General features: G+C 69.2%; 59 protein-coding genes and 4 pseudogenes (1 of these 63 cut by a window edge). 32 read left to right on the plus strand and 31 right to left on the minus strand.

The annotated features are described in order from the left end of the window. Positions 1–206: 206 nt before the first annotated feature. The 4 genes and pseudogenes from gcl to ACZ5XZ_RS33275 form a co-directional block, all read right to left on the minus strand. The gene (gene gcl / locus ACZ5XZ_RS33260) at positions 207–1,988 is read right to left on the minus strand and encodes a glyoxylate carboligase (RefSeq protein ID WP_468984931.1); all 1,782 of its coding nucleotides are present in this window, start codon (positions 1,986–1,988) and stop codon (positions 207–209) included. Between the two features lie 300 nt (positions 1,989–2,288). Further along, positions 2,289–2,780: a cupin domain-containing protein gene (locus ACZ5XZ_RS33265; protein WP_468984933.1), complete on the minus strand. Its 492-nt coding sequence runs from the start codon at positions 2,778–2,780 to the stop codon at positions 2,289–2,291. Between the two features lie 55 nt (positions 2,781–2,835). Further along, the gene (locus tag ACZ5XZ_RS33270; protein ID WP_468984935.1) at positions 2,836–3,273 is read right to left on the minus strand and encodes a VOC family protein; all 438 of its coding nucleotides are present in this window, start codon (positions 3,271–3,273) and stop codon (positions 2,836–2,838) included. Between the two features lies 1 nt (position 3,274). Then, a pseudogene (locus tag ACZ5XZ_RS33275) lies at positions 3,275–3,865 on the minus strand (DinB family protein). 43 nt (positions 3,866–3,908) lie between these two features. Between ACZ5XZ_RS33275 and ACZ5XZ_RS33280 the strand changes: the two are divergent. Continuing rightward, positions 3,909–4,868 (plus strand): helix-turn-helix transcriptional regulator, encoded by a 960-nt coding sequence (locus ACZ5XZ_RS33280; RefSeq protein WP_468984937.1) that lies wholly within the window; start codon positions 3,909–3,911, stop codon positions 4,866–4,868. 276 nt (positions 4,869–5,144) lie between these two features. Continuing rightward, positions 5,145–5,585 (plus strand): VOC family protein, encoded by a 441-nt coding sequence (locus ACZ5XZ_RS33285; RefSeq protein WP_468984939.1) that lies wholly within the window; start codon positions 5,145–5,147, stop codon positions 5,583–5,585. Positions 5,586–5,720: 135 nt separating this feature from the next. Here the strand turns inward: ACZ5XZ_RS33285 and ACZ5XZ_RS33290 are convergent, their stop codons facing one another. Together ACZ5XZ_RS33290 and ACZ5XZ_RS33295 are read right to left on the minus strand one after the other, a co-directional pair. Beyond that, complete coding sequence (locus tag ACZ5XZ_RS33290; RefSeq protein WP_468985154.1) at positions 5,721–6,152, minus strand: pyridoxamine 5'-phosphate oxidase family protein; 432 nt, start codon at positions 6,150–6,152, stop codon at positions 5,721–5,723. A gap of 198 nt (positions 6,153–6,350) precedes the next feature. Continuing rightward, a complete protein-coding gene (locus ACZ5XZ_RS33295; protein ID WP_468985157.1) occupies positions 6,351–7,643 on the minus strand; it encodes a globin domain-containing protein in 1,293 nt (430 codons plus the stop codon). A 289-nt stretch (positions 7,644–7,932) separates the two neighbouring features. Between ACZ5XZ_RS33295 and ACZ5XZ_RS33300 the strand changes: the two genes are divergently transcribed. Next, positions 7,933–8,658 carry a response regulator transcription factor gene (locus tag ACZ5XZ_RS33300; RefSeq protein ID WP_468984941.1) on the plus strand — a complete coding sequence of 242 codons (726 nt, stop codon included), beginning with the start codon at positions 7,933–7,935 and terminating at the stop codon, positions 8,656–8,658. A gap of 100 nt (positions 8,659–8,758) precedes the next feature. On the opposite strand, the gene ACZ5XZ_RS33305 is transcribed toward ACZ5XZ_RS33300, so the two are convergent. After that, on the minus strand, positions 8,759–10,432 hold the full coding sequence (locus ACZ5XZ_RS33305) for a sensor histidine kinase (protein ID WP_468985160.1): 1,674 nt from the start codon (positions 10,430–10,432) through the stop codon (positions 8,759–8,761). Positions 10,433–10,931: 499 nt separating this feature from the next. Further along, positions 10,932–11,768 carry a MerR family transcriptional regulator gene (locus ACZ5XZ_RS33310; protein WP_468984945.1) on the minus strand — a complete coding sequence of 279 codons (837 nt, stop codon included), beginning with the start codon at positions 11,766–11,768 and terminating at the stop codon, positions 10,932–10,934. 83 nt (positions 11,769–11,851) lie between these two features. On the opposite strand from ACZ5XZ_RS33310, the gene ACZ5XZ_RS33315 reads away from it, so the two are divergent. The 3 genes from ACZ5XZ_RS33315 to ACZ5XZ_RS33325 all read left to right on the plus strand — a co-directional run bounded on the left by ACZ5XZ_RS33315 (position 11,852) and on the right by ACZ5XZ_RS33325 (position 14,071). Beyond that, positions 11,852–12,235 (plus strand): VOC family protein, encoded by a 384-nt coding sequence (locus ACZ5XZ_RS33315; RefSeq protein WP_468984948.1) that lies wholly within the window; start codon positions 11,852–11,854, stop codon positions 12,233–12,235. Positions 12,236–12,767: 532 nt separating this feature from the next. Then, on the plus strand, positions 12,768–13,301 hold the full coding sequence (locus ACZ5XZ_RS33320) for a CbrC family protein (RefSeq protein ID WP_468984951.1): 534 nt from the start codon (positions 12,768–12,770) through the stop codon (positions 13,299–13,301). 227 nt (positions 13,302–13,528) lie between these two features. Continuing rightward, complete coding sequence (locus tag ACZ5XZ_RS33325) at positions 13,529–14,071, plus strand: DUF1707 SHOCT-like domain-containing protein (RefSeq protein WP_468984953.1); 543 nt, start codon at positions 13,529–13,531, stop codon at positions 14,069–14,071. A gap of 88 nt (positions 14,072–14,159) precedes the next feature. On the opposite strand, the pseudogene ACZ5XZ_RS33330 reads toward ACZ5XZ_RS33325, so the two are convergent. Beyond that, positions 14,160–14,544, minus strand: a pseudogene (locus ACZ5XZ_RS33330) (transposase); the annotation flags it as partial. A gap of 192 nt (positions 14,545–14,736) precedes the next feature. Here ACZ5XZ_RS33330 and ACZ5XZ_RS33335 point away from each other — a divergent pair. Both ACZ5XZ_RS33335 and ACZ5XZ_RS33340 read left to right on the plus strand, forming a co-directional pair. Next, complete coding sequence (locus ACZ5XZ_RS33335; RefSeq protein WP_468984956.1) at positions 14,737–14,883, plus strand: VOC family protein; 147 nt, start codon at positions 14,737–14,739, stop codon at positions 14,881–14,883. A gap of 16 nt (positions 14,884–14,899) precedes the next feature. Further along, a complete protein-coding gene (locus tag ACZ5XZ_RS33340) occupies positions 14,900–15,040 on the plus strand; it encodes a VOC family protein (RefSeq protein WP_468984958.1) in 141 nt (46 codons plus the stop codon). A 136-nt stretch (positions 15,041–15,176) separates the two neighbouring features. Here ACZ5XZ_RS33340 and ACZ5XZ_RS33345 read toward each other — a convergent pair whose 3' ends face one another. The 7 genes and pseudogenes from ACZ5XZ_RS33345 to ACZ5XZ_RS33375 form a co-directional block, all read right to left on the minus strand. Then, positions 15,177–15,563 carry a barstar family protein gene (locus ACZ5XZ_RS33345; protein ID WP_468984960.1) on the minus strand — a complete coding sequence of 129 codons (387 nt, stop codon included), beginning with the start codon at positions 15,561–15,563 and terminating at the stop codon, positions 15,177–15,179. Positions 15,564–15,707: 144 nt separating this feature from the next. Then, positions 15,708–16,265, minus strand: a pseudogene (locus ACZ5XZ_RS33350) (class I SAM-dependent methyltransferase); the annotation flags it as partial. Positions 16,266–16,841: 576 nt separating this feature from the next. Continuing rightward, the gene (locus ACZ5XZ_RS33355; RefSeq protein ID WP_468984962.1) at positions 16,842–17,993 is read right to left on the minus strand and encodes an FAD-dependent oxidoreductase; all 1,152 of its coding nucleotides are present in this window, start codon (positions 17,991–17,993) and stop codon (positions 16,842–16,844) included. A 418-nt stretch (positions 17,994–18,411) separates the two neighbouring features. Next, entirely contained in the window at positions 18,412–18,864 is a 453-nt protein-coding gene (locus tag ACZ5XZ_RS33360) for a hypothetical protein (RefSeq protein ID WP_468984964.1), read from the minus strand. 162 nt (positions 18,865–19,026) lie between these two features. Beyond that, entirely contained in the window at positions 19,027–19,587 is a 561-nt protein-coding gene (locus tag ACZ5XZ_RS33365) for a cysteine hydrolase family protein (RefSeq protein WP_468984966.1), read from the minus strand. A 423-nt stretch (positions 19,588–20,010) separates the two neighbouring features. Further along, the gene (locus ACZ5XZ_RS33370; RefSeq protein ID WP_468984969.1) at positions 20,011–20,361 is read right to left on the minus strand and encodes a hypothetical protein; all 351 of its coding nucleotides are present in this window, start codon (positions 20,359–20,361) and stop codon (positions 20,011–20,013) included. Positions 20,362–20,547: 186 nt separating this feature from the next. Beyond that, positions 20,548–21,273 carry a TetR/AcrR family transcriptional regulator gene (locus ACZ5XZ_RS33375; protein WP_468984972.1) on the minus strand — a complete coding sequence of 242 codons (726 nt, stop codon included), beginning with the start codon at positions 21,271–21,273 and terminating at the stop codon, positions 20,548–20,550. 140 nt (positions 21,274–21,413) lie between these two features. Between ACZ5XZ_RS33375 and ACZ5XZ_RS33380 the strand changes: the two genes are divergently transcribed. Next, positions 21,414–22,874 (plus strand): serine hydrolase domain-containing protein, encoded by a 1,461-nt coding sequence (locus ACZ5XZ_RS33380; protein ID WP_468984975.1) that lies wholly within the window; start codon positions 21,414–21,416, stop codon positions 22,872–22,874. Between the two features lie 88 nt (positions 22,875–22,962). Here ACZ5XZ_RS33380 and ACZ5XZ_RS33385 read toward each other — a convergent pair whose 3' ends face one another. Both ACZ5XZ_RS33385 and ACZ5XZ_RS33390 read right to left on the minus strand, forming a co-directional pair. Then, entirely contained in the window at positions 22,963–23,445 is a 483-nt protein-coding gene (locus tag ACZ5XZ_RS33385) for a hypothetical protein (RefSeq protein ID WP_468984977.1), read from the minus strand. 146 nt (positions 23,446–23,591) lie between these two features. Continuing rightward, on the minus strand, positions 23,592–24,551 hold the full coding sequence (locus ACZ5XZ_RS33390) for a LysR family transcriptional regulator (RefSeq protein ID WP_468984979.1): 960 nt from the start codon (positions 24,549–24,551) through the stop codon (positions 23,592–23,594). A gap of 203 nt (positions 24,552–24,754) precedes the next feature. Here ACZ5XZ_RS33390 and ACZ5XZ_RS33395 point away from each other — a divergent pair, with 203 nt between their 5' ends. Together ACZ5XZ_RS33395 and ACZ5XZ_RS33400 are read left to right on the plus strand one after the other, a co-directional pair. Next, the gene (locus tag ACZ5XZ_RS33395) at positions 24,755–25,675 is read left to right on the plus strand and encodes a zinc-binding dehydrogenase (protein ID WP_468984982.1); all 921 of its coding nucleotides are present in this window, start codon (positions 24,755–24,757) and stop codon (positions 25,673–25,675) included. Positions 25,676–25,771: 96 nt separating this feature from the next. Further along, positions 25,772–26,242 carry a nuclear transport factor 2 family protein gene (locus tag ACZ5XZ_RS33400; protein ID WP_468984984.1) on the plus strand — a complete coding sequence of 157 codons (471 nt, stop codon included), beginning with the start codon at positions 25,772–25,774 and terminating at the stop codon, positions 26,240–26,242. A gap of 41 nt (positions 26,243–26,283) precedes the next feature. Here ACZ5XZ_RS33400 and ACZ5XZ_RS33405 read toward each other — a convergent pair whose 3' ends face one another. Then, the gene (locus ACZ5XZ_RS33405; RefSeq protein WP_468984987.1) at positions 26,284–27,195 is read right to left on the minus strand and encodes a LysR family transcriptional regulator; all 912 of its coding nucleotides are present in this window, start codon (positions 27,193–27,195) and stop codon (positions 26,284–26,286) included. A gap of 70 nt (positions 27,196–27,265) precedes the next feature. Here ACZ5XZ_RS33405 and ACZ5XZ_RS33410 point away from each other — a divergent pair, with 70 nt between their 5' ends. Then, positions 27,266–28,207, plus strand: a complete 942-nt coding sequence (locus ACZ5XZ_RS33410; RefSeq protein WP_468984989.1) for an NAD-dependent epimerase/dehydratase family protein — start codon at positions 27,266–27,268, stop codon at positions 28,205–28,207. Positions 28,208–28,222: 15 nt separating this feature from the next. Next, the gene (locus ACZ5XZ_RS33415; protein ID WP_468984992.1) at positions 28,223–29,107 is read left to right on the plus strand and encodes an aldo/keto reductase; all 885 of its coding nucleotides are present in this window, start codon (positions 28,223–28,225) and stop codon (positions 29,105–29,107) included. Between the two features lie 33 nt (positions 29,108–29,140). Here the strand turns inward: ACZ5XZ_RS33415 and ACZ5XZ_RS33420 are convergent, their stop codons facing one another. Both ACZ5XZ_RS33420 and ACZ5XZ_RS33425 read right to left on the minus strand, forming a co-directional pair. Then, entirely contained in the window at positions 29,141–30,322 is a 1,182-nt protein-coding gene (locus ACZ5XZ_RS33420; RefSeq protein WP_468984994.1) for a cytochrome P450, read from the minus strand. Beyond that, positions 30,309–30,425 (minus strand): annotated as a pseudogene (locus tag ACZ5XZ_RS33425) (tRNA-dependent cyclodipeptide synthase); the annotation flags it as partial. The gene ACZ5XZ_RS33420 and the pseudogene ACZ5XZ_RS33425, both read right to left, overlap by 14 nt. 387 nt (positions 30,426–30,812) lie before the next feature. Between ACZ5XZ_RS33425 and ACZ5XZ_RS33430 the strand changes: the two are divergent. Then, entirely contained in the window at positions 30,813–31,031 is a 219-nt protein-coding gene (locus ACZ5XZ_RS33430) for an EF-hand domain-containing protein (RefSeq protein WP_128510833.1), read from the plus strand. Positions 31,032–31,262: 231 nt separating this feature from the next. Here ACZ5XZ_RS33430 and ACZ5XZ_RS33435 read toward each other — a convergent pair whose 3' ends face one another. Both ACZ5XZ_RS33435 and ACZ5XZ_RS33440 read right to left on the minus strand, forming a co-directional pair. Then, entirely contained in the window at positions 31,263–31,757 is a 495-nt protein-coding gene (locus ACZ5XZ_RS33435) for a lamin tail domain-containing protein (protein ID WP_468984996.1), read from the minus strand. Between the two features lie 41 nt (positions 31,758–31,798). Further along, positions 31,799–32,239, minus strand: coding sequence for a hypothetical protein (locus ACZ5XZ_RS33440; RefSeq protein WP_468985162.1), 441 nt, complete (start codon positions 32,237–32,239; stop codon positions 31,799–31,801). Positions 32,240–32,792: 553 nt separating this feature from the next. On the opposite strand from ACZ5XZ_RS33440, the gene ACZ5XZ_RS33445 reads away from it, so the two are divergent. The 5 genes from ACZ5XZ_RS33445 (at position 32,793) to ACZ5XZ_RS33465 (ending at position 36,399) form a co-directional block, all read left to right on the plus strand. Then, entirely contained in the window at positions 32,793–33,953 is a 1,161-nt protein-coding gene (locus tag ACZ5XZ_RS33445) for an alkaline phosphatase PhoX (protein WP_468984999.1), read from the plus strand. Positions 33,954–34,051: 98 nt separating this feature from the next. After that, positions 34,052–34,708, plus strand: a complete 657-nt coding sequence (locus tag ACZ5XZ_RS33450) for an HNH endonuclease family protein (RefSeq protein ID WP_468985001.1) — start codon at positions 34,052–34,054, stop codon at positions 34,706–34,708. A 347-nt stretch (positions 34,709–35,055) separates the two neighbouring features. Beyond that, a complete protein-coding gene (locus ACZ5XZ_RS33455) occupies positions 35,056–35,436 on the plus strand; it encodes a hypothetical protein (RefSeq protein ID WP_468985004.1) in 381 nt (126 codons plus the stop codon). Between the two features lie 179 nt (positions 35,437–35,615). Next, positions 35,616–35,825: an HTH domain-containing protein gene (locus ACZ5XZ_RS33460; protein ID WP_399148125.1), complete on the plus strand. Its 210-nt coding sequence runs from the start codon at positions 35,616–35,618 to the stop codon at positions 35,823–35,825. A 1-nt stretch (position 35,826) separates the two neighbouring features. Beyond that, complete coding sequence (locus ACZ5XZ_RS33465; RefSeq protein ID WP_468985007.1) at positions 35,827–36,399, plus strand: Clp protease N-terminal domain-containing protein; 573 nt, start codon at positions 35,827–35,829, stop codon at positions 36,397–36,399. A 166-nt stretch (positions 36,400–36,565) separates the two neighbouring features. Here ACZ5XZ_RS33465 and ACZ5XZ_RS33470 read toward each other — a convergent pair whose 3' ends face one another. Then, the gene (locus ACZ5XZ_RS33470) at positions 36,566–37,540 is read right to left on the minus strand and encodes an ATP-grasp domain-containing protein (protein WP_468985009.1); all 975 of its coding nucleotides are present in this window, start codon (positions 37,538–37,540) and stop codon (positions 36,566–36,568) included. Between the two features lie 329 nt (positions 37,541–37,869). Between ACZ5XZ_RS33470 and ACZ5XZ_RS33475 the strand changes: the two genes are divergently transcribed. Continuing rightward, positions 37,870–38,259, plus strand: a complete 390-nt coding sequence (locus tag ACZ5XZ_RS33475; RefSeq protein ID WP_468985012.1) for a VOC family protein — start codon at positions 37,870–37,872, stop codon at positions 38,257–38,259. Positions 38,260–38,383: 124 nt separating this feature from the next. On the opposite strand, the gene ACZ5XZ_RS33480 is transcribed toward ACZ5XZ_RS33475, so the two are convergent. After that, positions 38,384–38,890: a MarR family winged helix-turn-helix transcriptional regulator gene (locus ACZ5XZ_RS33480; RefSeq protein ID WP_468985015.1), complete on the minus strand. Its 507-nt coding sequence runs from the start codon at positions 38,888–38,890 to the stop codon at positions 38,384–38,386. A gap of 73 nt (positions 38,891–38,963) precedes the next feature. Between ACZ5XZ_RS33480 and ACZ5XZ_RS33485 the strand changes: the two genes are divergently transcribed. From ACZ5XZ_RS33485 to ACZ5XZ_RS33505, 5 genes are all read left to right on the plus strand, one after another. Then, entirely contained in the window at positions 38,964–39,641 is a 678-nt protein-coding gene (locus ACZ5XZ_RS33485) for a TIGR03086 family metal-binding protein (RefSeq protein ID WP_468985017.1), read from the plus strand. 391 nt (positions 39,642–40,032) lie between these two features. After that, a complete protein-coding gene (locus tag ACZ5XZ_RS33490) occupies positions 40,033–40,485 on the plus strand; it encodes a DNA-binding protein (RefSeq protein WP_468985020.1) in 453 nt (150 codons plus the stop codon). A 357-nt stretch (positions 40,486–40,842) separates the two neighbouring features. Continuing rightward, the gene (locus tag ACZ5XZ_RS33495) at positions 40,843–41,343 is read left to right on the plus strand and encodes a hypothetical protein (protein ID WP_468985022.1); all 501 of its coding nucleotides are present in this window, start codon (positions 40,843–40,845) and stop codon (positions 41,341–41,343) included. Positions 41,344–41,662: 319 nt separating this feature from the next. Then, on the plus strand, positions 41,663–41,983 hold the full coding sequence (locus tag ACZ5XZ_RS33500; RefSeq protein ID WP_468985025.1) for a hypothetical protein: 321 nt from the start codon (positions 41,663–41,665) through the stop codon (positions 41,981–41,983). A 353-nt stretch (positions 41,984–42,336) separates the two neighbouring features. Beyond that, on the plus strand, positions 42,337–42,807 hold the full coding sequence (locus ACZ5XZ_RS33505; protein WP_468985165.1) for a DIP1984 family protein: 471 nt from the start codon (positions 42,337–42,339) through the stop codon (positions 42,805–42,807). A 355-nt stretch (positions 42,808–43,162) separates the two neighbouring features. Here the strand turns inward: ACZ5XZ_RS33505 and ACZ5XZ_RS33510 are convergent, their stop codons facing one another. Then, positions 43,163–44,224, minus strand: coding sequence for a DnaJ-like cysteine-rich domain-containing protein (locus ACZ5XZ_RS33510; RefSeq protein ID WP_468985027.1), 1,062 nt, complete (start codon positions 44,222–44,224; stop codon positions 43,163–43,165). A 512-nt stretch (positions 44,225–44,736) separates the two neighbouring features. Between ACZ5XZ_RS33510 and ACZ5XZ_RS33515 the strand changes: the two genes are divergently transcribed. Further along, positions 44,737–45,270: a DinB family protein gene (locus tag ACZ5XZ_RS33515; protein WP_468985030.1), complete on the plus strand. Its 534-nt coding sequence runs from the start codon at positions 44,737–44,739 to the stop codon at positions 45,268–45,270. Between the two features lie 322 nt (positions 45,271–45,592). Here ACZ5XZ_RS33515 and ACZ5XZ_RS33520 read toward each other — a convergent pair whose 3' ends face one another. Continuing rightward, positions 45,593–45,985, minus strand: coding sequence for a hypothetical protein (locus tag ACZ5XZ_RS33520; protein WP_468985032.1), 393 nt, complete (start codon positions 45,983–45,985; stop codon positions 45,593–45,595). A gap of 282 nt (positions 45,986–46,267) precedes the next feature. On the opposite strand from ACZ5XZ_RS33520, the gene ACZ5XZ_RS33525 reads away from it, so the two are divergent. From ACZ5XZ_RS33525 to ACZ5XZ_RS33535, 3 genes are all read left to right on the plus strand, one after another. Continuing rightward, complete coding sequence (locus ACZ5XZ_RS33525; RefSeq protein ID WP_468985035.1) at positions 46,268–47,308, plus strand: vWA domain-containing protein; 1,041 nt, start codon at positions 46,268–46,270, stop codon at positions 47,306–47,308. 258 nt (positions 47,309–47,566) lie between these two features. Beyond that, positions 47,567–47,953: a DUF1963 domain-containing protein gene (locus tag ACZ5XZ_RS33530; protein ID WP_468985038.1), complete on the plus strand. Its 387-nt coding sequence runs from the start codon at positions 47,567–47,569 to the stop codon at positions 47,951–47,953. Continuing rightward, the gene (locus tag ACZ5XZ_RS33535) at positions 47,950–48,405 is read left to right on the plus strand and encodes a hypothetical protein (RefSeq protein WP_468985041.1); all 456 of its coding nucleotides are present in this window, start codon (positions 47,950–47,952) and stop codon (positions 48,403–48,405) included. The genes ACZ5XZ_RS33530 and ACZ5XZ_RS33535 overlap by 4 nt, the downstream gene beginning before the upstream one ends. Before the next feature lie 174 nt (positions 48,406–48,579). On the opposite strand, the gene ACZ5XZ_RS33540 is transcribed toward ACZ5XZ_RS33535, so the two are convergent. Further along, positions 48,580–49,389: an alpha/beta fold hydrolase gene (locus ACZ5XZ_RS33540; RefSeq protein ID WP_468985044.1), complete on the minus strand. Its 810-nt coding sequence runs from the start codon at positions 49,387–49,389 to the stop codon at positions 48,580–48,582. Between the two features lie 81 nt (positions 49,390–49,470). On the opposite strand from ACZ5XZ_RS33540, the gene ACZ5XZ_RS33545 reads away from it, so the two are divergent. Together ACZ5XZ_RS33545 and ACZ5XZ_RS33550 are read left to right on the plus strand one after the other, a co-directional pair. Beyond that, positions 49,471–49,830, plus strand: coding sequence for a MerR family transcriptional regulator (locus ACZ5XZ_RS33545; RefSeq protein WP_468985046.1), 360 nt, complete (start codon positions 49,471–49,473; stop codon positions 49,828–49,830). Positions 49,831–49,976: 146 nt separating this feature from the next. After that, a complete protein-coding gene (locus tag ACZ5XZ_RS33550) occupies positions 49,977–50,591 on the plus strand; it encodes a hypothetical protein (protein ID WP_468985049.1) in 615 nt (204 codons plus the stop codon). Between the two features lie 39 nt (positions 50,592–50,630). Here ACZ5XZ_RS33550 and ACZ5XZ_RS33555 read toward each other — a convergent pair whose 3' ends face one another. Together ACZ5XZ_RS33555 and ACZ5XZ_RS33560 are read right to left on the minus strand one after the other, a co-directional pair. Continuing rightward, positions 50,631–51,143: a glycerophosphodiester phosphodiesterase family protein gene (locus ACZ5XZ_RS33555; protein WP_468985051.1), complete on the minus strand. Its 513-nt coding sequence runs from the start codon at positions 51,141–51,143 to the stop codon at positions 50,631–50,633. 202 nt (positions 51,144–51,345) lie between these two features. Next, positions 51,346–51,579, minus strand: a complete 234-nt coding sequence (locus ACZ5XZ_RS33560; protein ID WP_468985054.1) for a hypothetical protein — start codon at positions 51,577–51,579, stop codon at positions 51,346–51,348. A 48-nt stretch (positions 51,580–51,627) separates the two neighbouring features. On the opposite strand from ACZ5XZ_RS33560, the gene ACZ5XZ_RS33565 reads away from it, so the two are divergent. Then, entirely contained in the window at positions 51,628–52,269 is a 642-nt protein-coding gene (locus ACZ5XZ_RS33565; protein WP_468985056.1) for a S1 RNA-binding domain-containing protein, read from the plus strand. Between the two features lie 477 nt (positions 52,270–52,746). Here the strand turns inward: ACZ5XZ_RS33565 and ACZ5XZ_RS33570 are convergent, their stop codons facing one another. Continuing rightward, positions 52,747–53,332 carry the 3' portion of a hypothetical protein gene (locus tag ACZ5XZ_RS33570; protein ID WP_468985059.1) on the minus strand. The gene runs 29 nt beyond the window's last position, so the window shows 586 of its 615 coding nt (coding positions 30–615); the start codon falls outside the window, past its right edge; its stop codon occupies positions 52,747–52,749.

Below are 53,332 nucleotides of genomic sequence, written 5' to 3' on the forward strand. Positions count from 1 at the left end.
GCTCCAGCAACGGAAGCTCGGTGAACAGGATCGACAGATTGACGTTGAAGCGCGTGTCCGTGAAACCCATAAAGGCCGGCGCTCCTTCCGGATAGCGGATTTTTGTTTCTGTTCTACGGGATGGTGGCGGTGCCGGGCGCGCCGGTCAAGCGCGCCCGGCCCACCGTCCGGGCCGGATCCGGGTCAGGTCCGGATCCGGTCCGGGGTCAGGACTTGAGCGGCTTGATCGCGGTGGGGGCGTGACCGGGCTCGGTCGCGATCTCCTCCCACTCGTTGACGCTGGCGATGTCCGAGCCGCTCATCGAGATGTTGGTGATCCGCTCCAGGATGGCCTCGACGACGACCGGGACGCGGTGCTCGGCGGCCAGCTTCTTGGCCTGCTCGAACGCGGCACCCAGCTCGTTGGGGTCGGTGACCCGGATGGCCTTGCAGCCCAGCCCCTCGGCGACCTTGACGTGGTCCACGCCGTAGACGCCCAGCTCCGGCGAGTTGATGTTCTCGAACTCCAGGTTGACCTGGAAGTTGATGTCGAGGTTGCGCTGCGCCTGGCGGATCAGGCCCAGGTAGGCGTTGTTCACCAGGACGTGGACGTAGGGGATCTTGTGCTGGGCGCCGACGGCCAGCTCCTCGATCATGAACTGGAAGTCGTAGTCGCCGGAGAGCGCGACGACCGGCGTCTCCGGGTCGGCGGTGGCGACACCCAGCGCGGCCGGGATGGTCCAGCCCAGCGGGCCGGCCTGGCCGCAGTTGATCCAGTGGCGCGGCTTGTAGACGTGCAGCATCTGGGCGCCGGCGATCTGGGAGAGGCCGATGGTGGTGACGTAGCGCGTCTCCGGGCCGAAGGCCTTGTTCATCTCCTCGTAGACGCGCTGCGGCTTCATCGGGATGTTGTCGAAGTGCGTACGGCGCTGCAGCTCGGCCTTGCGCTCCTGGGTGGAGGCGGCCCACTCGCCGCGGTCGGGCAGCTTGCCGGCGGCCTTGAGCTCCTTGGCCACCTCGACGAACAGCTCCAGCGCGGCCTTGGCGTCCGAGGCGATACCGAAGTCCGGGGCGAAGATCTTGCCGATCTGGGTCGGCTCGATGTCGACGTGGACGAACTTGCGGCCCTGGGTGTAGACGTCCAGCTTGCCGGTGTGGCGGTTGGCCCAGCGGTTGCCGATGCCCAGGACGAAGTCGGACTCCAGGAAGTTCGCGTTGCCGTAGCGGTGCGAGGTCTGCAGACCGACCATGCCGGCGTTCAGCTCGTGGTCGTCGGCGAGGATTCCCCAGCCCATCAGGGTGGGGACGACCGGGGTGCCGGTCAGCTCGGCGAACTCGACCAGCAGCTCGGAGGCGTCGGCGTTGATGATGCCGCCACCTGCGACGATCAGCGGCCGCTCGGACTCGTTGAGCAGCGCGATCGCCTTCTCGATCTGCGCCCGGGTCGCGGCGGGCTTGAAGGCCGGCAGCGGCTCGTACGTCTCGGGGTCGAAGTCGATCTCGGTCAGCTGGACATCGATCGGCAGGTCGATCAGGACCGGGCCCGGACGTCCGGAACGCATCAGGTGGAAGGCCTGCTGGAAGACACCGGGGACCTGCGCGGCCTCCATCACGGTGGTCGCGGCCTTGGTCACCGGCTTGGCGATCGAGGCGATGTCGACGGCCTGGAAGTCCTCCTTCTGGATCACCGCGGTCGGCGCCTGGCCGGTGATGCACAGGATCGGGATGGAGTCGCCGATCGCGGAGTAGAGGCCGGTGATCATGTCCGTGCCGGCCGGGCCGGAGGTGCCGATGCAGACGCCGATGTTGCCCGGATGCGTGCGGGTGTAGCCCTCCGCCATGTGCGAAGCGCCCTCGACGTGGCGAGCCAGCGTGTGATCGATCCCGCCCGCACCCTTGAGCGCTGCGTAGAAGGGGTTGATCGCGGCACCGGGCACTCCGAAGGCGTTGGTCACGCCCTCGCGCTTGAGGATCTCCACCGCGGCACGGGCGGCTGTCATTCGAGGCATCGAGTACTCCTGCGTCGACCTGTCACGGGCTCGCTCCGGCGAAGAACCGGAGTTCCTTAATTCCACATCATGGAATTAATGTTTTGCTTTATGGAAGGAAGTTAGAGCGCGCCGCATCGCTCGTCAAGAGGAGAACGGGCGGCTGATGACTGAATGTCCGTGATCGGACGAGTTGGGCGGGCGACGCGAGGCACGGACGCCCCGGACATCCGGCGGGCAAGCAGGCAAAAGGGGCCCCACCCCCTACGGGGTGGAGCCCCTGAGTCGCCGCGGAAGACCGCTGCCCGCCGTCCCTGGTACCTACGGCACCGTGGGGGAAGCGGCCCCGTAGGAGCTGGTCCGGTAGCGGCTGCGGAACTCGGCCAGGAGTTCGTCGGTCGCCTCGGCTCCGGCGCTCACGGCGGCGTGGACGTCGCGGAAGTAGTTCTCGTAGCCGGCGGGCGTGTAGAGGCACAGGGCACGCACGGGGACCGTTCCCGCGTTGCGGAAGCCGTGCGGGGTGCCCCGGGTGGCGGCGAGCAGATGGCCGGGGCCGGCCGTCACCTCGCCGTCGCCGGTGTGGAGCGTCAACTCCCCCTCGACGACATAGAAGTACTCGTCATGCCCGTCGTGCACATGCGGTCTGGCGCCTATGGTGCCGGGCGCGAGGCGGAACTCCTCGAAGGAGAAGCGCCCGCCGGTGTGTTCACCGGTGAGCTTGAAGAAGTGCTCGACGCCGGCGACGTCGAGGAGTTCACCGTCCTGAGGGCGGCGCAACAGCGGACGGGCGGGAGTTGTGGCCTCATCAGTCATGGCGGCATTGTGACCCAGCCGACCCGCGGTGCGGCCCGATCGACCTGAGCACCTTTCAGTCGAGGCAGAACTCATTGCCCTCGGGGTCGGCCATCACGAGGTGACCGGCGCCGAGCGGAGGAGCGGGCTCGCAGCGCCGCAGCCGGGTGGCACCGTGGGAGACGAGCCGCCCGGCCTCCTCTTCCAGGGCCGCCATCCGCGCGTCGCCCGCAAGCCCGGGAGCCGCTCGTACGTCGAGGTGCACACGGTTCTTGGCCTGCTTGCGCTCCGGCACCCGCTGGAAGAACAGCCGTGGCCCGGACCCCTCGGGGTCGACCACGGCCGAGGCGTCGTTGCGTCTCTCTGGCGGCACCTCCATCGCCTCCAGGGCCTGGTCCCACGACTCGAAGCCCTCGGGCGGGTCCTGCAGCCGGTAGCCGAGGGCCTCGGCCCAGAACGCCGCCATCCCGGCCGGGTCGGCGCAGTCGAAAGTGATCTGGATGTCGCGGGCCATCTCAGCTCGCCTCCCGGCGGGTGTGCAGGTGGAGGTCGCGGAGCAGGCACACCTCGGACAGATGGTGGATCAGCTCGCGGTTGATATGCAGCACCAGCGCCGCCATGGGACGCTCGCCGTACGGCGCCTCCGCCTCCCCGCACGGGCGCGCGAGGCCGGCTTCACCGAGGGACTCGACCCCGGCCAGCCAGGTGGCGTACTCCGCGTCGAGCTGGGCCAGCGCCTCGGCCGCGGTCTCGGCGTACGCGAACGACTAGTAGTCGGTGGCCGCGCGACCGAAGTGCGCGGCGTTGCGCATCGCGAGCACGCCGACGATCACATGCCCGAGTCGCCAGGCGATCGTCGTGAACGGTCGCGGGTCGGGCTCCGGCATCGCGAAGTCGATGGTCATCGCGCCGGACCCGGCCTGCACCGGTGCGGTGCCGGTGCCGCGCGGGCGCACGCTCCAGCAGCCTGGCGCCGGCTCCCAGAAGTACTCGTCGTCGGTGAGCCCGTCGAGTCGGTCGCGCAGCTGGTTGGTCCAGTGCCAGGAGATCTGATCTCGGAGCAGGGGGTTCCACGTCTGGTCGGTCATGGAGCCAGCCTTGCGCATATAGCGGACAGCTTCGTTCCGTGAAGCGTGAAACGATGAGGGCATGACCGTTGAGGCGACGACCGAACGGGTGCTGCGGCTGCTGGCGCTGCTGCAGCGCCGGCCGTCCTGGACCGCCGCCGAGCTCGCCGCCGAGCTGGGGGTCACCGACCGCTCGGTGCGCCGCGACGTGGAGCGGCTGCGCGCGGTCGGCTACCCCGTGCACGCGACGGCGGGGGTCGGCGGCGGCTACCAGCTCGGCGCGGGCACCCGGCTGCCGCCGCTGCTCCTCGACGACGAGGAGGCGATCGCGACGGCGGTGTCCCTGCGACTGGCGTCGGGCGGCACGGTCGCCGGGGCGGGCGAGGCGGCACTTCGGGCGCTCGCGAAGCTCGACCAGGTGATGCCGCCCCGGCTGCGCGCCGAGGTGCGGGCCGTCCACGGCGCGACCGAGACCCTTGTCGGCCCCGGGGTCGAGATCGACGCGGAGCTGCTGGTGACGCTCGCGCGAGCCTGTCGCGACGCCGTGCGGGTGTGCTTCGGCTACGCCGGCCGCGACGGCGGGCAGCGCGAGCGCACGGTCGAGCCGGTGCGGATGGTCGCCACCAGCCGCCGCTGGTACCTGATGGCCTGGGACGTCGACCGCGACGACTGGCGCACCTTCCGGCTGGACCGGATGCGCGAGGTGGTGGCGACGACCTGGCGCTTCCGGACGAGGGAGCATCCGGACCCGGTCGCCTATGTGCAGCGGTCCGTGACCGAGGCGCCGTACCGGTACCTCGCCCGGGTGCGGCTGCACGCCCGGCCCGACCAGGTGCGGGAGTTGGTGCCGCCCCAGGTGGGGCGGGTCGAGGAAGAGCGCGACGGATGGTGCGTACTCGTCGCCGGCGGGGACGACCTGGACTGGCTCGCCCTGCACGTGGCCCGGCTGGGGTTCGAGGCGGAGGTGCTTCAGCCGCCGGAGCTGCGGGAGTCCGCCGCCGTGCTCGCCCGCCGCCTCGCGGCGATGGCCGGGACCGGCTGACCGAGCCGCTTCCCAAGCGGAACTTGCCGCCGTGGAACGGCGTTTGCCTCGGCCCGTGATGATCACTTAAGTTGTTCGGGTGACTGCCGGGTCGGCCATGGGCCATACACGAGTGGGATCCCCGGCCTCGGCGTGAGTGCGGCGGGGGTCTCCCCGCGCGAGCGAATCCGAGAGTGGCGGAGGGCGAGAGCCCCGCCCCCTTTCCGAGTCTTTCTGCCCGGCGCCCGTGCGCGGCGCCCATCCCAGCGGACCCCAAGACCCGGAGACACACCACACATGTCGAACCACCTGACGAACGAACAGCAGGACCGGAACGCCCCCGAACCGCCGGCGGCCTCCGTCCAGTTGAACCACACCGCCATCTACGCAAGCGACCGGCACCTGTCGGCCGAATTCCTGGCCGCGATACTGGGGTTGAAGGTCGGCGCGCCCTTCGGGCCGTTCCTCCCCGTCGACCTCGGCAACGGCGTGACGCTCGACTACTACGAGAAGCGTGACGAGCCGATCCAGTCGCAGCACTATGCGTTCCTCGTGCCCGACGAGCAGTTCGAGACCATGATCGCCCGTCTGGAAGCCGTCGGGGTCACCTACTACGCCGACCCCGGCCACACCGAACCCGGGCAGATCAACCGGCTGTTCGGTGGTCGCGGCGCGTACTTCGACGACCCGGACGGCCACAACATGGAAATCATGACCCGGCCCTACCTGCGTCCGTAGCCGACGGCCCGTCGGGCCTCGCCGAACGCCTCTCCCCTCGTCCCGGCCCCGGGCGCACGTCCGGGGCCGGCGAGGTGCGCCCAAGCGCGCCTGGCAGTCAGGCACCGCTGCATCACGGCGCCTTGCCCCGCCTCGCTAACGGGACAGCCGCAACCCCGTGACCAGATCCGGGCGGATCCGCAGCGCGTAGGACATCCGGTGGTCCACCCAGGGGTGCAGCAACGCCTGGTAGTGCGCCAGGTCGTCGGGATCGGTCACCAGGTGGCAGTAGCCGGTCACCACCACGCTCCAGCCGCAGTGCGTGGCCGGGTCGATGGCGTCGGCCTCGTAGGCGACGACCACCCCCTCGTCCGCCGCGTGCTCGGTGAGGCTGGTCAGGGCCGCGCCCTCATGGGTGCGAATGATCACCTCGCCGTGGTGGAGGAGGTGGTTGACGGGGCGGATGGCCGGCAGCGCGTTCTGGGTGAAGACGATCCGGCCCAGCGACACGCTGCCCAACAGGCGGAGGGCCTCGACACGGTCCAGTTCGCAGCTGCGGCGGGAGGCCTCGCGGTCGGCCCAGGCCACCGGCTCGGAGTCGGTGGCGGTCCCGGTGGTGTGCCGGGCCGGGATGTCGTTCACTGCGTGCTCCCTGTCCTGGTGACACTGCTGATGCACTGAGCTGTCGGCCAGTAGACGCCCCTCGGCGGCCACCCGCCAGGGCCGTTCGGCCCGCCTCGGGCAGCTCGGCCGGATGACCGTGGGACGTTCAGCGCCGGTTCGGCGTCACCGCGCCGCTCCGGCCACCGTGCCGTCCGCCGGGTGCGCCGGGCAGCGGTCGGCCGGCGGGGTCAGTACGTCCGGAACCGGGTCGTGGCGGATCTGGTCGGCCGGCATGCCGGCCGCGGTCAGCCGCGCGACCGTGGCACCGACCATGGCCGCCGGACCGCTGACGAAGGCCAGGTGCTGCGACCACCGCCGGTCCCGCGCCACCGCCTCGGCCAGCGGCCCGTATGCGGACAGCGGGCCGCTCGTGCCCGGGGCGACGTCCTCGTCCAGCACCCGGACCACCCGCAGCCGGTCGTGCCGCGTCGCCAACCGGGACAGCGCCGCGGCGTCATACAGCTCGGCGCGGCTGCGGGCGCCGACGAAGAGGTGGACCCGGCCGGCCGGGCGCTGCGGAAGACCGGCGGTTCCACGGCGGCGCCCCTCCCACTCCTCCAGGAGCGCCTTGATCGGCGCCCAGCCCGTGCCGCCCGCCACCATCAGCAGATCGCGGGAGCGGTCCTCGTCCCGGAGCGTCATCGTGCCGTGCGCCGGCCCCAGCCGCAGCGTGTCGCCGACCCGGGTGCCGCCGACCAGTGCCTCGCTGACCCCGCCGGGGCCGGTCCGCCGGACGTGGAGGGTCACCTCGCCGTCGGGCCCCGGCGCCGACGCCAGGGAGTAGTGCCGCCACGCCTGGGGCATCAGCGGCGACGCCACCGCCGCGTACTGGCCGGCCCGGTAGGGATACGGCTCGTGCGGCCGCACCCGCAGCACCGCGAGGTCCGGGCGGCGCCGCTCGTGCGCGGTCACCGTCCCCTGCCAACAGGGGGGTTCGGCGAGCGCGGCGTCGGCGCCCTCGACCATCGACGCGACGGCGAAGCGCAGCATCCGCACCCACGCCTGTTCCACCGCCTCGGCCCAGCGGGGCCCGGCGGCGCTCCGCAGCGCCGCGCACAGCGCCGTCTCGAACGCCTCATAGTGCACCGGACGCACCCCGAGCTTGCGGTGGTCATGACCAAGCTGCCGGAAGTAGGCGGCCACCTCGGCGGGACGGTGCAGATTCTCGATCAGGTACCAGAAGGCGCGGGCCAGATGCGCACGCTGGAACTCCATGGACGCGGGGAAGAGTGAGCGCAGGTAGGGCCACCGGGCGAACATCTCGTCGTAGAGGCGGGCGATCAGGTCGCCGAACGGCGTGACCAGATCGAGGTACTGGGTGATCAGGCGCTGGTCGGCGGCGCCGTCGTAGGCGACGGGCGTTAAGTCCGGCGCGGGTGACCGCCCGTGGCCGAGGATGCGCTGCCGCAGCCGCATGGCGTCGTGCCGGGCGAGCAGGGCGTGGTACTCGCCGCCGACGGTGTCCGCGGCGGGGCATCCGGACGGTACGGACGAAGCAGAACGCGAGGGCTGGTACGGCTGACCGGGCTGGTGCACGGGATCGACCTCCTGACGGGGGGCGTCAGTATCGCAACGCGGTCCCGTGCCCGAAGGGCCCCGATCCCCCAGGGCCGTTCGGCCCTTGCGCCGCGCGCCGGGCGCGACGAACCTCATGGTCGGGACCCTTGTGCCCCGCCGAACCGCGAGAACCACAGAGCGAGAGTGCATGAACCAGCAGCCCGTTCACCCTGCCCCCTCCGATGCCCCCGATGCGCCGCTGCGCGTCTTCATCCTCGACGACCACGAGGTGGTCCGCCGCGGAGTACGGGACCTTCTGGAGGCGGAGGAGGACATAGCGGTCGTCGGGGAGGCGGGGGATGCCCGGCAGGCCCTCGCCCGGGTGCCGGCGGTCCGGCCGCAGGTGGCCGTCCTCGACGTCCGGCTCGGCGGCACCGGCGGGCCCGAAAGCGACCACGAAGGCATCGAGGTCTGCCGGGAGTTGCGGGCCCGCATGCCGGAGCTGGCCTGTCTGATGCTGACGTCCTTCGACGACGACGAGGCGCTGTTCGACGCCATCATGGCCGGGGCGGCCGGCTACGTACTCAAGCAGATCGACGGCAGTGCGCTGGTGCACGCGATCCGCACGGTCGCGGCGGGGCAGTCGATGCTGGATCCGCGCACCGCGACACGGGTGATGGAGCGGTTGCGCGACCCGGGCCGGGGCCAGGCGGCCGAGGCGGAGACGTCCGAACTCGACCGGCTCTCACCGCGCGAGCGGCAGGTACTGGACCTGATCGGCGAGGGTTTGACGAACCGTCAGATCGCGGACCGGCTGTTCCTCTCGGAGAAGACGGTCAAGAACCGGGTGTCCGCGATCCTGTCCAAGCTGGGCGTGGGCCGCCGGGTCCAGGCGGCGATGGTCGTCGAACGGCTGAAGGGTCCACGGGCGTGACCGCGGCACCGGGAACCCCCAGGGCCTGACCCGCCGCTCCCGGTGCTCCGCGCCGAGCGGTGCCCCGGCGCGGCCGTGTACGGCACCGGAACGGACCGGGTCAGTCGGGCAGCGGCGCCCGCCAGACGATGCGGGTGCCGCCGCCCTCCCGCCTCTCGACGGCCAGCCGGCCGCCGTGCGCGTCGGCTCGGGCCCGCATGTTGGCCAGGCCTCCGGTGTGCGCCGCGTCGCCGACCCCCACCCCGTCGTCCGTCACCGTCAGCGTCACCGCGCCCGCGGTCACCGACAGCGTCACGTCCAGATGGCGGGCACGGGCGTGGCGGGCGGCGTTGCTGAGGGCCTCCGCGGTCACCGCCAACAGGTGCTGGGACAGGTCGTCGGGGACCGCGGCGTCGACCGGGCCGTCGATCCGCAGCGCCGGGCTGAAGCCGAGGGGGCCGGCCGCCCGCTGCAGGGTCTCGGTCAGCTCACGGCGCAGACCACGGCCGCCCTTGCCGTCCCCGGTGGTGCGCAGTCCGAAGATGGTGGAACGGATGATCTTGATGGTGGTGTCCAGGTCGTTGACCGCGCGGCCGACCCGTTCGGCGGCCTCCGGACGGTCGATCAGCCGGGTCGCACTCTGCAGGGTGATGCCGGTCGCGAACAGCCGCTGGATGGCGAGGTCGTGCAGGTCCCGGGCGATCCGGTCGCGGTCGTGAAGGACCGTCAGCTCCTCCGACTCGGCCCGGCGGCGGGCGAGTTCCAGGGCGATCACGGCCTGGTCCGCGAAGCCCGATATCAGGGTGACCTCGGCGTCGTCGAAGGCGGGCCGCCCCGCCAGACGACTCAGCCGCAGCGCACCACAGCCGGTGTCCACCTGGAGCGGGACGGCCACCGTCGGCCCGTACGTCTGCGCGGACTCGCCGTTCAGCGCGGCGCCGTGCGGCTCCGCTCCCTGAGGCGGGTGCCCGGCCTCGGCGCCGGGGGCGTCCGGGCCCAGCGGGTACGCCCTCGGGTCGGCCCGTAAATCGGCGCTGACCACCGGTCGGCCGCTGCGGACGGCCATCCCGGGCAGTGAACCGTCGGCCGGCACCCGCAGCCCCAGGATCCGGCTCGCGCCCGAACCGCACGCCACCGCCACCGTCAGCTGGTCCGCGGCCGAGGGCGCCGGCAGCAGCACCGCCGCGCTGTCCGCGCCGGCGACCTCCTGCGCGCGCTCGGCGATCAGCCGCAGCACCTCGTCGGCACCGGTACCGGACAGCAGGCTGCGGGTGATCTCGCCCAGTGCCTCCAACCACCGTTCGCGGCGGCGGCTCTCGTGGTACATGCGGGCGTTGTCGACCGCCACTCCCGCCGCGATGGACAACGTGGTCAACACCGCCTCGTCGTCCGCGTCGAACGAGCCGCCGCCCCGCTTCTCGGTGAGGTAGAGGTTGCCGAACACCTTGTCCCGGACCCGGACCGGCACCCCCAGGAAGGTCCGCATCGGGGGGTGGTTGGCCGGAAAGCCATAGCTGTGCGGATGCCGGGTCAGGTCGGTGAGCCGCAGCGGCGACGGGTTGCGGATCAACTCCCCGAGGATGCCGCGGCCGCACGGCGTCCGGCCGATCAGCCCGATGAGCTCGTCGGACATCCCGACGGGCAGGAACTGCGACAGCTGCCCGTCCCCGATCACGCCGAGCGCCCCGTACTCCGCGTCGGTGAGGGTGACCGCCGCCTCCACGATGCCCCTGAGCACCTGCGGGAGTTCGAGCCCCCGCCCCAGGCTCATCACGGCGTCGAGCAGGCTGCGCATCCGATCCGGTGCGTGGAGCTGCGGCCCGTACGGACCGCTCGCGGCCGGTGCGTACTGCTGCGATTCGGACATGACCGTGCTGCTCCAAAGATCCCGTACGTCTGCTCGGAAGCGTACGTGACCAGCGCGGCGGCGCCCGCGGGCACCGGCGCCGACCGGCCACCCGGAGGCGTCTGCGACGGGGGCCGCCCCCCGCCGAGGGGGCCGTTCGCGGTCCGCAGGAGGGCCGTTCGGCCCTGGGGGCCGCGGAGGTGCCTGGCTGACGATGTGTCTGCCGGGAAGGGCCGGTCTCCCCCGTGCCAATGGCTCTTCCCGGCTCCGGCCGCTCCCGGCCCGGTCCACGTTTCCGAGATGGAGGACACAGCACCGTGAGTAGTGGGGAAGTGCGGTCAACGGCGGTCGGAGAACCGGCGTGCGTCGTCCGGGCCACGCCCCGGCCGCCGCCTCGACGCAGGGCGGCGCGGTGACACCCCGCCGCCTCTCCCCCACCGACCATGCATCAGAGCGCGCCCCGATCAGCCCGGGTCACCGGTGCCTGCAGCTCCGTCACCCAGTCGTCCCGGTTCTCGGGGCACTCCAGGTTGACCTCACGGGGATAACCCGTCGTCTGGTAGCCGTTGGCGTCGATCCAGCGAGCCAGGGTCTGGGCGGTGGGAAGCACGGCATCCATCGAGCCACGGTGCACGATCGTCGCCGCCTGGTCGAGGGACGGCAGGTCGAGGATCGGCAAGGCGCCGTCCTGGAGAGGTGCGGAGACCTGGACGGCGGCGTGGACGGTGATCCTGCCACCGCCCTCCGGGGCATCCTCGTAGTAGGCGACTCCGGGGCCCGTGGGGGCGATGCCCGCCGCACCCAGGAGCCGGAACAGTTCGTCGTAGAGCGGCCCGATGACCGGACCGATGTCCTGGGGCTCGAAACTCGCGGCGGTGGCAGTCAGCTCCGCCACCCGGACGGTGGAGACGCTCTTGACGACAACGTCGTTCGTGGGCATGTGACCCTCGCTCTCGATCGCTCGGAGCCTCGCCTCGACCTGGACCAGCCGTGCCTCCGCGGCAGCCATGGCGGTCTCCAGTTCAGCCCGCCGCAGCCGCAGCATGCCGCGCAGTTCCTCGGCGCCGACCTTCTCGTCCACGATGTCGCGTACCTGCTGGAGGGTGAACCCCAGGTCCTTGAGCGCGATGATCCGGTTGAGGCGGGCGAGCTGAGCGGCGGTGTAGTAGCGATAGCCGCTGGCGGGATCGACGTGGGCCGGGTGCAACAGGCCGGTCGCGTCGTAGTGACGCAGCATCCGGACCGAGACACGGCCGTGCCGGGCGAAGTCTCCGATGGTGAACATGATGTCTCCGAGCTGACCGCCTGACACGGTGTGAGAGTCAAGAACCACGGCCGCGGTCAGACGGTCTACGTACACTCACGGGCATGGCATGCCGCATCAGTGAGCTGGTCATCGACTGCGCCGACCCCGACGGCCTGGCCGCATTCTGGAGCAACGTCCTCGGCTACGTCGAACTCGACCGGGAGGACGACGGCAGCATCGAGATCGGGCCGCCCGACGCCGGCTTCGGCGGCCTGCAACCCACCCTCGTCCTCAGCCCCAGCAGCACCCCACGGACCGGAAAGCTCCGCCTGCACATCGACGTCAACGCCACCGACCGCGACCAGGACGCCGAGCTGGCCCGGCTGCTCGCTCTCGGCGCCAAACCCGTCGACGTCGGCCAGACCGGCACCGAGAACTGGCACGTCCTGGCCGACCCGGAAGGCAACGAGTTCTGCCTCCTACACGCCCGGCTCCAGTCCCGCTGACGGCGGATCCTGGTTGCCGTGCACCTGATGGCGGCCGCCGACAGACTGCGTGGGACGGCTCCGACGTCGAGGAGGCACGCCCTTCCTGCGGCCCGGAGTTCCAGGAACTCCAGGCCGGTGAGTTCGGCGCTCTGCAGAGGGTCGGCGGGCGTGCCGGGCTAGGTGGCAAGGGTTCGCAGCGGGGCAGTTCGGTGGCCGGGCGAGGCCGAGCGGCGCACTGTCCCACCCGCCGATGGACAACACCTCCAAGCCAGGGTGGGCTGCGGCCTCGACACTTGGCAGGCTTCGGATGTTGACATGGACCACGGCAGGCGGCCGGTCCCGACCCGAGCCGCCATGTCGCTTGGACCGTCCGCCGCGCACACCAGCATCTCTCTCCCACACCCACCAGTTGGGCACAGCCCCACCGCCTTGAGCACGAGACTCCTTACGGACACACTGCACCCATGAGGCTCATAGGCATGACTGCCGGCGCACTGATCACCGGCGAAGAGGCCGGTCTCTACCTTCTCGGGCTTCTCGGGCAGCAGCGGTGAGCGCCGGCCTCCCCTTCTTCCGCTACCACCCCGACCCCCTCGCCAGCGGATCCCTCCGCGCCAGCACCGAGATGTGCGTCTGCTGCAACCGCTGCACGGGGTGGATCTACACCGCGACCTTCTACACCGCCCAAGAGATCAACGGGCGCTTCTGCCCTTGGTGCATCGCCGACGGCAGCGCCGCCGAACGATTCGCCGGTGAATTCACCGACGCCTACGGGCTCGACGGCGTCAGCGAGAAGACCCTGAGGCAGGTCACCCGCCGCACCCCTGGCTTCCACGCCTGGCAGGATCCGCACTGGCTCGTCCACTGCCAGGACGCCGCCGCCTTCATCGGCGAGGTCGGATACACCGAGCTGGCGGCGCACCCCGAGGCCCTCGACCAGCTCCGGCTCGACCTGCGTAGGGGCGGCTGGCACGATGCATCCCAGCTTGAGCACTTCCTGACCCACCTCGGTGAGGGGCCAAGCGCCATGCTCTTCCGCTGCACCGTCTGCGGCACCCCTCTCGCCTACGTCGACGCCTCCTAGGGCTGTCCCGATGGGCAGGGTCGGAAAGGCCGCGAGGCGCCGTGCCAGACGCCGCGGACCCGGCCATGCCCCATCGGACACGCCCTAGTGCTGTGACCGCATAGGTTCGCCGGGTTGGACCATCCAAGACCGTCATGGCGAGCGGTTGGCCGCCCCATTGCTTGGCTTGCCCGCTATCTACGGATCTTGGCCCGTTTGCATCGCCGGCAGGGCACTAGGGTGAACGGGTGACTTCTCTGCCGGAAGACCCGCCGTCACTGTTCAGCGAAGACGACCGCAACACGGCCGTGCAGCGCGTGCAGGAGGCATACGCCGAAGGGCACATCTCGCACGGGGAGATGGAAGGACGCCTTCACCAGGTGCTCACTGCCAAGAAGCACAGCCAGCTTGTGGCGGTTCTGGCCTCGCTTCCGGAGGAAGATGCGGGCACAACCTCCACGATTGCTGCCGCCGGCGGACGGATCAAGCGACGCGGCGCATGGCGGGTACCGCGGATCCTCAAGGTAGCGTCCGCATTCGGAAGAGTGAACCTGGACCTTTCCCGGGCGGTCATCGAGCATCCGGTAGTTGACATTGAGTTGCAACTCGGCACCGGCAGGGCCAAGATCACGGTGCCTCGCGACGCGATCGTCGACCTCGACGCTCTGCACACCGGGTGGAAGGACACCCTCTACAAGCCCCCGCGGCGCACCCGCCCCCACGGGCCAAAGATCCGGATCTCCGGGACCATGGAATTCGGACGATTGAAGATCCGCCACGCGCGGCGTTGAGACCCATCCGGTATCGACCGCCTGCCCTCGCTCGATCGCTAATGCCGTATCGAAGAGGCTGGTTGGGTTGTTCAGGCCGCACTTCGGAAGGGCGGCCGCCCCACCGGGTGCCCTTCTTCGCTGCGGATGCGGGTGCGTTCCTTGCGTTCGGCGGCCAGGATGTCGCGGTGGCGGGCGTTGGCGTTGCGCTGGCGAAGGTAGGCGTGCAGGGCCCGGGTCTGCACGGTGTGGCTGCGGTGGTTGGAGTTGGCGATCGTGAACTGCCGCAGCGGTCCAAAGTGAGCCTCGAGCGGGTTCGCCCACGATGGATAGGTCGGGGTGGAGCACAACTCGACCTTGTTCTTCTTCGCCCGGCGGCGGACCTTGTCGCCTTTGTGGGCGGAGAGGTTGTCCAGGATGAGATAGATCGGGGCGCCGTCCGGGCGGGCGGCGCGGATCGACCTCAGCGCGGCCAGGGTGTTGGCAGCGCCCTTCTCGACGCCCACATCAACTTCCCTGGCCGCTGTTCCAACACCGCCTCCGCACCCGCCCAAGGCCTTCGGCAGCTCGGCGAAGTTCCCGCCCTGCCCTCTGCTGCCGGTTGAGCCGAAGGGGTGCGGAGCACCTCGGCGGTTCCCGATCAGTGCGTGGCATGACATCGGCGCCATGGCGACGCGTCTGTTCAGATGGCGATGAACGCCCGGGACGGCTCGGCCCTCGGCCGGTTCTGGGCGGAGGTGCTCGGCTGGAGCGTTTCCAGCGAGGGACCCGGCGTGACCAACCTCGAACCCGAGGGCCTCACCTACCCCGACCTCCTCGCCGCCTACATCTAACATCGACATCCTTGCCGTGCCGGAACCCGAGTCGGTCGAGAACCGCGTGCGCATCGACCTCGCCACCACCTCCGCTGCGCATCAGGCGGACCTGGTCGCGCGCCTTGAGGATCTCGGCGCGACGCCTGCCGACGTGGGCCAGAGCGACGTCCCGTGAACGGTCCTCGCCGACCCGGAGGGCGACGAGTTCTGCGTCCTCATCTCGCGCTGACGAGGGCCCTCTTCATCCGTGGGCCGTACAACGGCTCGTCGACGACACCGCCGGCGAGCCGCTGCCCCCTCCTCGTGACCTGTCACCGGAGGCGCAGAACGCCTGGAGCGCGATCGTCGAAGATTTCGACCAGCCAATCAAAGACAGTGGTTCCGCGCTCTTCTCTCGCTGCGGCAAGGTCGGCACTGGCAGAAGGGCGGTTCGTGGGGTGACAGCGTGACAACCGGATCTCCAACTGGCGAGCGGTCTCCGGATAGCCGAGATGCTCACGAGACACCTGGTGTTCGCGCCACTCCACCACATAGTCATCGTCGTCGGGCGCTCCGAATCCACCGCCGAGGCAGTCGGCGAAGGCGTCGAGGTTCCGACCGAAGTAGCCGCCAGGTCCGTTGATGGCTTCGCCGATGACTCGCCAGAAGTCTTCCAGCGTTCTGATCTGCGTGCCGTCCAGCACATATATCGGTGTCACGGATCGGATGGTACGTGCGGCTCCGCGACGTGTCGCTCCCATTCTGGCTGCCTGCCTGTAGCCCGGAAAAGGCGTTCTGCCCTGGGGGAAGCCGTACGGGCGGACTGGAGATACCGCGAGCCGGTGCGCCTCCCGGTCACAGCGCTATTCCTCCGAGCCAGTAGCCGACGGCGGTACCTCGACGACGAAGAACAGGAGGCAGGTCTTGGTCGAAAGGTCACGAAAGCCGTCGGGGAACAGTTCACGGGCGGCCGGGTCGGTCTGCGGCTCGCTGATGACGGAAAGACGGAAGCCAGCGGTGGTGAAGGCATCGGTCATCGCGTGCAACGGCTTGCGCCAGAACTCCATCGGGACGGACTGCCCGTTGAACGTCCAGTCGAAGGCATAGCTGGTGGTCGCGAAATAGTCGGGCCGAGGATCCTGGATCGTGTAGGCCACGAAAGGGTGGTCCACCGACGCGATCAGCCGGCCACCGGGCCTGAGCACTCGCCGCATCTCGGCCAGCGTCGGCCCCCAGTCCTCCAGGTAGTGCAGGACCAGCGACGCGACCACGTCGTCGAACGCACCGCCGGCGAACGGCAGACGGTCGCTCAGGTCGACCGCGTGGAGGGCCACGTCGTCACCCAGCCGCCGCCTGGCCAACGCCAGCATCCCGGCGCTGGCGTCGATGCCGGTGACGACGGCACCGCGGTCGCATGATCCGCCGGACAGAACCCAGGCACCGCTTGGGAACGGCCCCCGCAGCCCGCCGTCAGTCTCCCCTCCCCCGACGCTCGCGCAGCGCGGATTCGCGAGCGGCCCGCCGCGGGGGGGGCGAACTCTTTGATCAACTCGCCGAAGTGGATGGTTGCAGGATCAACCAGGTGGCTGCGGCGCCGCGCTTCCGCCGCGGACGCGTGCGTCGCAGGCGCGGGCCGAGGTCCGATGCCCAGCACTGTGCGCTCCTGGCAGGGGGGCTTCCGGGGAGGTGCACAGGGCTCGGCGGTCTGCGTCCTCGCCACTGGCCTGTGCGCGCTCGCGTCCTCACTCGGCTACCTGGTCGCCCTGCCCTTCCTCCAGGGCCTCAGCGGAGATGACGGCGTGGCCATGGGCCGCGCCCGTCATCTCGGACGTCGCCACGGGCGCGAGGGCGGCGAAACTGCTCGGCGTCCTGATGTCCCGTTCGCCGTCGCGTCGATGAAGTCCGGCATGCTCCGCAAGCGCCGGGACTACGTGGATCAACCCCACCGGCTCCGAGCAGCTTTGGGTCCATGGCCGGTGTGGTGGTGGCGGGCTCGCTCAGGAGTCCGTCGGGGGAATGAGGTTGTCGAGTACCTTGGCGCAGTCCTGGGCGGCCTGGGCCGAGCGCGGCAGCATGAGGTTCTCGTAGGCGCGGACGGCGTCGTCGATGCTGGGCTCGGTGATGAGGGCGTGGGCCAGGTCGGCGCCGTCGAGCATGGCGAGGTTGGCTCCGAGCCCGACGGGGGGCATCAGGTGCGCGGCGTCGCCCAGCAGGGTGATGCCAGGTACGTGTTCCCAGAGGTGCGGGGCGGGCAGCACGAACACGGGCCGGGTGACGAACCGGCCGTCGTGGTGCCGCAGGAGATAGAGCAGGCTCTCGTCCCAGCCGTCGAACATCTTCAGCAGGTGCGCGCGGACGGCCGCCGTGTCGTCGGGTTCCACGTCGGCGGCCACTTGCCAGTTCTGTGGGGCGCGGAAGGCGATGTAGACGCGGATGTGGCCGTTGCCGTTGCGTTGGGCGAGCAGGGCTTTGCCGTCGGCCGTCGCCAGCAGGGTGCCGTTGCCGACCATGCGTGCGAGGGAGGGATGGCGGGCGTCGCAGTCGTCGAAACCGGTCTCGATGAAGGTGACACCGGTGTAGCCGGGTGTGGCGTCCGACAGGGCTGGGCGGATGCGCGACCAGGCGCCGTCGGCGCCGACCACCAGGTCGGCGTCCTCGGTGGTGCCATCGTCGAGGAGCAGGCGCCAGGAGCCGTCCCCGAGCGGGGTGGCCCCGGTGACATTGCGGCCCCACCGGACGGTGCCCTCTGCGAGGGATTCCAGGAACAGGCCGCGCAGTTGGCCACGGTCGATCTCCGGGCTGTCGTCGTCGTGGCCGGGCCCCGGGACGGCCAGGACGGTGGCGGTTTCGGGATCAACCACGCGCCACTCCTGGCCTTCGGGACGGGCCAGGGCGCGGAACCGGTCGAGCAGGCCCGCCGCGCGCAGGGCGATCTGGCCGGTGCCGGCATGTATGTCGAGGCTGCCGCCCTGGGGGCGGGCGCCGGTGGAAGCCTCACGTTCGAAGACGGTGACGGAGCGGCCGTGGAGCTGCAGGACGCGGGCTAAGGCAAGGCCGCCGAGGCCGGCGCCGACGACCGCGATGCGGGGGCCGTGAGCGGAGTTTGTGGGGATCCTAGCGGAGTTTGTGGGTGTCCTAGCGGAGTTCATGGGTGTCCTCTCGGAAAAAGGTGGGTGAGTGAGTTGCCAGGAGGCCCGGCGCACGACCAAGAAAGCACAGCCACCAACAAAGTGCCTCTGAAATACGGTGCGCCGATACCGAACCGGACAGCGGCCGGGCGAACGGGGCACTGGCCAGGACCGCGGCGCAGAAGCCGCCCGCGCCCACCGGGCGCTGCGGGCGTAAGAAAGCCCAGGCCCAGGACCAGATCTTCCAGTCCCTGCCCGACGCCTCACCCCAGCGCTTCCTCGACCGCGGCGAATTGCTCAGCCCGCCAACTCAAGCACTCACCCGACAACTGAAGCGCTCAGTCACAAGTGGTGGTGACCGAGCGCTTCAGTTGGCCAGTTGGTCGACCGGGCAGGGTGTCGGTGCTGTCCAGATCTTTGCTTGTCCGTTCTTTCATATTCAGCTACTCGGTGGCCGCGGGGGCAGGGAGACCTGCTCGCCTCGCTCCCAGGCGATCTGCAGTGCCGCCGATTGCGGATCGAGGATGAGTCGATGCACATCCTCCAGCTCCAGGGGCTCCAGCCCTTGGTGTCGCCGTTCGGTGTTCATGGTTTCCAGCGCCGCCGTGTGGATGATCTTCACGAGCTGGAGAGCGGCGTTCTCCTCCGAGACATCAAGGTCGATGTACTGGCGAACCAACTCCCGTCGTGCGGCGATTCCTAGGTGCACCTTCTGTGCCACTGCGGCTTGCCGGCCGCCGCCCACAATGCCGGCGAGGCTGTCCAAGTGCCGGAAGCGGACCGACTGACGCACCGGCATCCTCGCGGCGAGCAACGACGCTACAAGGGCAATCGCGGCACCGATGAGGGCGCCACCGAAGCCTATGAAGGCAGAGAGCAGTTCATTGGACATGGGTGGAAGATATTCGATCGTCGTAAGCCCAGGCCGTTGCTTCGGTACCCGCACTTGGCTGCCGTGGCAGAGGCGGTCTTGCCGGAGTGCGCGGGAGCGGGCGCGGCGTCGGCGGGGGAACCGTGGTGAGGGTGGCAGCGGCGAAGGCAGCGACGGACGCCGCTATTGAGGTGCGATCGCCTTGACCCAGTCGTCGACGGTGACGACATCCGCCCACTGCGGGAACAGCCGCTCGACGAGGACCCGGTGCAGCTCTGGGTCGGTATCCAGGCAGGCGTCGGACAGGACGGTGAGGCCGAAGTCCAGGTCGTTCGCCTGGCACAGGGTGGCCAGCACGACAGCGCTGGTGGCGATGCCGGTGAGCACGAGGCTGTCGATACCGCGTGCCCTCAGCACCACGTCGAGATCGCTGCCCGAGAACGCGCTCGCCCGTCTCTTGGTGACCACCACATCGCCCGGCCGTGGCGCGACCTCGGGGTGGATCTCGGTGCCTGGGGCGCTCTCGACGAAGAGGCCGGCCCGTGCGATGGCAGTGAGGGCCCTGTTGCGCGTGCCGACTTCCGGGAAGCCGGGACGGAGCGCGATGACCACGTAGATCACGGGGATGTTCGCCGCCCGGGCCCCGTCGATCGCTCTGCGCAGGCGTGGCAGATATCCGGAGCCGTCGTCGGCGATGTCCACGATGGCCTGTTGGACGTCCATCACGAGAAGGGCGCTGCTCATGTCGCCTCCAGGAACGAAGTCAGTTCGGCGTGGAAACGGGGCCGGTTAGTGATGTTCGAATCCTACGCAGCCTTGGGAACGGTGGTGGTGCTCCCGGTTCGCCGGGACTGGCCGGGGTCTGGGGTCTGCGGTCTGCGGGCTGGGGCCTGGGGGCTGCGTCGGGCGCAGCGTCCAGTGCGCGTCGGATGGGCGGCGGATCGGCCGGGCGGGGCGCGGCAGCGGGCGGTGTAGAGGCAGCACTCTGGCTGGTGGCCGCGGGCGGTGCGTAGTTACGTAGTTCGGTGATGTCGGTGCAGTGCGCGGCGAGCGCGGCATTCGCGCCGCTGAACCTCGCGCGCCGCCGAACGCGCGCAACCGCACGCCCCTGAAACACGTCGACCGGCCGCGGCGTCTCCGCGGCCGGTCATCGGCGGTCTTCGGGTGTCACTGACCCTGATAGGGCGGCTGTTGTGGTGGTGGGGCGCCATACGGTCCCGGGTTCTGCGGCGGCTGCCCCGGAGGGACGACCGGCGGATACCCCGGCACGCCCGGCTGCTGCGCCGGCGGGAACCCCTGGCCCGGCTGCTGGGCGGGCGGGAACCCCTGGCCGGGCTGCGGGGCGGGCGGATACGGCGCCTGGTGCGGCATACCCGGCCCCGGACCCGCACCCCAACCCCCGGGAGCGACCTGCGACTGCGCGCTCCTGCCGCGCGTGCTCAACACCACGGCGACGACGACCACGATCGCGGCCAGCACGCCCAAGCCCACCAACAGCAACAAAACCGACGAGACCATCTGTGCCCCTCCCATGCTTCAGGCCCGTGCGGACACGCCACGGCGTTGACCCACCACGAGCCTACAAGGGAACGACAGCGGCCTCGTGTTCACCATCCACAGTCGGGGAGGGCAGCACCACGCCCAGGTCACCCGAACCCCCATCGTCGGGGTGCCGTGGACGAATGCCCACACCGCCGCGTCGGTTCAGGCGTCGAGCCGGGCCGCCAGGCCGTCGAGGACCCGGTCGAGCCCGTACGAGAAGTGGTCGTCGCGGATCTGCTGGGGGTGCACGTCCTGCTGGGCGGAGTTTCCCTCCCGCAGCCGCGGGTGTTGCTGCGAGGCCTCGTCGAAGGCCGGGCGCAGGGCCGCCACCCACTCCTGCTCGGACTTGCCGCTGCGGGCGATCAAGGAGAGGTAGGCGGCCTCGGAGGTCGCGATCCCGATGACGTATGCCGTGAGCGTCCCCACGGCCTGGTCCTTCTCGTCCGCGGGGAAGCCGGCCGCCTCGAACTGGGCGAGCATCCCCGACGACATCCGCAGGGCGTTCGGGCCGATGTGGACGAGGCCGACCTGGCCGAGCTCGGGGGCGATCCAAGGGTGGCGCAGGGTCATCGCCCGCAGATCGGCGGCGATGTGGGTGACGGCCGCGCGCCAATGGGCGCGGTCGGCGGTGGCCGGTGGCTCGACCTCGCCGTAGACCTCGTCCACGACCAACTGGATCAGCTCGTCCCGGTTGGTCACGTGCCGGTAGAGGGAGGTGGCCGCGGCGTTCAGGCGGCTGCCGAGCCTGCGCATGCTGAGCGCCTCGATGCCCTCCAGGTCCAGCAGTTCGATGGCCGCGGCCACGATCTGCTCGCGGGTCAGCGCTTCCCGCTGCGGTCGGCGCGGCCGGGTCCACACCGATGCGGTCGGCTTCTCGTCGGCTGGCATACGGCCCTCTTCCCTGCTCGTCCCACGGCTTCCGCCATCGTAGCGCACGCTGTACGCACCTTGCGTACAGCGTTCCCCTATGCGTACGGTGTGCGCATCGAGAGAACGCCGTACGCATCGGATGGGGTTGGGGAGCAGACATGTCGAAGTCGAAGAACGTGAGCTGGGACGAGCGGGGCAACTGGGACGCCACGGGCGCGTGGGGAGCCCGGGATTCCGCGGGCCGGAAACTGGACCTCGCCCACTGGCAGGCCCGCCTCGACGCACTGCGCGCCAAGCACCACGTGCCGGGCGCATCTCTCGCGCTCCTCGTCGACGGAACCGTCCACGAACTGGCCAGCGGCGTGCTGCACCGGGGTACGGGTGTCGAGGTGACGACCGACTCGGTCTTCCAGATGGGCTCGATAGCCAAGGTCTACACCGCCACCCTGATCATGCAGCTCGCCGAATCAGGTGAACTGGACCTGGACGCGCCGGTCGTGGACGTACTTCCGGAGTTCTCGGTCGCCGACCCCGAGGCGACCAGGGCGATCACCACACGCCGGTTGCTCAGCCACACCGGCGGCCTCACCTGCGACTTCACCCATGACAGCGGGCGCGGTGACGACTGCCTCGCCAAGTACGTCGAGGCCGCGAGGGGCGTGGCGCTCGACTGCCCGCCCGGCACCGTGATCTCCTACAGCAGCGTCGGCTACAACGTGCTCGGCCGGATCATCGAGGTGGTCACCGGCAAGGTCTGGGACCAGGCGCTGAAGGACCTGCTCCTGACCCCGCTCGGCCTCACGCACACCATGACGCTGCCTGAGGAGGCGCTGCGGTTCCGCGCGGCGATGGGGCACCTGGGCGAGCCGGGCCAGGTACCGGACCCGGCACCGGAATGGGACATGATGCCGCGCTCGGCGGGTCCCTACGGCAGGGTCATCGCCACCGCCGGAGACCTCGCCCGGCTCGCACGGATGCACCTGGCCGGCGGCGTGGCCGAGGACGGCACGCGCGTGCTCTCCGAAGAGACGGTCGCGCTGATGCAGCGCCGGGTGGTGGACTGTCCCGACAAGTGGACGGTCAGCTCGGACGGCTGGGGCCTGGGCTGGACCCTGTACGACTGGAACGGCGTCCCGGGCTACGGCCACGACGGCGCCTCCATCGGGCAGTACGGCTACCTGCGCGTGGTGCCGTCGGCGGGCGTCGCGGTCGCGCTGCTCACCAACGGCGGTGGTGCACGGGAGGTGTACGCGGCGCTCTACCGCGAACTCCTCGCCGAACTGGCCGGGGTGACCATGCCGGAGCCCTTCGCCCCGCCCGCCCAGCCGCCCGCGGTCGACTTCGCACCGCTGGTCGGCACGTACCGGCGCGAGGGCGTGGTCATCACCGTGACCGAGCGGGACGGCGCGGGCCACGCGCGGTACGAATTCGTCGACGGCATGAAGGACTTCTCCGAGCCCCTTGAGATCGATCTGCTGCCGGTGACGCAGACGGTCTTCGCCGGTACGGGGGTGGGCGCGGCATTCAGCGAGGACTACACGCCCGTGGTCTTCTCCACGCTGCCCGACGGCACGGGCTGCGTGTACATCGGCATGCGCTGCGGCCCCAAGACCGCGTAGAACCCGGCTGCGCCGGCCGGAGCCGGGATGGCCTCCTCGGCTCCGGGCAGGGGGAGTGTGTCGAGCGGGGCGGTTGCGCCGGCCTCCTTCACACGGCTTCGACCTCCAAATAGCGACGGCCGCCGGGACCCCGGACCTCCAGCGCCTCGAAGCCCCAGTTCCGCAGCACCTCCTGGCAACGCCGAAGGTGCTCCTGCTCCTGGTAACGGACACCACTGCCCCGGGGCCCGACCCAGCGCACCAGCACACGCCCCAGCCGGTCTCCTTCATCGGTGCGATAGCCGGTCCGCACCGGCTCGCCGTCCTCTCCCGCAGCCGACGGGGGGATACCTTCGGCTTCCAGCAGCAGGCTCACCGTACGCAGCAGCCGACGCCGCTCCCACGCGGCAGGGCACGCACCGGGGTCGGGACCGGGGTTGGTGAGGTGGCGGATACTGCGGATGCCGTCGAGCGCGTCACGCACATCGGCCGACCGCGCGCCGCCCGGCGCGGTATCCACCTCGTCGAGGGGTTCCGCGCCGGTCCGTACCCGCAAGCGGCCCATGCCCATCTGGCCGGCCTCGTCCATCATCGCCCCCTCACCCGATTCGGCATCCTCGGAATCGGCCCTGCATCCTCGGAACCGACTCTACGCACACCGTTCTCCCCAGGGGGCAGTCCGCGAGGGACGGTTCGCTCGCCTGGCGCGCGGTGTCGCGCTCACGGTGTGCAGCAGCCTCAAGCCGTCTCGCGCACCGCGAGTTGCGCGTGGTCGGTGTCGGGAAGCCAGTCGCGCCGGGGTGTGTAGTCCAGCCAGCGCCGGTCGCGGCCGACCTCTGTGAAGCCGCGCAGCAGGGTGCCCAGCAGCGGATGGCGGAAGGACTCGTGCCAGGCCAGCGACCAGGCGTACAGCGGGGTCGGCTCGACGAGCGGGATGGACCGCAGGCCCGTACGGTCGGGCAGCGGCGCGTCGGCGGGGAAGAGCGTGAAGCACGAGGCGTCGCCGCGGATGCGTTCGACGAGGTGGTCCAGGCCCAGGTTGGGGCCGTCCTGCCGCCGCGTGATCGCGAACTCGTCGGCGAAGCGGCGCAGGAAGTCCAGACGGGCCAGTTCGGCCGGGCACCACATCACACTGTCGCGCAGGTCGGCCGGGCGCAGCGCTTCGGCGTCGGCCAGCGGGTGGGACCGGCTGACCACCGCGTCGACGGGCTCCAGCCGCACCAGTCGCCGGGTGAGGTCCGCATCGCGGCCGTCGGGCAGCGGGTGCACCCGGCCGAAGCCCAGATCGGAGTCGCCGCGCCGCAGCGCCTGCGCGACTGACAGCCAGTCACGTCCCGGGCCCGGCTCCAGCCGTATGCGGCCGAGCGTCTGCACCACTTGGGCAACCGTGCGCATCGGCGCGTACATGTGGCCCCAGGCATCGATCCGTACGACCGGCCCGACGCCGGTCACCGCGGCGACCGCGCGCTCACCGGCAGCCAGCGCCGCACGCGCGGCCGGCAGGAACCGCTCACCCTCCTCGGTCAGCCGGATGCCGCCCTTCCGCTCGAACAGCCGGACCGCCAGCAACTCCTCAAGTCGCGCGATGCGCTTGGACAGCGCCTGCTGACTGGTGTTCAGCTCCGCGGCGGCCCGACCGAAGTGCAGTGTTCCGGCGGTCGTGGTGAATGCGCGGACCAGGGCGAGATCGAGATCCATGCCGCTGACCTTATGTGACAACCCCGCTGACCATATGTGACAACCCCGCGTTGTCGGCCAGGCGGGTTTGTTGTTGGCCGACCCGTCACCCCGAACGGTCAGATGGCCCCGACGCCACACCGAGGACAACCCGGCAGAGCAGGGGAACCCGGCGGGCGAGGGGTTCAGCCCCGCAGGCCACCAAGGACAGGGAGAGGACAGCGATGAAGGCGCTCATACCCACGGGAGATCCCGCCGAGCCGGTCGTGCTCGCCGACGTTCCCGAACCCACACCGCGCCCGCACGAGGCGCTGGTGAAGGTCGAGGCGTTCTCGGTCAACCGGGGCGAGACCTTCAAGCTGGAAAACCCCGCGCCCGGCGACCGCCCCGGCAAGGACATCGCCGGACTCGTCGTGCAGCCGGCCGCCGACGGAAGCGGACCGTCCGGGATCACCCGGGTGGTCGGGCACCCCATGGCGGGCGGCTGGGCGGAGTACGTGGCGGTGCCGACCGACGCGCTTGCCGAGCTGCCGGACAGCGTCTCCGCGCTTCAGGGCGCGGCCCTGCCACTGGCCGGGCTCACCGCGCTGCGGCTCCTGCGCGCCGCCGGGCCCGTGCTGGGCCGGCGCATACTGCTGACCGGTGCGTCCGGAGGCGTCGGCCATTACGTCACCGAACTCGCAGCCGCCGGCGGGGCCCGGCTCACCGCCGTCTCCCGGGACGCCGAACGCAGTGCCCGACTCGCCGAACTCGGCGCCACCGACATCGTCCACGATGTCGCCGACGCCCGCGGCCCGTACGACACCGTGCTGGAATCGACGGGTGGCCGGGCGCTCCCGCTCGCCCTGGCACGGCTCGCCAAGCGCGGCACGCTCATCTGGTTCGGCCAGGCCAGCAGGACCCCCGCGACGCTCGACTTCTTCGACTTCTTCACCGGCCCCGAATCGGCTGTGATCCGTCACTTCCACTACCTCGACGCCGACACCCGCCTCGACGACGACCTGGCCGTGCTCGTCCGCCTGACCGACGAGGGCCGCCTGCACCCCGAAATCGGCCGCGTCACCGACTGGACCGACACCGCGACCACGCTCACCGACCTGCGCGACCGCCGTATCCGCGGCAAGGCCGTCCTCACCCTGTCCTGAGCCACACCCGAACGTCCCCCATCTCCTCCAACTCCTCCAACTCACCGAACTCACCGAACTCACCGATCACCGAGAACCAGCCGAAGGTGCACGCCCATGACCACGCCCGTGACCACGACCACGACCACGACCACGACAATCGTCGACCCCAAGGCCGTCGTCATCCGCTACATCGAAGCCGTCCGTGACGGCGACGCCGACACCATCAGGGACAGCTTCGCCGAGGACGCGACCTGGCACTACCCGGGCGACCTGCCCATCTCCAAGGTGTGGCACGGCCGCGAGACGATCATCAACGACTTCCTCGGCGGCATGGGACCGATCCTCGTACCCGACACCATGGAGATCGAACTGGTCAGTGCCCTCGCCGAGGGCGACCGGGTGGCCGCCGAATGGACCTCCAAGGCCAAGACCGTCCACGGCAGCAGCTACGACAACCGGTGCGTCGGCATCTACACCGTTCGCCACGGCAAGATCACCTCCGTCATCGAATACGCCGACACCCGGCACGTGGCCGCCACCCTCTTCCCCGACCACGTCACCCCGCGGCCTGCCGGTACCAAATGAACCGCCGCCCGGCTCACCACCGTCACCGATACCGGCCGCCGTCAGCCCCCCGATCGACACCTCGCCTGCTCACGGAGGGCTTCGATGAACGTCGTGACGTGGGGGCGGTCGTGACGGTGGCCGATCGTGGCAACGCCGATGTGCCGGGTCGGAGTCGGCGGCTCGATCGGGACGGCGCGCAGACCCGGCACCGTCGGGACGAGCGCGATGGAAGGGACCAGGGAGATTCCCATTCCCGCGGCGACAAGTGAGCGGGCGAAGAAGTAGTCGGTGGTGGTGCCGCGCACTTCCGGTTCGAAGCCTGCGCGCTCGGCGTAACGGCGCAGGTAGGCCTCGGTCTTGAGGCAGCCGAGCACCCAGGGCTCGGCTGCCAGCTCGGCGATGTCGAGTGACTCGCGGTCGGCGAGTCGATGCTCATGGGGCATGACGACGTGCAGGGGATCTTCCAGGAGTGCGGTCCACTGCAGGCTGGAGCTCGAACCCGGCCCGACAGGCAGCGGGCCGTCGAAGTGGTAGGCGAGTGCGAGGTCGACGGCGCCTTGGCGGACAAGGGGCAAGGTGTCCTCGGGCTCGCCCTCCCTGACGTGGAGCAGGGTGCGGGGATGGGTTGCCATGAGCCGGGGGAGAGCGTCGGGCAGCAGGTGCCTGCCGCCGCTGGTGAAGGTGGCGACGGTGAGCTGTACGCGGCCCGTGCTGAGCCGCTGGACTTGCTGCTTTGCCTGTTCGAGCTCGGCTGCGACGGACTCGGCGGCCCCGACCATGATCTGGCCGGCCTGGGTGAGGGTGACCCCGCGCGTGCTGCGTGCCACGACCTGGGCACCGAGGCTGCGTTCCAGCACCGCTACGTGCTGGGAGACGGCGGAGGGGGTGAGGTGGAGAGCCGCGGCCGCCTTGCTGAAGCTGCCGTGGTCCGCCACCGCCCGCAGGACGCGGAGTCGCTGCACATCGATCAACAGTATTCCTTAACACGCTTCCAGCAAGCCGTCACTTCTGCTGCTGACGGTAGGCGTCCAGGGTGGGGGCATGCAAAGAATCTGCGTCATCGGCGGAAGCCGCTACGTCGGAAGGCTCCTGGTCGAGCGTCTGCAGGCGGCCGGCCATCAGGTCACCGTGCTCAACCGCGGCTCCACTCGGCCGCCCGCCGGTGTCGAGCACCTCGTTGTCGACCGCAACGACGAGGCCGCTCTCGTCGCCGCGCTCGGCTCGCGCACCTTCGACGTGGTCGTCGATCAGGTCTGCTACACCCCCGTGCAGGCCGCGATCGCCGCCCGCGCCTTCGCCGGCCGCACCCGGCGCTACGTCATGACCTCCACGATCGAGGTCTACGACCCGGCGACCGCCGCGCTGCCGGCTGTGCCGGCGGGCGTCGCGGTACCGGAGGAGAACGTGGACCCGCGCGCCTGGCAGGTAGCCGTCGACCTCCCCTGGCACGACGGGGCATACCTGGAGGCGCACTACGCCGAGGGCAAGCGGCAGGCGGAGGCCGTCCTCACCCGGGACGGCGGCTTCGCGTTCGCCTCCGTACGCAGCGCGCACGTGCTCGGCGGCGGCGGAAGCGAATTCACCGGCCGACTCGCGCACTACACCGAGCGCATCGCCCAGGGCGACGAGATCGTCGTGCACGCCGAGGCGCTGCCGACGGTGTTCATCCACCACGAGGAGCTGGCGGACCTGCTGCTGTGGGCGGCCACCGCCAGCGACTTCACCGGTCCGGTCAACGCCTGCTCCGACGGCCTGCTCGACGTGCGCGACCTGGCCGCGATCGTCGCCGCGCAGACCGGCCGCGAACCCGCCTACCGAACGGTCGCCGCGGGTGGGACCGCCTCACCGTTCTCCTTCGACCGCCACTACGCCATGAGCAACGCCCGTGCGAAACAGCTGGGCTTCGCCTTCTCCCGCACTACCGACTGGCTGCCCGGCGCCGTCGCCGAAACGCTCGCCGCATCCACCGCTCCCGCCGCCTGAGGAACACGAACCGCCATGCAGTACCGCACCATCGCCGACATCACCGTCAGCGCCATCGGCCTGGGCGCCATGCCGCTGTCCATCGAGGACCGCCCGGACGAGAAGCGGGCCATCGCCACCGTCCACGCCGCCCTCGACGCCGGCGTCACGCTCATCGACACCGCCGACAGCTACCACTGGCACGCCGACGAGGTAGGCCACAACGAGCTCCTGATCACCCGCGCTCTGGCCCGCTACGGCGGCGACACCTCCGGCGTCCTGATCGCGACCAAGGGCGGCCGCGGCCGTCCCGGAGACGGCAGCTGGACCGTCACCGCCACGCCGGAACATCTCAGGCGCGCCGCCGAGGCCTCCGCCAGGCGGCTGGGGGGCAAGGCCATCGGCCTGTACCAGCTGCACAAGCCGGACCCGGCCGTGCCCTGGGCGGAGTCCGTCGGCGCCCTGCGCGACCTGCTGGACGCCGGCACGATCCGCGCCGCCGGCATCTCGAACGTGACCACCGGCCAGATCCGCCAGGCGCATCAGATCCTCGGCGACCAACTCGTCTCGGTACAAAACCAGTACTCGCCCGCCGTCCGGGACAGCGAGCCCGAGCTGCAACTGAGCGCACAGCTGGGCCTGGCGTTCCTGCCCTGGAGCCCCCTCGGCGGCATCTCCCGCAGTTCCCTCGACGGCCCCTCCGGCCCGACCTCTGCCGGCACCGCTTTCCACCGCATCGCGGCCGAGCACGGCGTCAGCCCGCAGCAAATCGCCTTGGCCTGGCTGTTGAACCGCTCCCCCACGGTGATCCCGGTGCCGGGAGCCAGTCGCCCGGCCTCCATCACCGACTCGGCCCAGGCCGCGGAACTCGAACTGAGCCCGGGAGAGCTGACGCAGCTTGAGGACGCGCTGCCGGGCTGAAGCAACTCCGGGCGTCGACGCCGAGTTGAGCGGCTACCAGGCCACCGGCAGCCGCTCGGGGACCCGTTTCATGAACCGGGTGCGCCAGACCAGTTGGTCGATCGGTACCGCCGGTTGCAGGCCGGGCATCTTCTCCACTAGCACCCGCAGGGCGATCTCGGCGTGCTTCCTGCCCAGGCCGGTGGCCGGGCAGTAGTGCCCACCGCCGCCGAACGAGAGGTGCTCGGCCGCGTTGGGCCGGTCGATGTCCACGGTGTGCGGTTGGGGGAACACGTCCGGGTCGGTATTGGCGGCCTCGACCAGGACGAGGAGCAGTTCGCCCTTCCTCACCTGGACCTCGCCCAGGAGGACGTCCTCGGTGGCGATGCGGGGCAGCCCGTCGCCGATGGAGAGGTTGACGCGCAGCAGCTCGTCGACCGCAGCCTGGATCTTGTCGGGCTCGGCGCGCAACCGGCGCCACACATGCGGGTTCTGAAGGAGAGAGACGATCGCCATCGTCAGGAAGCCCATCGTGCTGATGACCCCGGCGCCGAACATGGTCACGCCGACGGTGGCCAGCATCTCGTCGGTCAGATGCGCATACTCCTCCGTTGTGCGCAGCGCGGCGAGCTCGCTCATCAGGCCCGTGGTGAGCGGGTCGTCCAGGCGCTGCACCATGTAGGCGATGTCCCAGTTGAGCTTGGCGCCAGTGATCGGGGACGCCGAGTGCATGAACGCGATGTCGAGACTGGCGGCCAGGCGGGGCGCGTCCGCCTGGGGGATGCCCAGGATGCGGCAGTGCAGATGCTCGGCGTACGGGCTGACGAACCGGCCGCGCAGGTCGACCGGCGGGCCGTACGCCAGCATGCCGTCGATCGTTTCAGCGGCGTGGGTGTACATCCAGTCCTCGAGACCGGGCGACTTGGGGTTGATGGCCTTCAGCACTGCCTTGCGCAGTCCGGCCCCGGTGATGTTGCCCATGTTGTTGACCACTTCCGGCGGGATGGTCAGTGCGTATTGCCTCGGCACCCCGGGGGCGGAGGTGTCCTTGAGGCTGAAGCGCGGGTCCTCCAGCACTTGCCTGCACAGACGGTACGACGACACCAGCCATGCCGGATCCCCGGCAATCGTCCGGACCCGTTTGACCGGCTCGGCCCGCAGCTGGGCGATCTCGGGCGGGAGACGGTCGCCACGCGGGGAGAACGGGAAGTCGAGCAGCGCGTCAGTGTCCATCATGTTCTCCTTCGACGGGGGTGATGACGGCGTGGCCCTGGTTGCGGGAGGCGCGCAGACCAGCCCCTCGCGCGTACAGCAGCTCGGCCATCGGCAGAAGCTGGTGGTAGCAGTGCGTCTTCGCTCTTGGCCACCTCGCCGCTCGCGATCGCGCGCGAGGTGGACGGGGCCGGCAGTCTCAACCCGACACGAGCGGCCGCGGGCGGTGCGACTGCCAGGGTCCTCCTGATCACTGCCCCTCGCTGTGATCGCCTGGTCAAGTCGCCCAGAACAACTCCGCGTCGACGAAATAGTTGCGGCAGCCCGAACCGCACAGCCTTCGAGGCGGGCCGTCGAAGCGATCCCTGCGCTCATGCCTTCGCAAGACGGAGTCACGAGCCTTGGAACAAGTTCGGCGGCCCGCAACGGCTGGGCAGGGTTGGGCGGCCCCGCGTTGCTCCGAACGGACAGATAGCCTGGGCCCGTCAGCGAAGATCGCAGAAGGGCAGAGCACATGGCAGACATCGTGGAGACGGCGGCGCGGAAGGTCTTCGAGCGCTACGACGTCGACGGGGACGGCCAGGTCACCGCGGACGAATACCGGAAGGTCGTGGCGGAGTTGGAGGGCTCGGAGATCACCGAATCGCAGGCCCAGGAGCTGATCGACTCGCTCGACACCAACGGCGACCGCCAGATGTCCTTCGAGGAGTTCTGGGCGGCCATGAATGGCTGACACCACCGGGTCCGGCACATGAACCTGCCGGACCCGGTTCGTCATTCCGCCGGTTCCTGTGTGCGGTCGTTGCCGCGCACTGCATCTGTGTGGCCGTTACCGCGCACTGCATCCGCCGGATCGCCGAGTTCCCTCCAGGTCCAGACGCGGGGCGCGGCGCGGATATACGCAGGCCCGGGGCGCAGTACCAGCTGCCCCCGTCGCACTGGGCGAGGGGGCCGGCCCGCTTGCTCAGTGGAAGGTGACGTAGCCGTCGCCGTCGCGGTCGTTTCCGCTCCTGGTGTAGGAGTGGACGTCGGCGCGGCTGCCGCCGGGCTTGTAGAGGTAGATGGTGTCGCGGTCGTTGTTCCATATGAAGTTGCAGTTGTCGCGGTAGACGACGTTGCCGCTGTCGGAGTCGGTGCCGTTGCCGCCACGGAGCTTGACGTAGTCACCAGGCTGCAAATAGTGGTTCGCGGTGAACGTGAACCGGTTGCCCGTGGCGTCCTTGACTACGTAGCCGCGGAGGTTGACGGTCGCCGTACGCGAGTAGTTCTTGACGGTCAGGTACTCGTCCCGGGTGTTGCCGGTGCGGCAGCTGTTGGAGTCCCGGCCCGGTGCGTCGTACTGAACTCCGCGGACCTTCAGGGCGGAGGAGTACTCGGCGGCCTGGGCAGGGCTCGCGGTCAGCGCGGCGAGCGTTGCGGCCGCGAGAGCGGCGGCGAGGGCTGTGGTGCGGGTACGCATGGTGAGGTCCCCCCTCAAGAGTGCTGATGAGCGGCAGAAGCCTACAGACACCACGTGCGACTTGTTACGGTTTCAAATTGTTGATCTCGGACATTCCTCGGACATTCCACGGACATTCCTCGGATATCCGGAACGCGTCGAGCACCGCGGGGCCGCACCCGCATCACCTGCAACTTCTGCGGCACCGACGCCCACGAGGTCGTGCATGACATCACTGGTGGCCGCGCTGGTCGTGGACGGAGGTTGTCGGGGACGAGGCCGAGGGCCCGCCAGGGCTGCGGCCCACGGGTGGCGCAGGAGGGCGCGGCGTAGCTCGGCCATGAGGTGACGACGTCCTCGCGCCAGGACTCGTGGTGCCTGGCGGGTAGCCGGATTTCGGCAAACACTGCGTCCAGGGCGAGGTCCAGGACATCGTCCTTGGTCGCCACATGCCAGTAGAGGCTGGTCGCATGGACCTGCAAGCCCTCGGCGAGGGTGCGCATGCTGAGGTTCTGCACGCCCTGGGCGTCCAGCAGGTCCACGGCGGCGGCGACGATCTTGTCGCGCGTCAGCTGCGGCTTTGATCGCGCCTTCTTCTTCGCCTCGCGGAACCAGACATCCCCCGGGGCTCCGTGCGCCGCTGCGGGCTTCGGCCCCGGTCTCCGTACGCGGAGGGGAGGCGGTGGCTATGTGCAGCTGGCCATCGGTGAACTCGCCGCGCAGGATGTGCGCGGCCCGTAAGGCCAGCACGAGTCCCCGGCCGCACTGGGCTGACTGTAGAGCGGCCACGCCCTGCGGCACCTGGGCGAACGTCGCAGCCAGCGACCCGAAGGCTGTGCGCGGCGGCGTGTGCCCCGCAGTCCGAAAGGTTTCCCTGTCGTTCATTTAGCGGCATGAGTGATCGTTTCTGCGCAAAACCTACTCATCGGTCGGCCGGGAAGAGTTCGCCTACGGGCCCCTGATCGGCCCGGCGCAGCGGCCCTAAGTTCTCCTCGGTGACCAGTCGGCAAGGCGCTCAACTCCTCATTTTCGCAGTGCTTTGACGAAGGAGTAGATATGGAACGTCGTACCTTCCTGCGCGGAGCCGTCATCGGCACCTCGGCCGCCGCCTTCGGCGGCACCCTCCTGCACGGCGCTGCCTACGCGGCCCCGGCCCAGAACGGCCCCGGCCCCTACGGCGCACTGGGCACCGCCGACGCCAACGGCATCCAGCTGCCCAGCGGCTTCACCAGCCGGGTCATCGCCCGCTCCAGCCAGGCCGTCTCCGGCACCTCGTACACCTGGCACAGCGCCCCCGACGGCGGCGCCTGCTTCGCCGACGGCTCCGGCTGGATCTACGTCTCCAACTCGGAGATCAACCCCAGCGGCGGTGCGAGCGCCGTCAAGTTCAACTCCTCGGGCACCATCACCGCTGCCTACCGCATCCTGTCCAACACCCGGCAGAACTGCGCCGGCGGCGCCACCCCGTGGAACACCTGGCTCTCCTGCGAAGAGGTCTCCCTCGGCTCCGTCTACGAGACCGACCCGTGGGGAGTGAACGCCGCCACCCGGCGCGACGCCATGGGCAAGTTCAAGCACGAGGCGGCCGCCGCCGACCCGGGGCGCCAGGTCATCTACCTGACCGAGGACGAAACCGACGGCTGCTTCTACCGGTTCACCCCGACCACCTGGGGCGATCTGTCCTCCGGAACCCTCCAGGTCCTGAAGGCCGGGACCGGCACCTCGGGCTCGTTCACCTGGGGCACCGTGCCGGACCCCGACGGATCCCCCACCACGACCCGCAACCAGGTCTCCGGCGCCAAGCGGTTCAACGGCGGCGAGGGCTGCCACTACGCCAACGACACCGTCTGGTTCACCACCAAGGGCGACAACCGCCTCTGGCAGCTCAACCTGACGAACAGCACCTACGAGCTGGCGTACGACGACAACCTGGTCAACCCCGGTCCCGCCCCACTCACCGGCGTCGACAACGTCACCGGATCCTCCTCCGGCGACCTGTTCGTCGCCGAGGACGGCGGCAACATGGAGATCTGCATCATCACCCCGGACGACATCGTCGCGCCGTTCCTGCGGATCACCGGCCAGTCCAGCTCGGAGATCACCGGACCGGCCTTCTCCCCCAACGGCACACGGCTGTACTTCTCCAGCCAGCGCGGCACGAGCGGCAGCTCCTCGGGCGGCATCACCTACGAGGTCACCGGCCCCTTCCGCACCTGACCGACCCGATAGCAGTCCGAGCGGCTTCTGGTGGCCCCGGCCCATGCGCCGGGGCCACCGCAGGTGTCCATCACCCCGCCCCCTCCCAAGGAGCACCCGTGTCCCACGCCCTGTCCCGACGCCACTGGTTCGGCCTGACCGGTGCGACACTGGCCGCCGTCGCGCTGTCGACGACGACGCTGACGACCCCGGCTCACGCCACCCCGCCCAACATCCCCAGCAAGTCCACCGCCCAGTCCGAGCTCAATGCGCTGACCGTGGCCGCCGAAGGCAGCATGACCGGCTACTCACGCGACCTGTTCCCACACTGGATCACCATCTCGGGCACCTGCAACACACGGGAAGAGGTGCTCAAGCGCGACGGCTCGAACGTCGTGGTCGGCAGCGACTGTTACCCCGACTCCGGCAGCTGGTACAGCCCCTACGACGGCATCACCGAGCACGCGGCATCCGACGTCGACATCGACCACGTCGTCCCACTGGCCGAGGCCTGGCGCTCCGGTGCCAGCTCGTGGACGACCAGCAAGCGCGAGGACTTCGCCAACGACCTCGCATACCCCCAGCTGATCGCGGTGACCGACAACGTCAACCAGTCCAAGGGTGACAAGGATCCGGTTGCCTGGACTCCACCGCTGGCCTCCTACCACTGCACCTACGCCAAGATGTGGATACGGTCCAAGTACCACTGGGGCCTGACCCTCCAGTCCAGCGAGAGGACAGCGCTGCAAAGCATGCTCAACACCTGCTCCTCATGACCGGACACCCGTACGCCTGAGACACCTCAGCGGGGCCGCGCCCCCCTTCATCAGGTGGCATGCCGGCCCCGCTCACCTGCCACCCGCCACGCGCAGGGACTGGTCCACGACGGTGAGGGTGAACGCGAATGCTGCACGCGCGACATCGTCCACGGCGCCTCGGAGATCAGCCTGCCCTGCCCCCGTCTGTGCCTTCTCCACCTCTACCTCCACCTCCGCCTCCGCCGAGGACTGGAAACGGCCGCACGAAGAAGTGGACGCCCTGATGCTCCTGGGGCGCACCTTCGACCGGGAGCAAGAGGGCGATCCGCTCTCCAGGACGTACATGCGCGCTGGAGGACGTACGTGTGCGCTGGGCCGGCAGCGAACAGGAGATGCCCGCCGACGTCCTCGACGAGTTGAACCGCCCGGAGGACGCCGGACAGCACCGCCGTACCGGCCTGGCCTCACCCTCTGCGTCAACTACGGCGGTCGAGCAGAACTCGCCCAAGCCTCAGGCGCCCTGGCCGGCTGCTTCCGCCACGCCAGAGCCGCGAGAGGACGGCGATCACGTCGTCTTCCGGGGCCGGTTGAGCCTCACTGAAGACGGAGCGGCTTGCTTGGACGTGGGCGGCGCGTTGATCCTCTTCGATCTGGTCGGCCCACCGCCGACGGATGGCGCCGATGGGTCGTGGATCGAGGTCCGCGCCGGACGGAACGACGTCAGTCTCCGGCCCTATCAGGTGTAAGGCCCTATCAGGTCTGACCCCTACCAGGTCTGACGCGACACCTGCCGATCAGACGTCACACCAGACCAGGGGCAATCCCGGATGACTCTGGTCTGGTGCGACGTCAGGGGACGGCTTCTCGGTTTGCATGCCGTCAACTATGGTTGACAACGACTCCGCGTCAACGTAAGTTGACATACATGACCGAGGCAACCGATCTCGCCGAGCGAGCAGGTGACCGTGACCCGCGGGTCGGGCTGCGGGCCGTGGCCGCGCTGCGGCGACTGCTGGAGCAGCTTGAGTCCGTACAAGTCAGAAGCGCCCGGAACCAAGGCTGGTCGTGGCAGGAGATCGCCAAGGAACTGGGCGTCAGCAGGCAGGCTGTACACAAGAAGTACGGGAGGCATTGACGTGTTCGAGAAGTTCACCAGAAGCGCCCGCGACGTGGTCAAAGGCGCGGTCAGCCACTCCGGGCGGGCCGGGGCCGTGGCAGTCACCGAGGAGCATCTGCTGCTGTCGCTGCTCGACGCAGAGGGCACCACAGCCTCCTCCGCCTTGACCTCGCTCGGCGTGGATCGGCGCCGCGGGGCCCTGGAGGGGGCGCTGCGGGAGGCCCGGCAGCGTGGCGGGATCTCTCGGGCGGACGCCGAAGCGCTGGCCGGCTTCGGTATCGACGTCGACGAGGTCGTCGCCCGCGTCGAGGCCACCCACGGACGCGGCGCCCTGGCTGCCGACCGCACAACCAAGCGCTGGCGGCCCGCAGGACATCGCCCCTTCACCCGCGAGGCGAAAGCCGTGCTGGAGCGCTCCTTGAGGGCCGCGCTGGCCCGCGGCGACCGGCACATCGGCGACGAGCACATCCTGTTGGCGCTTGCCGCCCACCCTGGTGTGGTGGCGGACGTGCTCGCCGAGTACGGAGCCGACCAAGCCGAGGTCGAGCGCGCGCTCAGGGACGGCGGACCAGGGCGGGCCAAGGCGAGCTGAGTGCTCGGGCAGCTGCTCGTACGCTGTCGTCGGCAGCTGCTCGTACGGTGTCGGCAGGTGCGCCGACGCACTGGTCGGGTTCCGCGAAAGCCCCCAAGCTCGCAGCTCGCCTCCATTCCCCACTTGCTCGAACCGGGTGCATTCGGGGTTGCCCAGATGCATTGACCTAGGGCGTGGCCGACGGGTGGGACATCTGAGATGTCTGAGACATCTGACGGTGGCGCTCGACGCAGGCAGTGACGGCGGGAATCACCGCTGTCATCTCCGGGCGCCAGCCTGGGACCGCGTTGACCTCGCAGATGGTGTGGGCACCAGTCGCGGTGAAGAGGAGGTCTACGCCTGCGATGGTCAGGCCCAGAGTCCGTGCGGCCAGGACCGCGAGGGCCTCGGCCTCTGGATAGCGGCCTCGGCAGAGGCTGACGGCGCCGCCTCGGGCGAGGTTCGAGGCAAGGGCGTCGTCGCGCGCGGTGCGTACCGCGGCGGCGACGGGTTCGCCCTCCACGATGACGACGCGCAGGTCGCGTCCGTGCGAGGGGGCCACGTACTCCTGGAAGAGGAGGGGCATGTCGTGGGCAGCGCCGTCCGCCGCCTGACGCAACGTGGGGAGATCCGGGACGAGGGACACCTGCCTGCCCTGGTAGCCGTTGACGGGCTTGACCACGCAGGGCACGTCAAGGCCTGGGGTGCGGACGACGCCGTTCAGCGGTGCTGTGGCGTAGGAGAGCGACGCGGGCACCGGAAGGCCGGCCGCGGCCAGTTCTTGCAGCTGCCAGAACTTGTTCCGGCAGGTGATCTGCGATTCGAGTGAGTTGAGGAGCGTGCTCCCCATGCGCTCCAGGTGCCGCAGGAGCGTCACTTCGCGGTCGTGGTGCATCGAGCCGGGTACCTGGCGTACGCATACGACCTTCGGGGCGGGCATCTCCTCTCCGACCAGCGTGCGCAGGCTCAGCCGCCCGTCACGGACGCCGAGGAGGAGCTCGTCCGTGTGCCAGACGGCGAAGCGCGAGCCGTACGCCGCGATCAGCGCATCGGCCAGAGCACGTGTCGCCCCCACCGGCTCAGCCGGATGGGCACGCACCAGCATCCAGACATCGGGAAACGACCGCTTTAACGACAACGACTCCGCCATGTGTCCGCTCATCCCCATGAGGCAACCAGTACCGGCAGGAGATTCTCGTCGAGGCGGCACCAGGAGGTGAGGACTCGCCGGACGTGCCCCCTCGGCCGAACCATCAGTGCGCCGCACTGCCATTCGATCAACGGTTCCGCACCGTACTCGGCCGTACCGCCGGCAGCCCGAGCTGAAGGCACCCGGCCCGAACCCGAGCCCGAGCCCGACCACCCTCTCCAGCGGTACATGAGGTGAGCGCCGTACCTGACCCAGCGGGCGAGGTGCCGCGCTCAGTCACCACGGCGACGGCACAGGTCGTGGCGCCGTGCGCGGCCCTGCCCGCCTGAGAGGATCGGGGCATGGCGGACTCACCTATGCGGATCAATGCCCTCATCGTCGATGCCACGGACCCTGCGCGGCTTGCCGCGTTCTGGTCCGAGCTGCTCGGCCGGCCGGTCGTGGGCCGCACGGGACCGTACGTATGGCTGCGGCGCGAGAACGGCCTGGGTCTGGGGTTCCAGCAGACCGCCGAACCCAAGTCCGGCAAGAACCGCATGCACTTCGACATCACCTCTCCCGACCCGGCCACCGAGCAGCAGCGGGTCGAGGCGCTCGGCGGGCACCGGCTGGAGCAGTACGCCGACGGCGGGTTCCTGGTGATGGCCGACCCCGAGGGCAACGAGTTCTGCATCCTCCCCGACGGCCCCTTCGAGCTCGACGACGAAGGGCGGGCGAACTACCTCGGCTGACCGACAACTGTCGCCTGAGCCCCGACGTCCTCGACTGCTCCTGCTCCCGGCGGACGGCCCACGAGGTCGTCAGGGCCGGTCTCTCTGGTCGGGAGACGGGGCAGGAGTCGGGTCAGGGGTCGGGTCAGGGAGAGGATGGCGACGTGCCCCGCCCCGTCTTCCGCGACGTCAGTTCCGGCAGCTCGGACAGTGTCTGCAGCGCCTTCAGGAAGCCGGCTCGGTCGGCGGCCGGCAGCTGGGTGAGCAGTTGCTCCTCGCCTTGCTGGATCGCGGCTTGTACCGCATCCCGCAGCCGCCTGCCCGCAGCGGTGAGCGACAGCAGACGAACCCGCCGGTCCTTGGGATCCGGCTGACGGCGGATCAGCTCCCGGGCCTCCAGGTCGTCGAGGACGGGGATGATCCGGGTCTTGTCCGCCCGGATGGCCTCGGCCAGCGCCGCTTGCGTACGGATCGGCGACTCGTCGAGGTGCAGCAGTACCGAGTACGCCCACATCGTCAGACCGTGCGCGTCGAGGATCGGCTGCTCGGCTGCCATGAGCGCACGGCCCAGGGGCACGATCATCGCCGCCAGATCGGGACGGGTCGGCCGCCCCTTGGATGTGGTGCCGCTGTCGGCTGCGCTCTCGGCCATGGTCAAGAAAATACCCGTTGACAATTCATGTGCTCACGCAGATCGTAAGCGCATGCATATGAATCATGAAAGCGTGTCCGCGCCGCACGCGGACTTCGCACGCCTGAGGCGCCTCAATGCCCAGGCGGTACGGGACAGCGTGAACCTGGTACGCCGGATGACCCCCGACGATCTCCGCAAGCCAACGCCCTGCTCGGCCTGGACCCTGTCGGATCCGCTCGCCCATATGACGGCCCAGCACCACGGGTTCGCGGCGGCGGCGCTCGGACACGGGCAGGACCTTTCGCACTGGTCGGTCCGGCCGCTCGGCGAGGATCCGGTCACGGAATACGTCGAGGCAGCCGAGCATGTCATCGCCGCGTTCACGACCCTGGAGAGCCCCGACCGCGAGTTCGCGCTCCCCGAATTCCCCCTCGTCCAGACCTTCCCCGCCGCCCGCGCGATCGGCTTCCACCTCATCGACTACGTGGTGCACAGCTGGGACGTCGCCCGCACCCTGGGCATCACGTACGCACCCGGCTCCGAACTCCTCCAGGCCGCACTGCCGATAGCCCTCGCCGTCCCGGACGACGACTCCCGGCTCGCCCCAGGCAGCGCCTTTCGGCCGGGACTGGCCGCGGACGACGACACCAGCACACTGGCGAAGATCTTGGCGGCACTCGGCCGCTCGCCGGACTGGCGCACCCCCCTCTCCCGCGACAACCACACCGGCCTGGAGCGCGGGGCGGCCGCCGGCGACAGCACTTACTGAAGGCCCTCGCCGCACGCACCGCGCGACCGAGAGCACGCAGCGCCCACGTCCGGCCGCCCGTGGACCCCGCACCTCCGCATTAGGCGCTCCCTCGCGCCCACGAAGACGCGGGTGCCGGTCGGCGCGACATGGGCGGCACTCAAGGCCCGCCACTGACGACCCATCAGGCAATGCCCAGGCACTGGGCGGTGAGACGGGCGACGGGCGAGGCGGGGCCTCAGGCAAGCTCCCCCGTCGTGCGGTCCTCCACCGAACGGGCGGGCCGTTGGCGGCGACTACCTCCAAGGCAGCGGCGAACTGTCGACGTTCGCACGGGCCTTGGCGAGCGAGCAAACATTCTGTTCACAATTATTCGTTGACAACAATTAGTGAGCCACCTCATCCTGGGTGCATGGCATCAACTCCCGACCAGCCCGCCGACCCCTTCACACCCCCACATCCGGACCAGGCGCGTGCACACCGCGTATACGCGTCCCTGTTCCGCATCTCCGAGCGACACGCGGCCACCGACGAGCAACGCCGCCGACAGATACACCCGTCCGCTCTCGGGCCGCACGAGGCCATCAGGCTCGTGTCGTTCCTGCTCAGCGGAGCCGCGCGGCTCGAGGACGGCGAGCCAAAGGTGGACCACACCGATATCACCGCCGCGTTGAGCCTCGTGCCACTGGCTCGCGGCGAGATGGACGAGCTGGAAGCCGGACTCCTCCAGATGGCGCGGGGCCGCGGCATGACCTGGCCAGAGATCGCATTCAGCCTCGGGCTCGGCACCCCTCAAGCCGCCAGACAGCGCTATGAACGACTGATCGCACGCACCACCACAGACACAGAGCAAGGACCGGCGTAGAACAGCTGAACAGCTCCTCGTCGCAGCCGTGTCGACGCTCCTCCTCGCCTGCGGGCTCCCTGGGGCCGGCAAGACCACCCCGGCCAGGCGCCGGGAGCAGGAGTGGTCGGCGCGAGCTCCAACGGCGGCTTTCCGAACGCAATGCGGCTCTGCCGCCGGGGGCATTCCGCATCACGGAGGAACGACTCGCGGACGCCGTCAGGTGGTTCGAGCGACCGACGCCGGAGGGACTGGCCGAGTTGAGCCCGCTCCGATCCGCGATCTTGCTGGTTGTCATTACCGAGTTATCGAGTCTGAGCCGAGAAGGCCGGAGGGAGACATACGGTGGCTGTCCCATGGGGACTTTTGATATCTACCGTGGGAGGCATCGCCGCCACCCTCGTGGGAGTCGTCGCGGGCGGTGTCGTGGGACGGCGCGGCCAGAACCGCCAGTGGCTCCAGGAGTCACGGACGGCCGCGTACGAGAAGTTCCTCCAGGCCTTCGGCGCTGTGGAGATGGAGCTCCGCGAGGCGTTCGTCGACAGACGTGTGCCCGCCGTCGACTGGGAGCCGTTCAACGCCTCTCTGCAGTCGATATCCCTGGTGGCAAGCCAGGATGCGATGACGGCGGTCAATCAGATCTGTGACGTCATCGAGGAGTTCACCATCCTGTTCCATGGCCGTCAACCGACGGATCTGGAAGAGCTCCGGCCGATTCACACCGGGCTGTGCGAGGCGCACGTGAGGTTCGTCAACGCGGCCCGTCGCTCCCTCGACCCCTTGCAGGAAAACCTCATCCGGACCCAGGGCGGACCGTCACCGTGGCACGGGGTCGAGTCCTTCTGGGCTCGGGGGGAGAGGCGTCCAGGATGCGAATAGGGGAACGCTGCAAGGCGGACACGTCATCGGGCAAGAAGGGATGGAAGGAAGAAGGATCCGATGAGCACAGAGAAAAGCCTGGAGAGATTCCAGCGATGGACACTGTCCGTATTGGATCTACTCGGTTCGACGATGTACTGCACGTTTCTCGCGCCAGAGTGAGTCGAGGTCGACGAACGAGTGAACTCGGTACACGAAATGTCGGACTCCATCTGGTAAAGCTGGAGAGAATCTGGGCACTGGAGAGCAGTGGCTAGAAATCTCGTACACCTTCGGGGCGGGCAAGCCTTCCACGGCAACAGCAGAGAGCAGCCACTGAATGTCGATCCACTTCAACGTGTACGGCCTTCGCGAGAAAAATCTCTGCGAAGCAGAAAGGCTTATCTCCCATACCCTGGAGGTAGAATTTACATCGCGCGAAAGCTCCTTCAAAGGAGGAGAGTACTTCTCGCATCGGGGTTCCGATCTATTTGAGATCACGATCGAGTCGAACTTTGCGGACGACGAAGGAATCCTCTCCGTCCCAGAATTCCCCCAGTATCCGACACTCATCTTCGTCAGTTACGCCACCTCGGAAGTAAAGCGTCGACTGAACGCGCAAGCTGAGATCGACCTGCTTCGCACCGAGACAGTCGAGTAGCCGTCGACCATCCGTCAGAGCCCCACCCACCCACGGCTCTGCAAGCACCTCTCCCCACCTGGCATCAACATGCCTCAAGCGAAAGCGAAAGCGAATCTTCTTCGGTGAGTTGGGTGAGTTGGGTGAGTTGGCTGACGGCTGCGGGGGCGGCGTCTGGGCCGTATCTGTCGACAAGGCCGACCAGTGGCCGTAGGTGGTCGCAGGTGGTCGCATCCTTTCCAGCTCGACGACCCATCCGAACTCGTGGGTTCCCGTGCCGGGCCCAGGCTTCAGCGGATCGAAAACCAGGTGCGTTTGAGCCCGTATGCGTCCGTATACTCGTGCGAACTCATGAAGGACGGGAGGTGGAGACAGTGAAGCTTGCTGAGGCGCTGGCAGAACGTGCGGAGGCGACGCGGCGTGTAGAGCAGCTGCGAGCGCGCATCGTCGGTAGTGCGCGGTACCAGGAAGGCGAGACGCCCGCCGAAGATGCATCCCAGTTGCTGGCCGAAGCCGGCGAGGTGATGGACACCCTTGAAACGCTGATCCGACGGATCAACCGCACGAATGCCGTTGTGGAGATGGGCCCGGACGGCACACTCACCGACGCACTCGCACGCCGGGATGTGCTGCGGACGCGTCACTCGGTTATCACCGCGGCGGCGGATGCGGCAGCGGGTACGGGCGAGCGGGGATACGGGCGCCAACTTCGGTCCGAGCTGATGATGCTCTCCGCCCTCTCGGTCGCGGAACTGCGCGGTCAGGCAGACGACCTCGCACGGGAGATCCGTGAGATCGACGTGCGGATCCAGCGGACGAACTGGGAGGTCGATCTGCTGGACTGAGCCGTCCCGGCAGACGAGGACGATGTGGAGCAGGTAGCTGTTTCGGAGGCGTGCACACACCGAGGGCCGGCGGTTTTCCAGCCCACTCCTGGCGCGTGAAGAGCAACGCGGGGGTTCGACTCCCCTTTAACAGTGCAGCTCAGCATCGCGTACAGGTAATGGTGCACATTGCACAGCACATCACCACGTGCAGATCCGGACGGTGAGGGCGGGTTCGGGGTTCCCACATCGCAGTAGGAACAGACAGGTCCCCAGGAGATGGCCGCGGCTGGCTTCGCTCTTCGAGGGGAACGCACACCATTGACGAGTGACCTCACCACTGCTCGGCGAATCCGCTTCGGGAGCGCAGCCGAATCTACGACAGCAATCGCGACAGTAGGTAGAGCACCGCCAAGACTCCCAGGACTGCCCCGACGATCTGCCACGTCCTTTGTGGCGAGGGCAGGATGACGACCTGCGGCGTGGACTTGCCGGGGTAGACGTAGTAGATCCGGTGCCGATGCTCGGGCACGACCACCCGGGCCAGCGGCAGGTACCGCAGGTCGGCCTCTCGTGCGATCTCACCGTCATGCGGCTTGAGGCGAGGCTTGAGGAGAGCTTTGAACTCGCCCTCGAGGTCGTCGGGGACGGAGTCGTTGTGGGTGAGGAACGTCTTGTGCCAGTTGCCGTACTCACGTGCGTGCTGACGCGCCATGTACGGCAGGCCCGACTCGGGCCACTTGATCTCCTCGGTCCGTGGCTGCCGGCTGATAATGCCTTCAGTCCACGTCACGGTGTGGCCGGTGCCCGCGCATCGCTTGTGGGACTCGGTTCCTGCGCCGTCGCAGTCGGGACACTCTCGGGTGCCCCTGCCTCGGCAGGTCGAGCAGGTGACATGTCCGCGGCCTCGGCATGTGGAGCATGCGGCCTCGAACGCCCCACACTTCTTGCAGGTGACGCGCTCGTCTGCTGCCTGCCGGGTTTCTTCGGTTGCCTTCTGGGTTCGGCGGCCTGTGCCGTCGCAGCGTAAGCACGCGTCGATGCCGCGGCATTCGCCGCAGGTGGTGGTCGCTGCGCAGGGCAGGTCCCCTCGCCCCTGGCAGCGCGAGCAGGTCACTTTCCCGTTGCCGCACGGGCAGGATTCGTCTTTGACCGAGCCACGTTGCACCAGCTGCAGTGTCGTTGCGACGGCAGGGTCCTGCGGTGGGGCAAGGGGGTGGCGATCCAGCCTGTCGTATCGCGGGCGGCCCGAGAGATCGATACGGCCGCGGTGAAGCCGCTTGTCCTCGGTGCGGGTCTCTATGGACCGCACGATCTTTCCTTCCAGGAGCGAGTGCCAGGTGACCTCGACGGAAGCCGGCAGGCCCACCTTGGGCGCTTCCCCGCGCTCGGCGATGTGCTGTCGCACCGCTTGCAGGATGTCCGTCTCGCTCAGCATGCGTCTCCCCTGTTTCGGCCGCGGCGCCCCTCCCCCGCGGCCGTCGAAGGCACCGTAGCCAAAACGCACGGCGGGCGGTGCCGAACCTCCGCGGCTGCCCGCCGGCACTACGCGATCCTTGTGCCCTGGCTCTGATTCGGCAAGATCCCCTACCCGGCCCCGTATGAGATGCCTAACTTGGCAGCACGTTGCGGTACTACCGCTCCGGTCACTTTCTGTCGGTCGAATGAGGCATGGCCATGGCTAGCTTGAGATCACGCTGCGGGTGGGTACGGCAGAGCGAGTCGCGGCCTCGGGTGTGGAAGCCGACGACTCCGAGCACGCGCGGCTCCCGCCCCGCCTTCAGCCCGCCCCGCCTTCAGCCCGCCGTGGTCACCATCGTCGGACTCACTCTGCCGGGTGTCCTGATCGCTTTGTGCCCCACCTGGCGGAGGAGACTGCCCGCACCTGATCGGGCCAGAAGCCCCGCGCCCGCCCCTCCCCCTCCCTTCCCCACACCGAAAGGTGAAGTCATGCACGACCTCCAAACGCTGCTACGCGAGTACGACCGCGCCCGCGCCTACACCGACGACCTGTGGAAGGACCTCACCCCAGATGAAGTCATCTGGCGCCCACATGAGGACTTCAGCGCAATCGGCTGGCACCTCGGCCACCAGGCCCATGTCGCCCATTTCATGATCCGCAACCTCACCGCGGCCGAGCCCAGCCCCGACCCGGAACTGGACGCGGTGATGGATTCCGCGAATCCGGAGAAGTTCCGCGGCGCGCTTCCCACGGTCGAGCGGCTCACCGCGTTCCGCGACACTGTCGCCGAGCGGGTCCACGTCCGCATCGGCGACATCGCCGCCGGACGTGTCGGCGCCCCCACCCAGCTGTCCATCGTCGCGACCCACCTGTTGACCGCACTCATCAACCACGAGTACCAGCACGACCAGTGGATCAGCGAGGTCCGGGCCGACAACCTCGGCCACGCGCTCCCGCCCGACCCCGAGTCGGACCGGCTCAGCCGCGTCGACGGCTACCTCGTCTGCAACCCCTACGCCTGACTACCGCACAGGCGGACTGGGTGCTGCCGGAGGCCTCCCACCTGGTTGGTCTGCGACAAGAAGGTGGAAGCGAAGCGGCCCGGCACAAGCGGCTGATCGTGAAGATCGGCTGCTGCCTGGAGCTGGGCCGCTACCTGGAGGCCGCCATGGTCCGCAAGCCGGGCGTCTTGGCATCTTGGCGTCTTGGCATCTTGGCGTCCTGGCGTCTTGGCGTCTTCCGGCGCCACCGCGCTGGAACGGGCCGGGGCTCTGGGCTCTGGGCTCTGGGCTCTGGGCTCTCACTGCCGACGAAACCGTACTCAAGGTCAAGCCAGCTCGCCGGTCAGGCGCGGCAACGCAGCATCCCCAGCGGCGGGTTCGCGCGGAGGTCCGCCCAGAAGTCCTCGCCGAACTCACGGATGCCGGCTTCGGACACCTGCAGCGGTACCCACTCCACCACACTGAACCCGGTCGCCCGCAGACACTCCTCGTAGACCTCGCGGCGCGGGGCCGTGGTGACGATGCTGATCGGCTGCGGGTCGAGAAGAGCCGTGACCCGCGCCCGCGGGCCCGTCTCGATTTCCTCGCCGGTCGGCTCGCAGCGGAACCCGTACTTGTCCAGGGACGGACAGTCGAACCGGTAGTCGGGCTTCTGGGCGAGCACGAAGAACTCTCCACCCGGCACCAGGCTGCGGTGGATGTTGCGGCACATCCCCAACACCACCTCACGGATCATTCCTCACCACCCGCCGGCCGCCCGGAGCCAGTGCACCTGCCTCGCTGGCTCGGGCGGCGCCGAGCTCCGCTGGACCACTGAACGCGCGCGTCGGTCCTGGTGGCGATCCCGGTGGCGGTCCCAGCGGTGGTCGCGGCCGATGCCGGTGGGGACGCGGACCTTGCTGTAGCCGGACGAGCGGACATCGGGGTGCCGGGTCCGCCTCCGACCTGCGCTTCAAGATCGATTGTCAGTGGTGGGTGGGAGGATCGATGCATCGAGTCGGAACAAGGGGGAGCAGTTATGTCCGGGACCCAGAACTACATCAATCACGTTGCTCTTGTGCTGGATGCCAGTTCGTCCATGTCGCAGCTGAGCCGCAAGGTCGTCGAAGTCGCCGACCAGCAGATTGCCTATCTGGCCCGCCGATCGGAGGAGCTGGACCAGGAAACCCGCGTGACGGTGTACGTCTTCGCGAACAAGGTGGAGTGCGTCATCTACGACAAGGACGTGCTGCGAATGCCGTCCCTGAAGCAGCTGTACCAAGTCGGTGGAATGACGGCGTTGCTGGCGGCCACGCTGAAGTCGCAGCGGGAGCTGGCACAGACGGCTCAACTCTACGGCGACCACAGCTTCCTGACGTTCGTGCTGACTGACGGACAGGAGAACGCGAGCCATCGCTGCCCCGATGCCCCTGCCAGGGATCCGCGTGAACTGGTGCGGGCCGTGGCCGAGATGATCGAGACGCAGCAGGACAACTGGACACTGGCCGTTCTTGTGCCGGACCAGATGGGCAAGCGCGAGGCCATGCAGTGCGGTTTCCCGAAGGACAACATCGCCATCTGGGACGCCACGAGCACTCAGGGTCTGGAGGAGGCCGGGCAGGTCATCCAGCAGGCGACCGAGAAATTCATGGTGGGCCGTTCCCAGGGCATTCGGGGATCCCGGGCGGTGTTCTCTACGGGTGCCGAGGCTGTCAACAAGGACACCATAAAGGCGGCCGGTCTCACGCCGGTGAATCCGTCCGAGTACCAGCTGATCCCGGTGGCCCGCGAAGCGAAGATCCGGGAATGGGTCATCGAATGCGGGCACACCTTCCGTAACGGTTGTGCGTTCTATCAATTGAGCAAGTCGGAGAAGATACAGGCGCAGAAGCAGATCGCGGTCCTGGAGAAGAAGACGGACCGGGTGTACACGGGGCCGGAGGCCCGAGCCCTGCTCGGCCTGCCGGACATGGAAGTTCGCGTCAAGCCGGACCACAACGACGACTTCACGATATTTGTGCAGAGCACCAGCGTGAACCGGAAGCTGGTGCCGAACACACGGCTCATGCTGATGAACTGACGGCTGGAAAGCCCCGCCGGTCCGACTGGCGGGGCGCCAGTCCCAGCCGCAGGCGGTACCGCCAAGCGCCGCCGAGGACCGGCGCGGGCAAGCACCTGGGGCTGCCGCTGAGGAGGTCGGCGAGCTGGAGGCGGACCTACGGCCGTGGATCGCCGCCCGCCTGGCCGAAGCCGAGGCCCGCACGGCCGAACTGGCGTGGAACCTGTGGCAACAGTGTGGCCCGACCCGACTGTCAGAGGCGGGTGTTTAACTGCCCGTATGGATCCAGAGACCGCCCGCTCCGCCCTCCGTGACTTCTGTGCCGATCGACTTGGCACGGACCTGGCCGCCGGCTTGGTCCGCCTCGCCCGCCCCGGTTTCGCACTCGCAGAGGCCGGTCCCGGCGACGCCGCCGGCCACAGCCGGTTCGGCGGCCGGGCGATGCTCGAACCGGGCACGCCCTGGCCGACCTGCGACGGCTTTCCGCTGAGCCTGATCGCTATCCTCGACATCGACGCCTTGGCCCCCTGGCTCGACGACGTCCTCCCGGCGGGGACGGGCCTGCTCAACTTCTTCTCCCTGGACACCGACTCCGAGCAGTGCGATCCCGACTCCTACGAGCTGGCGCTCAAGTACGACCCCTTCGCCCCGCAAGTGGGAAGGTGATCGCAGCCCGTTCCGCACACGCCGTCGAGACGGACCCACCTGCTCGGTCGAGCGTCTTCGATCCGGTCCCCTGGGCAGCCACGCCCGGGTTCGACTTCCCCGACACCTGGGATCCGGCCTGGCGCACCCTGGACCTGGGGCCCGAGGTCGACCACATGGCCAGGGCCATGCCCGGTCAGCATGTGGAGGAGTTGCTCGCCGACGGGGCAGAGCGGCCGGGTGCGCTCGATTCCGAGGACATAGCGTTTGGATGGCCGAAGTTCCCCACGGGGAGTTCGCCGATGGTGCCGTGGGGCGAAGACCCGACCACCTACCACCACCTGCTCCAGCTGTCCGGACAGGGCGAGTGGTACCTCGGCGGCGACGGCGGCTGGATGCACTGGTCGATACCCACCGATGCGCTGCGGGTCGGCGACTTCAGCCGGGCGATTCCGACCCCGGACATCTGGTGACCACCGGACGACTGGATCCGGTCTGTAAGGAGCGCGCCGAGCTGGTCCACGGGCAGCGCGCCGCCCTGCCACCGGCCCGCCTCCGCACCCGCACCCGCACCCGACCGGCAGCGACTCGGTTGTGACGACGACAAATGTGGCGGGCGTGAAGACGTCGATACCGGCGGCCGGGTGTCACACGCCCGTCTCGGCGAGGAACCGCCGTACGTGCCCCAGCCACACCGCCCGGTCCGCCTCGTCCAGGATGTGCCCGCCACCGGGGATCTCGACCGTCGTCGCTCCGGGAATGCCCGCAGCGAGTCGACGCTGGCTGTCGGGTAGCACCAGCCGGTCGCCGGTCGGCACCGCCACCAAGGTGGGTACGCGTACGTGACCGAGGTCGTCGCGGACGTCCAGGCGCGTGATCAGCTCGAAGTGGGCCAGCATCCCGGCGGGTATCGCGGCCAGCGCGCCGTCGACCGCTGCCTCGACGTCCTCTGGGGACATCGCGGTGAGCTGGCGCTCCGAGAGGCAGGACAGCAGCGCGAGCCGGGCCACAGCCCGCCACTCGCCCGCCTTCCCGAGGGCGGCGAGGAGGTGCGCCGCACCCCCGAGCACGGGGTCGGGGGCCGCGAATCCGGCGGTGAGCACGAGGGCAGTGACGCGTTCGGGGCGCCGGGTCGCTGCGCGGACCGCCACTGCGCTGCCCAGCGATTCGCCGATCACGGCAAACCGCTCGTGCCCGCGGTCGACGGCGGAGGCCACGACGGCGTCGGCGAGCGCGTCGAGGTCGAGCGGCGTGTCCGGGAGGCGCGTACGGCCCACGCCCGGATAGGACGGGCCGATCGTCGTGTGGTCCCGCCCCAGATCGTCGAGAACGAGACCGAAGTTGCCCTCGATACCGCCGCCGGCACCGTGCGCGAGGAGCAGCGCGGGTCCGTCGCCCCGTACGTCGACATCGAGCTGGTAGCGGTGTGCCTGGAGAAATGCCTGTTCAGAAGCCATGTGCAGGACGCTAAACTCTGACATTGGTGTCAGAGTCAAGTCGTTGAGCGGGGAGGGTCAGTTCCGGTGCGGATCAAGGAGATGGCCCAGCGTGCCGGCGTGCACGAACGCTCCTTGCGCTACTACGAGAAGCAGGGCCTGCTCGCTCCCCGGCGCCTTTCCAGCGGCTACCGCGAGTACAGCGAGGCAGACCTGGAGACCGTGCGACGCATCCGCTGTCTGCTGATGGCCGGACTGTCGACCGCCGTCATCGCCCAGGTCCTCCCCTGCATCCGCGACGGCGGCGGCCGTCTCGCACCCGCCTGCCCCGACCTCGTCGGGCAACTGAGGGGCGAACGGGAGCGCATGACCCACGAGATCGAGGCGCTGAGTACGTCCCGCGCTCTCCTCGACACCGTTCTGGACGCCGCGCCGCAGGACTTCGCCCGCCAGGCTGGCTGAGGCGGCGCTGTCACACGGCTGGCCCGAGTAAGAGAGACAGAAGACGTCCGAGCGGATCTGTCCGGCCCGAAGCCCGGAACCGCCCCTGAGCCGGCCGACGGCCGTGCCTGCCTGACGGCCTGACTGCCTGAACGTGAGGGAGCACCTTGATCTCGGAGTACCAGCAGCGATTGCGTGAACGGTTCCTCTCCGTCCCCGAGACTCCTCCGCCTGCTCCCTGGCGCCCGGTCCTGAGCAGGCGAAACCCCATAGGCGGCTTGCTCGGCATCGGCTTCGCCGTCGCCCCCGGCACCGGCCACGACCTGGTCATGGTGGTCTCGGTCGACGGGCACGGGCTCTTCGACACCCTTACCGGAGAGAAGATAGCCAGGGACCGCGACCCTGATCCCGACGACAGCACCCCGGACGCAGTCCCTGACCTCTCGTGCCCCGGACTCGGACCGATCGCCGGGACCCGTGTGCGCATCGCCGGACTCTTCGGAGGCGGCCTCCACACCACCACATGCGACGGCTGGAGCCTGGAAGTCGTCAGCCCCGAATGGCCACACCACCGGGTCCTGCTCTCCACAGACGGAGGAATGCCCCACAGCGGACCACACGGCGAGCGCTGGTGGCACATCTTCGACTCCAACTACTCAGGACTGCGGACTGCCGGCTTCTCACCGTCCGGACGCACCCTGGCGGTCGCCACCAGCAGCGACCTCACCCTCTGGACCCGTCGCACTGCCGAAACGGGCCCCACGGGACAGGCCGACGCATGACACCCGAACACCTCGCCGTGATGCTCTACGGCTCTACGACTACGGGCAGAGGCCGGCATGCGGACCCGCCGGCGACGCTTTGCAGCCGCTCGTCGTCTTCGCGGAGCGGGTATGCGGTCCTACCGGGCAGGCGGTACTGGCGTCTCGTTCTTGATCTTCATCATGCGCTCCGGGGAGTCCGCCAGGACGGCGTAGGCGTCCAGGCTCCTGGCGGTGGTGTAGTCGTTCTTGGGTCTCGATGCCGATCAGAACAATCCTGACCGCGGCGTGGGTGTGGAAACAGGACGCGGCGGCCTGGTCCCACATCAGTGCCTGCTTGACGGGGCTTCGCCCCTCGCCGAGGGTGAACTTCTCGCTCACCGTTACGTCGCGGCGCAGCTCGAACGCGGCCGCGGGCCGGTACAGGACGGGGACGCCGTCACGGCTCGCCTGCACGCTGAGCCACATCATGTCGACCTTGTGCGCCAACGCGCCATCGATGGCCCGCACGGTGTTCTCCGGGAAGTCCGCGGTACCCGCCCGGTGAGTGATCACCAAAGGACGGCCGACCACTTCCGCACCCGTACCCTCAGCTCCCTCTCCCCTACCAACCTCCCCTGATACCGCAGGCTTTGCTCCCGCAGATCTTGTCCCACTCTCCCCACCCTGCCGCCCGGCCTCCGGCGGTGGCTCGCTGCCATGTGGCGGCGACCGTGGTGTCGACGCCGGGGATGCGGGCGAGAACTGCTCCTCGACGAGGTGGTGACGGCCAAGTTCACCAGAGGTGCAGGAAGCTCCGGATGTCGTCGAAGCCGTCGACGGCCCGGGTCCCGACCTGCACGCACCAGTGCTCGACGAATTCCCGATCGTCGTCGTTCAACGCACTCCCGACCAAGACGGTCGCTGCCTCGAACTCATGCACCGTGTCCTTGAGGGCCCGCTCCAGCACCTCGACGACCACGTCGTGAGACAGGGCAGGAGGATTCTCGAAACGCAGATGCGAGTGCATGCCGCGAGCCTACGTATTGCGTAACGGAGCCCCTCTAGGGTGGGCGCCATGGGCGAACGGTCTGAGAACCCAGAGCTTGAGCACCCGGAACTGTGGGCCTTCCTGGAATCTCTGCACCATGGCGACCTCCTTTCCGGCACTGTCACAGCGGTCGAAGGGTTCGGCGTGTTCGTGGCGCTGGACGACGGCCCTGACCATCCGGTCTTCCCCGGCGTCGGGTTCGTCTCGTTCGCCGAGCTGTCCTGGTCGCGCTTCGAAGCAGCTTCGCAGGTCGTGAAGGTCGGGCAGCGCGTTTCAGGTGAGTTCCTCCAGTTCGACACATGGAACATGGAGGCCAGACTGTCTTTGCGAGCGACACAGCCGGATCCCTTCCAGGCGTTCGCCGACCGCATCGCAGTGGGACAGCAACTACAGGGATCGGTCAGCAAGTTGGTCCCGTTCGGCGTCTTTGTTCAGGTTGCCGACGGCATCGAGGGGCTGATCCCTCTACGGGAACTCACATCAACACCCCTGGAGGCCCCGTCGGATGTCGTCCAGGCCGGCGACGAGGTCACGGTTGTCGTCACCGCGATTGACCGACAGCGGCGCACACTGTCCCTCTCTCGACGACAAAGCGCACCTACCATGCCGTCTTCGATGCCATCGCCAACTGGTCCGACGCCCACCTGTCCCGGGTCACCGGAGGCATAAGCCTGGGCGGAGGGCTGAGGGGAAGTTTCCATGGTTGGCCGCCTTAATACGGCGGGCTCTTCGCTGACTACATCCGCCCGAGCCGGATCAGGTATCCGTATCCGTCCTGAACCGCGCGGCCGCGGGCAGCGGTTGTGCTGACCATCCGCGGCCTGTGGCTGGCCGTCCGCGGCCTTGTTCCGACTGTCCGCGGCCGCGCGGTGGGGCTCAGCGGACGTCCACCGTCGCCAGGTCAGAGGTCCTCTCGCGTACGGGATGGCCATCTTTCGGGCCGGTCAGGCCGTACAGGACCGCGCGGTACTGCAGGACGCCGCTGTGCGCGGCCTTAACGTGTGCGGTGGCCTGCGCGGTGTGCGGCGCCGTGATGTCCGGACTACCCAGATGAGCCGGCCGCCCCGCTCGTTGCACCCCGCCCGACGGCGTTGCGGATCAACGACAGAATCTCGCCAACTTGCCCGATCCATGGCGCCGTCACGTTCAGGAGCCGGCGAATTCCTTGCGCCACGAGTCGAAGTCGATCTCCTCGGATCCGAACTCCTCCAGCCAGTCGATGAACCGGGCTCCGTGCTCCCTGCCGCCCGACCCCAGGATCTCGTCGGCTTCCGCATCGGTGGGAGGGGTCAGGCCGAACGTCTCCTTCAGCCAGGCCAAGTACGCCTCGTGGCCAGGGGAGTGCTCCTCGTCGGGGTCCGCCTCGCGCTCCTCCTCCCAAGGGGTGAACCACTCGTCGTCGATCGCGAGCAGCCGGAGCAGATTTCGCAGTCCCGCGATGATGTCGAGATCGCCCTCGTCGCCGAAGCGGATGACGGGAAGGGTGGCGAGGTCGGTGCGGTCGTCGCAGTGCCACAGGGCGTAGAACGAGCCCGAGCCAGTGGCCTGGGCGAACGGGGTGAGCCGGTCGAGTCGGCCTCGGACCTCCTCTTCCCGCCCCTCCAGGCACAGCCACTCCACCAGACCGGCGTCGGGTCGGTCGTACTCGTGGAACTCGAACCCGTCCGAGAAGTAGCCCTCTCCAGGGCCGTCGGAGAACTCCTTGAGCAAGTTCAGTTCGGGAATGGGCGAG

It is taken from the genome of Streptomyces sp. NPDC033270 (genome assembly GCF_055576575.1).

Excerpts from the sequence above, each read along its gene's own strand:
- gcl (WP_468984931.1), bottom strand. The coding sequence starts at position 1,988 with ATGCCTCGAATGACAGCCGCCCGTGCCGCGGTGGAGATCCTCAAGCGC.
- ACZ5XZ_RS33265 (WP_468984933.1), bottom strand. The coding sequence starts at position 2,780 with ATGACTGATGAGGCCACAACTCCCGCCCGTCCGCTGTTGCGCCGCCCT.
- ACZ5XZ_RS33270 (WP_468984935.1), bottom strand. The coding sequence starts at position 3,273 with ATGGCCCGCGACATCCAGATCACTTTCGACTGCGCCGACCCGGCCGGG.
- ACZ5XZ_RS33280 (WP_468984937.1), top strand. The coding sequence starts at position 3,909 with ATGACCGTTGAGGCGACGACCGAACGGGTGCTGCGGCTGCTGGCGCTG.
- ACZ5XZ_RS33285 (WP_468984939.1), top strand. The coding sequence starts at position 5,145 with ATGTCGAACCACCTGACGAACGAACAGCAGGACCGGAACGCCCCCGAA.
- ACZ5XZ_RS33295 (WP_468985157.1), bottom strand. The coding sequence starts at position 7,643 with ATGCGGCTGCGGCAGCGCATCCTCGGCCACGGGCGGTCACCCGCGCCG.
- ACZ5XZ_RS33300 (WP_468984941.1), top strand. The coding sequence starts at position 7,933 with ATGAACCAGCAGCCCGTTCACCCTGCCCCCTCCGATGCCCCCGATGCG.
- ACZ5XZ_RS33305 (WP_468985160.1), bottom strand. The coding sequence starts at position 10,432 with ATGCGCAGCCTGCTCGACGCCGTGATGAGCCTGGGGCGGGGGCTCGAA.
- ACZ5XZ_RS33310 (WP_468984945.1), bottom strand. The coding sequence starts at position 11,768 with ATGTTCACCATCGGAGACTTCGCCCGGCACGGCCGTGTCTCGGTCCGG.
- ACZ5XZ_RS33315 (WP_468984948.1), top strand. The coding sequence starts at position 11,852 with ATGGCATGCCGCATCAGTGAGCTGGTCATCGACTGCGCCGACCCCGAC.
- ACZ5XZ_RS33335 (WP_468984956.1), top strand. The coding sequence starts at position 14,737 with ATGGCGATGAACGCCCGGGACGGCTCGGCCCTCGGCCGGTTCTGGGCG.
- ACZ5XZ_RS33355 (WP_468984962.1), bottom strand. The coding sequence starts at position 17,993 with ATGAACTCCGCTAGGACACCCACAAACTCCGCTAGGATCCCCACAAAC.
- ACZ5XZ_RS33360 (WP_468984964.1), bottom strand. The coding sequence starts at position 18,864 with ATGTCCAATGAACTGCTCTCTGCCTTCATAGGCTTCGGTGGCGCCCTC.
- ACZ5XZ_RS33365 (WP_468984966.1), bottom strand. The coding sequence starts at position 19,587 with ATGAGCAGCGCCCTTCTCGTGATGGACGTCCAACAGGCCATCGTGGAC.
- ACZ5XZ_RS33370 (WP_468984969.1), bottom strand. The coding sequence starts at position 20,361 with ATGGTCTCGTCGGTTTTGTTGCTGTTGGTGGGCTTGGGCGTGCTGGCC.
- ACZ5XZ_RS33375 (WP_468984972.1), bottom strand. The coding sequence starts at position 21,273 with ATGCCAGCCGACGAGAAGCCGACCGCATCGGTGTGGACCCGGCCGCGC.
- ACZ5XZ_RS33380 (WP_468984975.1), top strand. The coding sequence starts at position 21,414 with ATGTCGAAGTCGAAGAACGTGAGCTGGGACGAGCGGGGCAACTGGGAC.
- ACZ5XZ_RS33385 (WP_468984977.1), bottom strand. The coding sequence starts at position 23,445 with ATGATGGACGAGGCCGGCCAGATGGGCATGGGCCGCTTGCGGGTACGG.
- ACZ5XZ_RS33390 (WP_468984979.1), bottom strand. The coding sequence starts at position 24,551 with ATGGATCTCGATCTCGCCCTGGTCCGCGCATTCACCACGACCGCCGGA.
- ACZ5XZ_RS33395 (WP_468984982.1), top strand. The coding sequence starts at position 24,755 with ATGAAGGCGCTCATACCCACGGGAGATCCCGCCGAGCCGGTCGTGCTC.
- ACZ5XZ_RS33400 (WP_468984984.1), top strand. The coding sequence starts at position 25,772 with ATGACCACGCCCGTGACCACGACCACGACCACGACCACGACAATCGTC.
- ACZ5XZ_RS33410 (WP_468984989.1), top strand. The coding sequence starts at position 27,266 with ATGCAAAGAATCTGCGTCATCGGCGGAAGCCGCTACGTCGGAAGGCTC.
- ACZ5XZ_RS33415 (WP_468984992.1), top strand. The coding sequence starts at position 28,223 with ATGCAGTACCGCACCATCGCCGACATCACCGTCAGCGCCATCGGCCTG.
- ACZ5XZ_RS33420 (WP_468984994.1), bottom strand. The coding sequence starts at position 30,322 with ATGATGGACACTGACGCGCTGCTCGACTTCCCGTTCTCCCCGCGTGGC.
- ACZ5XZ_RS33430 (WP_128510833.1), top strand. The coding sequence starts at position 30,813 with ATGGCAGACATCGTGGAGACGGCGGCGCGGAAGGTCTTCGAGCGCTAC.
- ACZ5XZ_RS33435 (WP_468984996.1), bottom strand. The coding sequence starts at position 31,757 with ATGCGTACCCGCACCACAGCCCTCGCCGCCGCTCTCGCGGCCGCAACG.
- ACZ5XZ_RS33440 (WP_468985162.1), bottom strand. The coding sequence starts at position 32,239 with ATGCGCACCCTCGCCGAGGGCTTGCAGGTCCATGCGACCAGCCTCTAC.
- ACZ5XZ_RS33445 (WP_468984999.1), top strand. The coding sequence starts at position 32,793 with ATGGAACGTCGTACCTTCCTGCGCGGAGCCGTCATCGGCACCTCGGCC.
- ACZ5XZ_RS33460 (WP_399148125.1), top strand. The coding sequence starts at position 35,616 with ATGACCGAGGCAACCGATCTCGCCGAGCGAGCAGGTGACCGTGACCCG.
- ACZ5XZ_RS33470 (WP_468985009.1), bottom strand. The coding sequence starts at position 37,540 with ATGAGCGGACACATGGCGGAGTCGTTGTCGTTAAAGCGGTCGTTTCCC.
- ACZ5XZ_RS33475 (WP_468985012.1), top strand. The coding sequence starts at position 37,870 with ATGGCGGACTCACCTATGCGGATCAATGCCCTCATCGTCGATGCCACG.
- ACZ5XZ_RS33480 (WP_468985015.1), bottom strand. The coding sequence starts at position 38,890 with ATGGCCGAGAGCGCAGCCGACAGCGGCACCACATCCAAGGGGCGGCCG.
- ACZ5XZ_RS33490 (WP_468985020.1), top strand. The coding sequence starts at position 40,033 with ATGGCATCAACTCCCGACCAGCCCGCCGACCCCTTCACACCCCCACAT.
- ACZ5XZ_RS33500 (WP_468985025.1), top strand. The coding sequence starts at position 41,663 with ATGTCGATCCACTTCAACGTGTACGGCCTTCGCGAGAAAAATCTCTGC.
- ACZ5XZ_RS33510 (WP_468985027.1), bottom strand. The coding sequence starts at position 44,224 with ATGCTGAGCGAGACGGACATCCTGCAAGCGGTGCGACAGCACATCGCC.
- ACZ5XZ_RS33515 (WP_468985030.1), top strand. The coding sequence starts at position 44,737 with ATGCACGACCTCCAAACGCTGCTACGCGAGTACGACCGCGCCCGCGCC.
- ACZ5XZ_RS33520 (WP_468985032.1), bottom strand. The coding sequence starts at position 45,985 with ATGATCCGTGAGGTGGTGTTGGGGATGTGCCGCAACATCCACCGCAGC.
- ACZ5XZ_RS33525 (WP_468985035.1), top strand. The coding sequence starts at position 46,268 with ATGTCCGGGACCCAGAACTACATCAATCACGTTGCTCTTGTGCTGGAT.
- ACZ5XZ_RS33530 (WP_468985038.1), top strand. The coding sequence starts at position 47,567 with ATGGATCCAGAGACCGCCCGCTCCGCCCTCCGTGACTTCTGTGCCGAT.
- ACZ5XZ_RS33540 (WP_468985044.1), bottom strand. The coding sequence starts at position 49,389 with ATGGCTTCTGAACAGGCATTTCTCCAGGCACACCGCTACCAGCTCGAT.
- ACZ5XZ_RS33545 (WP_468985046.1), top strand. The coding sequence starts at position 49,471 with ATGGCCCAGCGTGCCGGCGTGCACGAACGCTCCTTGCGCTACTACGAG.
- ACZ5XZ_RS33560 (WP_468985054.1), bottom strand. The coding sequence starts at position 51,579 with ATGCACTCGCATCTGCGTTTCGAGAATCCTCCTGCCCTGTCTCACGAC.
- ACZ5XZ_RS33565 (WP_468985056.1), top strand. The coding sequence starts at position 51,628 with ATGGGCGAACGGTCTGAGAACCCAGAGCTTGAGCACCCGGAACTGTGG.